We start from the raw sequence: 56,711 nt of genomic DNA, 5'->3' as shown, positions 1-56,711 counted from the left end.
GCACGCCCGCGCTGCCGGCGGCAGCATCCAGCTCTGCCTGGCCACGGCGTTCACCTGCCCGTTCGACGGGCCTGTCGACCCCGATCGGGTGCTCGAGATCGCGTGCGACCCCCGCGCCGACGGCGCCGCCGACATCGTCCTGGCGGACACCCTCGGCCAGGCCGTGCCGGCGCAGGTCGCGGCGCTGGTGTCCCGGGTGCGCGACGACTCCCCCGCCCGCCGCATCGTCTTCCACGGCCACGACACCTGGGGTCTGGGCGTCGCCAACAGCCTCGCGGCGATCGGGGCGGGCGCCGCGGTGGTGGACGGTTCGCTCGGCGGTCTCGGCGGCTGCCCGTTCGCCCCCGGCGCGAGCGGCAACACCGCGAGCGAGGACCTGCTCTTCGCCACCCGGCCCCCCTGGCTGACCCCGGCGGTGTTCGCCGACCTGGTCCGGCTCGGCGAGTCCGTCGTCGCCGAGCTGGGCGAGCCGAACCGCTCCCGCGCTGCGCAGGGGGCCCGATCCGAGGCCGCGGCGTTCGAATGGGTGGTGAACCGGTGAGGGTGCTGATCGCTCCGGACAGTTTCAAGGGCACGTACCGGGCCGCGGAGGTCGCCGAGGAGGTGGCGGCCGGCGCGGAATCCGTCGGGTTCGAGGCGATCCGGATGCCGGTGGCCGACGGCGGCGACGGCACCCTCGACGTGCTCACCCGTCCGCTCGGCCTCGAGCTGATCGAGATGGAATCCGTGAACCCCTGGCGCGCACCGTGCTCGGGATCGTTCGGACTCGGCGAGGACGGCACCGCAGTCGTCGAACTCGCCACCTTCAGCGGAATCACCACACCGCACAAGGGCTTCCGTGATCCGATGACGGCGGACACCTACGGCACCGGGCTGGCGATGGTCGAGGCACTGCGGCGCGGCGCCACGCACATCGTCGTCGCGGCCGGCGGGTCGGCCACGACCGACGGCGGGCTCGGCGCGATCACCGCCATCGTGGAGGCCGGCGGCCTGGGCACCGCCACCGTCACGGTGCTGACGGACGTGACCACCCGCTACGCCGACGCCGCCGTGGTGTTCGGCCCGCAGAAGGGCGCCGACGAGACAGCCGTGGAGCGGCTCACGCGGCGCCTCGAGGACGCGGCCGTGACGCTTCCGCGTGATCCGCGCGAGGTCGACGGCACCGGCGCGGCCGGCGGTTTCGCCGGCGGCATGTGGGCGCAGTTCGGCGCGGACCTGCGCTCGGGAGCCGAATTCGTGCTCGACGCCGTCGGTTTCGACGCGGCCCTCGCCGACGCCGACCTCGTCGTCGTCGGCGAGGGCCGCCTCGACGGACAGTCCCGTGCCGGAAAGATCGTCTCGGCGATCCTCGCCCGGGTCCACACGGTACCGGTGGTGGCGGTGGTGGGATCCGTCGGCGACGACCTCGGTGACTACCGCGACCGATTCGCGGAGATCATGGTCGCCACCGATCTCGACGCCATGCGTGCGGCCGGCGCCCGGCTCGCACGCCGCGCCTGAATCGAACGATATTCCGGGGGAACGTCATTCGCACGGGGGTGCGGTGACGGTCGTCGTCGGCGGCGTCGGGTCGGGGTGGGGGCCGAGGTCGGGGTCGGACGCCCGCACCGACCAGCCCGCGGGACGGGCCTCGGACGCCTGCGCGGCCGGAGTGTCGCGCCCCGGGCACGGAACCGCGGACGGCGTCCCGGTCTCCGGCGAGAGGCTGGTCTGCGGTGCGGGCACGGACCGGACGGCGTCGGCCGGGCGCGGCGGCTCGGACGGTCCGGCCCCACCGATGGCGACGGCCAGCCCGCCGCCGAGCAGCACGGCCAGCGCGACGAGGGCCGACACCAGCACCGCCACCCGGCGGCCCGGGGAAGGTGCCGGGGCCGGCGGCCGATCGGTGTGTGCGGCCACGAGCGCGGCTCCGGTGGCCCGGTGCCACGGCACGCCGTGCGGGGTCACGAACGGCACGCCGAGCACCGCGGACAACTCCCGGGCGACCGCGGCGTCGCCGGGTCGCAGGTCCAGGAAGGCCAGCGCCTCCGGCGCCACCCCGGCCCGCGCCACGGCCTCGTCCGCGGCCTCCGGCAAGGCCGGGGCGATCCCACCGAAGTCGTCCTCCGCCACGGCGACCGACGCGAGGACCGCCCCCGAACGGATGTCGGCGACCGACGCGGTCGTGGCCGCATCGTCGCGGCCGATCAGTGCCACCACCCGTACACCCTCGAGTTCCGGGGCCGCGGCGAGGAAGGCCAGCCGGGCCTCGTCGACCCCCACGGCCTGCACCGGCACCGCGGTCTCCCCGGGGTCCGGCACGACCGCCTCGGACGCCACCAGTCCGGCGCGGGCAAACGGCACCCCGGCCCGCGCGGCCCGCTCGGTCATCACCGCGAGCGCCCGGCGCACCGCCTCCGCGTCCGCGCGTTCGCCGGCGGCCCACCGCTGCGTGTCGAACGGTCCGAGCGCCGGAACGTCGGCATCCACGAGCACCGCACAGACCTCACCGGCATCGATCGCAACGCCGAGCACCGCACGCATCACTGCCCTTCCGCCGACGGGACGATGCCCGAGCGTAACGCACCGTGGCGGAAGGACGTGGCGTCCGAAACCGCTGTCGCTACTCCTTCTCCCCCTCCCTGCGCGTCGTGAACGGCAGCACGAGCCGGGACCGGTGGGCGGCGTCCCGGTAGATCTTGTGGGTGACCGGGCGGCCCACCGGCAGGTGGAACGCATCCGGCGGGAGCAGCGCGTTGTGCTCGTCGGCCAGCGGCTCCCCGTTGGACAGCTCCACGGTCAGCTTGTGACCCGGCTGGAAGGTGTTCGCGAACGGGTAGAGGCGCAGCACGTACTCCTCGATCTTCCCGGGCTCGACCGGCACAGCGCGGGTGTGCGGGTGGTACGGGTTGCCCTCGGTGGTGCGCTCGTCCAGCTCGCGGTGCGAGGCCTTCAGGTAGCCGGTGGTGATCAGCTGGCGCTTGCCGCCCGGGGCGTAGTCCCACAGGCGCAGGATGAAGTTCGAGTCCGGCTGGTCGATTTCCGCGAAGATGTGCGCGGCACCGGTGCCGATCATCTCCGTCGACTCCTCGAACACCGGGGTCTCCCACCTCAGGATCTCGACCTTGTCGGTGACGGTCAGCGGGGCCTGATAGAAGCCGTCCGGGGCGGCGTACTGCGCACCCATCGGCTCCGGCTCGGTGGAGAGCTTGCCGCGCGGGCGCAGGTAGAGGGACGTGTATTCGATGTCCTTCGGCGGCCACTGGTTGCCGGTCACCCGCTCACGCGAGCCCTCGACGAAGACGCTCACCGCGGGCTCGTCCATGATCCCGTTGTCGATGCCCTTGATCCAGTAGTCGTACCAGCGGAACATCTTGTCGTGCTCCTCGATGAAGGGGCGCGACTGCATGGGCGGGTACGGGCCGATGTCCAGCTTCTTCGGACCCTTCAGCGCGTCGAAGAGTTCGATCGTGCCGTCCATCGTCCAGCCGCGACCCTGGTCGATCTGCAGATAGACCGGGATGTCGATGTTCGGGGCCAGAGTGATGGGGTTGCGCTCCTCGTACCACTCGCCGTCCAGCTCGTTCATCACGATGTCGAACCAGGCCTCGTGGTGCTTCGGGTAGTTCAGCACGTGGACCAGGTTCGGCCAGGCGGCCACATCCGGATCCTCGAGGCGCTCGGCGACGCGCTCCCTGATCTCCTCCGGGGAGTACGTCTCGAGCATGCGGGACTTGACGTTGTCGGTGAAGGCCCAGCCGGAGTCGCCGCCGCGGCCCTCGCGGGCGGCCCGCGGCATGAACCACATGATGCCGCCGTGGTAGGTGGTCTCGTAGAAGTCGTAGTGGCCGCCGCTGACGAAGATCGCCTTCAGATGCGGCGGACGCTCCGCGGCGGCGAGCACCTGCATCGACCCGAAATAGGAGATGCCGATCATGCCGACGTTGCCGTCGCACCACGGCTGCTCGGCGACCCACTCGATGAAGTCGTAGGCGTCCTGCCCCAGCGGCACGCCGCCGGCGTTGTAGTTGCCGATGTGTTCGCCCTCGGAGGCGCCGGAGCCGCGCAGGTCGCCGATCACGTGGACGTAGCCCTCCGCGACGACGCGGGCGATGTCCCCGGCTTCGATGCAGCCGTCCCACATCGGGCTGGGGCGACGCTGCGGCGGCGTCGTGAGGGCGAGCGCCTGCAGCTCCTTGCCGTAGGGGCTCAGCGCGACCAGCGCCGGTCGAGGCTTGTCGTCGACACCCTGGTAGGCGTCTGCCGCCAGCTCGATCCCGTCCCGCATCGGGACCCGGAGATCCTTGTGGATGTGGATGGTCTGCCCACCCGCGTCGAATTCTTCGAAATCGGCCATGAGTCTGCGACTCCTATCCTCTGTCAAGACTTCTGGGTGAACTGTGTGCGGTAGCCGTGCAGCGACGTGAAGAACGGGGACGGTTCGAGCGTCGGATCCCCCTCGTAGCCGAGTTCCTCCGCCACCGGCGCGAACGGCGAGTACGCCGAATCCGTCTCCTGCAGACCGGCGCACAGGCACCGATGGGCCGCGCCGCGGACGCCGCCCTCGATGTCCACACTCTCCCGGAGTGCCTCGGCAGCCTGGTCCCGATCGAGTTCGACGCCGTACGCGACACCGTCCGCCCGACGGTACGGATGCCCCAGGTACAGGTGATTCGGGCGGATCTCGTCCCGCAGGTACTGCAGGCTCGACCGGTACGCGTCCGGATCCTCGTAGCCGGGGAAGCCGTTGGCCGCCCCGTGGACCTGCACGGCGTCGCCGACGAACACGGAGTTCTGCCCCTCGACGACGTACGCGACCGATCCTGCGGTGTGCCCGGGGATGGAATGCACCGAGACGGTGACGTCGCCGCCGAGGGACAGCCTTTCGCCGCCCCGCACCAGCATCGTCGGCTCCATCTCCCCGGAGATGACGGCCTCCGCGGTGGCGGTCTGCTTCGCAGCGCCCTCGGGATCGTGCAGGTACTGCCCACGCACCGACAGGTACTCGTCGACGTGGGCCCGCCGCGAGCGCAACAGGTGCGCGTCGGCCTCGTGGATCACGACCCGGGCCCGTCTGCCGGTGAGTTCCCACAGGGCGCGCGCCCCACCGATATGGTCGATGTGGCCGTGGGTCAACAGGATCCAGCGCACGTCCTCGATCCTGCGCCCGAGAGCCTCGAGCGCAGGAGCCATGCCCTCGGCGGGCGACGAGGCGATCCCGGTGTCGACGATCGCCGGCTCCGGGGCGTCGATGAAGAAGCTGTAGAGACCGAATCGACCCCACGGCGAGACGAGCGGATGAATCTTCACGTCCTGCACCACGTCACTCCCCCCGGCCGGGTCGGGCCTGCCGAAGGAACTCCGCCGTCTCCTCGAACGCCCGGTGGAACTCCGGGATCCACGAGAAGTTCTGGACGAAACCGTGATTGGCGCCCGCGTAGCGCCGCACCGTCGCGTCCACTCCGGCCTCGGTCAGACGCCGGCCGTAGAGCTCGCCCTCGTCGCGCATGGGGTCGAACTCGGCGGTAACGATCAGCGCCGGGGGCAGCCCGGTGAGATCCTCGCGCTTGATGGGCGACACCCGCGGGTCGGCCGGGTCGGCACCGCTGTCGACGTAGAAGGAGTTGAAGCCCTTCAGTCCGGCCGTCTCCACGCCGTACCCTTCGGCGTTCTCCCGCAGGGAGGCGTAGCGGTCGACGTCGAAGTCCAGGTCCAGCGACGGGTAGTACAGGACCTGATGCGTGATGCGGTCGAATCCCTCGTCGCGGGCCATCGCGGCGACGGCGGCGACGAAGGTGCCGCCCGAACTGTCACCGGCCAGCGCAAGGGTCTCACCGTTCCACTTCAGGGCCTCGCCGTTCTCGGCGGCCCACCGGACCACCCCGAGGCAGTCCTGGAGGCCGGCCGGGAACGCCGCCTCGGGTGCCCGGCGGTAGCCGACGGAGACGACCTTCAGCCCGGTCTCCTCGGCCAGGTTCCGCGCGACGTGGTCGTGCGTGTCGAGGCTTCCGAGGAAGAACGCGCCGCCGTGGAAGTACACCAGCAGTCCGTACGAGTCGGCGTCGACCGGGGTGTAGATCCGGACCGGCACGTCCCCCGACGCGGTCTGCGCGGTCGTGTCCTCGACGGCATGGAGGGGCAGGCGCTCCTCGACGGGAGCAACCTGCGACTCCTCCGCTGCACGCATGGCCGCGGGGTCGAGCGGGCCCTCGGGCGGGGCCGGCAGGTTCGCCAGGACCTGTGCGATCTGAGGATGCAGTGCCATGGCGTCAGACCTGCGGCTGGGAGACGGACGCCTGGGACGACGGCTTCTGCCCGGGGAAGACGTCGTTGACCTCGTCCTCGGTCCATCCCTGACGGGAGATGCGCTGCAGCTCGTCCGTCACCGGCTTGCGGGTTGCCTGGTACGACGCGAGCGCCTCCCTGACGGAGTCCGCCTCCCGCAGGGCGTCGGCGAGACCGCCGGCGTCCAGGATTGCCGAGTTCGCGCCCTGGCCCTGGTGGTGCAGCATCGAGTGGGCTGCGTCGCCCACGAGGACGACCGAGTCCGAGTGCCACGTGTCGACCGGGTCGATGTCGTAGACCGCGCGGATGTTCACGGTGTCCATGTCGAGGTCGCGTGTGATGTTCACGATGCGTTCGTCGAAGCCTTCGACGGTCCTCAGGAGATCGTCCTTGGTGATCTGCGGCGCCCAGGTGCTGTCCGGGCACAGGGCAGTGATGTCGAAGGACACCTGGCCCCGGTGGCGCAGCGGCAGCAGGTAGACCTTCGTTCCCTTGCCGATGTACATCCGGAGATTGTCGTCGGTGACCATCCCGTGGGCGTCGTCGACGGAGATCACTGCGCGGTAGGCGTGCTCGCCGGAGAACCGTGGGTCCTTGTCGCTGAACAGCTCCCGGCGCACCACCGACTTGATGCCGTCGGCGCCGACGACCAGGTCGGCCTCGACGGTCGTGCCGTTCGTGAAGGTGAGGACGGAACGGTCGCCCCGGTCCTCGACGGTCTGCAGCTTGTGACCGAGGTGCACCATGCCGTCGGGGAGCACGCCCAGGAGAGCGTCGATGAAGTCACCGCGGTGGATCAGGTAGGTCTTCGTCTGGTCGGCGGAGGCCGGCCAGGTGTCCTTCATGATCGGATCACCGGTGGCGGTGAGGATCTCGAAGTAGTCACTCGGCGAGCTCACGTTCGCGATCGCGTCGAAGATCCCCCATTCGCGGAAGCGGTCCATGCTGGACGGGCGCAGACCGATGCCGGCGCCGACCTCCCGGACCTCGGTGGCCTGCTCGTACACGTCGACATCGGCGCCGAGCAGGCTCAGTGCCTTGGCCGCCGCCGCGCCGGCGTATCCCGCGCCGACGATGGCGACGCGGAGGTTCTTCAGGTCTGAAGGCTGCATGGGTCTCTTCTCTCTGGGTCGGGCGTACGGGAGCGCCCTGGGAGTGGATGCGCTGGGTTGTCCTGGGGCGATCAGGACTGGATCGTGAGGAAGTCGGCCGGGTTCTCGACGAACAGCGTGGTGATCGTGGCCTCGTCCAGACCGGCCTCGCGCAGGTCCGGAATGAGGTCCTCGAAGAGGTAGTTCACGGTGTGGCCCTTGACACCCGGCCACCCGAGCGGGCTGCAGTTGGCATCGACGCCGGCGAGTGCCTGGTCGAGGTGGCCCTCCCCGAGGAACCGGAGGAAGTGGTCCAGGCGTTCCTTGCGCGGCCGGGCCCAGAACGGCGGGTCCTCGAGTTCGGTCTCGTATCCGAAGGTGTCGAAGCCGACGCGGCCACCCTGTTCGGCGATCCAGGTGTCGCGCGTCTTCTCGGCGTTCACGCCGTCGTCGGCGTGCCCGAACAGCACGCGGTCCAGCGGGAGGCCCTCTTCGTTGAAGATGGTGATGGCGTTCTCGGCGTCGATCGCCAGGTGGGTCAGGATCGGCACGCCGGTGCTCAGCGCGGCGCGAGCGGCAGCACGGTAGATGCGCTTGTCCAGCTCCGTCATCCGGCCACCACGGCTCACCCCGACCTTGATGACGCCGGCGCGGCTGCCGGTGTCGCCGATGCCGACGGTGATCTCGTGCACGAACTGCCGGGTCAGGTAGTCCACGCTCGCCCGTTCGAAGAACGGCAGGGCGGTGTCGCCGCCGACGAATCCGGTGCAGGCGATGATGTTCACGCCGGTCTTGGCGGACAGCGACTTGTAGTAGTCGATGTCACGGCCGTTGCAGATGCCGGTGACGTCGACGAAGGTGCCGCCCCCGTATTCATGGAACTTGCGCAGCTTCGGGACGGTCTCCTCGTAGCGCTCCTCGGGGGTCTTCCACCATCGGGTGTCCAGTTCGGAGCCGGGCATGCCGTATCCGATGTGTTCGTGGATGGCGACGATGCCCAGTTCCTCGGTCGCGATCGGACCCAGAACGGTGTTCACTCTCGACACAACAACTCCCCTTCGGGAAAATCTCTTCGGCGGTTTCGGGTGGGGCGTCAGCGCACGGCCAGCAGGTCGCGCGGGTTGCCGGTGAGGATGCGCTGGATGTCCTCGTCGCCGAGACCCTGCGCGGCGAGCAGGGGAACGAACGTCGAGAGCACGTAGCTGAACGGCAGGTCGCGGCCGGGCCGGCCCGTGTCTCCGCCGGGCCGGCCCGTGTCTCCGCCGGGTTCGCCCGTGTCTCCGCCGGGTTCGCCCTTCGACACGCCGGTCGCGTTGCACGAGAGCAGGATTCGGTTTCCGTGCCCGGCCTCGATCAGTTCGCGGATCACGGCGGCGCGCTCCTCGTCGGTGACGTGGATGTCGTCGGCCGTGCCCACGTGGTCGAGGGCGACGAAGGCTCCGCGGCGAGCGATCTCGAGCGGTGCGCCGGCGGCGATCGCGTCCTTGCGGTCGAGACCGCCGACGACGACGCGGTCCGCCGGCAGCTTCTCGGCCAGGACGATCCCGAGGTCGTGGACGGCGTCGTTCCCGTAGCGGATCGAGGCCGCGACTCCCGTAGCGAGGGCGGTGCGGGCCGCGCCGCGGAACAGGCTCTCCTCGGTGGCGGTCATACCGTCGGGATCCGCGGCGGTGGTCACCAGGCCTGCGGCGCCGCGGCGCTCGACGCGGGGAACCACCATGCCCTCGGTGATCTCCCTGGTGAACAGGTCGGCGAACTTCTCCGCGGGCCACGGGGTGGGCGGGTTGGTCTGCGGCGTGAGGAAGTAGCCGCCGAGCAGGTTCTCCGGGCCCATGCCGGTGGACGCGACGATGTGCACGCCTGTCGTGCGGGAGAGTGCCTCGTACAGCTTCACATCGCGACCGTGGAACATGCCGGTGCTGTCGACGATCGTCCGTCCGCCGTGTTCACGGAAATCGGTCAGCTTCGCGGCCAGGGTCTCCAAGATCTCGGCGCGGTCCATGGTGATGTCGAATGCGTGCTCCGCGCCCGGAACCACCGACAACAGCGCCTCGTGAACCGAGACAACCCCCAACTCGTCGGCGGGAACGGGGCCGAGGACGGTATGGACGGTGTTGCCCTCGGCAGTGTGGGCGCCAGTCATCGGCACTTCCTTTCGTCAGCGTCGCGTCGGCACGACGTGGTGCGTATCACAGTAGGCGTTCGCATTACATCATGTCAAGTAACGATGCATATCGCCATGTGACTGTGCTGACAGGTCAGTGGCTGTACTGCGGCTAGAATCCGAGCCCATGTCGCTCCGTGCCGCACAGAAGCAGATGACCTACGAGCTTTTCCTCACGAAGGCACTCGAGCTGTTCGGAACCAAGGGCTACGCCGCGACCACGATCGACGACATCGCCACCGCCGCCGGCTCGACCCGGACCACCTTCTACCTGCACTTCGCGTCCAAGGCCGAGGTGATGAGCGCACTGCTGACGAAGGTCGACGCGATCCTCACGACGGCCGACGACCCCACGCTGACCGCAGTGGTCGCCTCCGGCTCGCGCGACCGGATCCAGGAGTGGCTGGACCGCAAGTTCTCGCAGTGGGACGAGATCAAGCCCTACCTCACCGCGTCCTACCAGGCCGCCCATGAGCCGGACGTCGCGGCCAGGACCGAGCAGTGGTTCGAGGACGCGGTCGGCCAGATGACCGAGGGGCTGAACCTGGCGAACCGATTCCCGCCGGACCGTCGCCGGATCCGCTGCGTGCTCGCGTTCGGCCAGCTCGAGTACCTCTCGCGCCGCTACTTCTCGGTCGGCTGGCGGACCCCCCGCGAGATCTGTCTCGACGAACTCACCGGATCCTGGTGCCACCTGCTCGCATCGGCCGACTGAGGCTCAGCATCGGCACGAGGAAGTCCGTCCCCGACGATCACCCGTCACGGGCCGCCCGGGACGTCGGTGCCGCCGGCTCGAAGGCGGACGCGTCGACCAGGATCCCCCGCAACCAGCCGATGAACTCCTGATCTGCCAGGCGCGGGTTCCACACCATGTCGACACCCAACGGAGAGACCGGCAGCGGGAACTCCTCGATGCGGAGGTTCACCCGTTCCCGCATCGCGACAGCGACCCGGAAGGTGTGCACCGCCACCCCACCGGCCGTTGCCACCAGATGCGGGATGAGCAGGTGGTCCGAGATCAATTGCCCGATCCGGTAATGGACGCCGTGCGCGTCCATCGCGGCGTACGGTGCCACCCGGTGCCGGGAGTCGTAGGTGACGTGGGGCAGCGAGGTGAGCAGGTCCAGCGCAGACGCCTCGGGATCGCTGTCCGGGTGGGCGATCACCACCCAGCGGTTCTCGTAGAGCCGGTGGCGCGGGTACGGCGAGGAGAACGCCTCGGACACGAGTACGACGTCCACCCCGTCGTCGGTGAAGTCGCTCGGATGCGGCTCGACGAAGTTGCGCATCCGGAGGCTCGCATTCGGCGCCCGCTCGGCGATCAGTCGCGCCAGATTCGGCCCGACCACGAAGGCGGTGCTGGTGGTCATCGCCACCGTGATGGTGCGGCTGTCGCGAGCGGGATCGAAGCCCGGGAAGTCCACCACCCGCGCGGTCTGCCGCAGCACGTCACGCAGCGGAGCGATCAGTTCCAGGGCGCGCGGGGTGAGCACCAGGCCGCTCCCCTGCCGCATCACCAGGTCGTCGCCGATCAGCCGGCGCATCCGGCCCAGGGCATGGCTCATCGCGGGCTGGGTCATGCCCACCCGGGCCGCGGCGCGGGTGACGGACCCCTCCTCGAGCAGTGCCAGCAGCGGCACCAGCAGGTTGAGGTTGACCGAGGCGAGCCGTCCCAGGTCCGGATCGCTCGGGTGGTCGAGCGGTTGGTTCATCCACACGAACTCTACGTATCCGTCGGCCGACCCCGCGGCGACAGTCGAAACTGCGGCGTCAGTCGAAACTGCGGCGTCAGTCGAAACTGCGGCGTCACGCGTCGGCCGAGGCCATGCGGCGCAGCTTCGGGATCGGGATCCGGTGATTGACGGCGACCGCGACGCCGCGTCCGTCGTCGTGCGTCCAGCGCATCACCGACGGTCCGTGCGGGCTGTCACCGACGAGGAACTCGGGTTCGCCGGCCGCCGGCAGGTGGCCGGCCGCCTTGAGGTTCAACCCGAACTGCTCGGTCCAGAAGTACGGATCGAGGTCGAGTTCGGGCGCGGCGTCGCCGGCCAGGAGAGCGACGGCCGCAACCTTGGCCTGCTCGATCGCGCTGCTCCACAGCGGAATCCGGCGCACACCCCCACGCGTCGGGATCGCCGCGACGTCACCGGCCGCGACGATGCCGGGCGCGACTCGCCCGCGCGAGTCCGCCTCGAGGCGGCCGTCGACCATCAGTCCGCTGGTGGCCAGCCACTCCGTGTTGGGAATGTCGCCGATCGCGGTGACGATCAGGTCGGCCTCGACCCGTGAGCCGTCGCTCAGGACCACGGCACGCGCGCCGTCGATTCCTGCGGCGGTACCGTCGACCAGTTTCAGCCCCTGGGCGACCGCAGCCGCGGTGAACGCTTCGGACAGGCACGGCCCCAGATGCGGGAGCATCGGCCTACCGTCGGCCACCAGCGTGACCTCGCATCCCGCCGACAGCGCCGCGGACGCGATCTCCATGCCCAGTGGGCCGGCGCCGACGACCACGACAGACGGCCGCGCCGCCAGCCGCTCCCGCAACGCGAGGGCGTCGTCGAGGGTGCGCAAGGTCAGCTCCGGGCTGTCGGGACCACCGAGGCGCCGGGCCCGGGAACCCGTCGCGATCACCAGTCCGTCGAAGCTCAGCTCCGATCCGTCGGCGAGACTCACACGGCGGGACTCGACGTCGAGGCCCACCGCTGCGACCCCGAGCACCTCGGTGGCCTCGTGCGTGGGCGGGGCCAGTTCGTGGGAACCACCGTCGACCAGGAGCGCCTTCGAGAGCGCGGGCCGCGAATAGGCCGCCCGCGGTTCGTCCCCGACGATGGTCAGGTCGCCGTCGAAATCCGCGGCGCGCAGGCTGTCACAGGCCGTCTGGCCGGCAATCCCGTTGCCGACGACCACGATTCGTCGGGGAGCTTCGGTGCCGTTCATGTCGGTGCCGTTCATGTGGGTTCCGTTCCTGCGGCTGTCGGTGTCAGGCCAGTTTGAGGGCGGCCACGGGGCAGACCCGGACGGCGGCACCTGCGGCGGCGAGTTCGGTGCTGCCCTCGGGGAGCTCGCCGACGTCGATGATCAGTTCGCCCTCGTCGTCGAGGTGCATCAGTGCGGGAGCGACCTCTTCGCACAGTCCGTGGCCTTCGCAACTGGGCCTGTCGAGCACGATCTTCATGCGGGGACCACCTTCAGGATCTCGAGTTCGTCGATGGAACGGGTGATGTTGCTGGGCACGCGAACCGGCTCGGCGGCCACGAGCCGCTGCGCGTGATTCGCCAGTGCCGCGATGACGGCGTGAGCTTCGAGACGGGCCAGACCCTGACCGGCGCAGCCGTGCGGACCGTAACCGAAGGACAGATGGTCGACCGGGTTCCGTTCGACCAGGAAGGCGTCCGGGTTCTCGTAGTGCCTCGGGTCGCGGTTGCCCGCACCGAAGAGGATCGCCACCTGGGATCCGGCCGGCACCAGGGTGCCGTCGATCTCCACGTCCTCGGTGACCGAGCGGCCCCAGGCATGGATCGGAGCCCAGAATCGAAGTGCCTCGTTGAAGGCCGCCGGCACCAGGGCGGGATTCCGGCGGACCAGGTCGAACTGGTCGGGGAAGGCCGAGAAGAGCGCGACGATGTTGCCGAGCGCGGTGATCGTGGTGTCCACCCCCGCACCGAGGTACTGGTGGATGATGTGGCCGGCGGTGTCGGGGGGAATGACGCCCCGGGCCTCGGCATCGAAGATCCCGCGACCCACCGACCCCGGTGCCAGATCCTCGGCCCGGACCCCGGCGCACCATTCGTAGAGTTCACCGGCGATCGGGAAGTTCTCGGCCGTCCGCTGGTTCATCGGGCCGATGACCTCGATCGCGGCCTGTCCCCAGCGCAGCATGTTGTCGCGCGCCGCGCCGGTGAAGCCGATCAGGTCGGCGACGACCTCGAGCGGAAAGGCGCGGGCCAGCGCATCGATGGCCTCGAACGATCCCTCGGCCACCAGGTCCGCGACCAGCGCATCGGCCTTGGCCTCGATCTGGCCCTTGAGTCCCCGCAGCGCCCGCGGGGTGAGATTCTCGGTGAGCGCCGCGCGCAGTTCGGTGTGGATCGGCGGGTCGGAGGCCAGGGACGTGCCTCGGAGCGCCTCGTTGACCATCGGGTTGAAGCCGATCGTCCGGGACGAGAAGGTGCCGGGGTCGGCCAGGGCGTCGCGGATGACGTCGTACCGGGTGAGGGCATAGACGTCGTTGGCGGGCAGATGCACCACCGCGCCGAGATCGCGGAGTTCGGCGTACGTCGGATAGGGGTCGGTCAGGACCTCGTCGGCGAAGAGGTCGATGGCGGAACGCGCGGGAGTGCTGCTGGTCATGCACCCATTGAAGTGACCCCACTCACATAAATCCAACTCATATTTTGCATACACGTACATGCACTCAATTGATGTGATGTCCGACTGTCCTCGGCGGGAGCAGGCCAGGTCCGCCTCGATACCGTCGACCGGCGGGAGAGGGCGTTGAGGCGGGACAGCCCCTGCCGTCCCACCGCTCGTACGCGTGCGAGGGACCGGCAGACGGATTCGGCCATCAGCATCGGTGCCATCGCCGCGTCGAATGCGAGGTCGTCGCCGCCGGCCGGTACCGCGGTTCCTGCGCATCCGATGCGCATCCCAGAAACCGAAGCAGCGCAACGTAGTACACGCAGGACTACGTCGGCACAGCCAGTCAGTCGCGCAGGAATTCGAGGACGGATTCCGTCCGGCCGAGGATCGCGTGCCCGGCCTCGGGTAGCACCTCGACGGTCGCGTGCGGGAGGCACCGGTGCACGCGGTCGGCGGTGCCCTCGGAGTCGAACAGGACGTCGCGGCCACCGACGATCACGAGCGCGGGCATGGTCAGCCGCCGCAGCGCGTCGTCGGAGAACACGGGCAACCGCTCCGTACGCGGCTTGAAGTGGGCGAACGTCAGCACCACCTCGTCGAGGACCGGACGCGTCTCGGGAGTGTCCAGGCCGGTGACGACGGCCGCCGAACGGAGTGCCCCCCGGCGCCCGAAAAGACGCAGGAACATCGCCTTGACCAGCCAGCCCATCCGCTGCCGGCCCAGGCCACCGGGGCACAGCAGGACCAGCCGCGTCACCCGTTCCGGGCGCCGGGTGGCGTAGTCCACCGCCATCCAGCCGCCGAGGGACACGCCGACGATCGCAGCGCTCGTGACCCCCAGACCTTCGAGCACGTCATCGAGCCACAGCGCGTACGCGTCGGAGGCCAGGGGCGGCCGGGACGGCGCGCTCTCCCCCGGTTCACCGACGAGGTCGACGGCGTAGGTTCGGAAATGCCGCGCCCAGGAGCCGATGTCGTCACGCCACATCGTCGCGTTCGCTCCCGAGCCGTGCAGCAGCAGCACGGGCGGCGCGTCGTCCGGACCGGAGACGAGCACGAAGGTCTCACCCTGGCGGGTGGGTACCCGCACATGCTCGGCCGGAATCGGCCAGTCCCGCAGGGCATCACGATAGCGCCGCCGGACCTCGCGGGCGCCGGCCTCGGACGTGTAGATCGTGGTCATGACTCGAGCACCCCGTCGATGTAGTCGAACAGCCGGGCGGTGTCGGCCAGCCCGCCGAGGATGACGATCTTCATCCTCGCCCTCCTCTCGTCGTACACCGTCTCGATCCGCAGCGGCTCGTCGCCCGAACGGCGGTTGCCCGCCGCGCTCGTCACGAGAGTGGTCAGGCGGTGGGCCGTCTCGGCGCCGACCGCGTCGATCTCCACGATGCTCGACACGTCGGTGTGCCGCCGGCGTCCGGCCGACTCGCGCGACGACGGCGGCATCGGGCGGCCGGTGAAGGCCTCGAGGTCCTGCTGCGCGATGCGGTACTGCTTGCCGATGCGGACCGCGGGGAGCCGCCCGGAGCGCACGTAGTTGCGGATGGTGCGCACGTGCAGACCCAGGCTTTCGGCCACCTCGTCCACCGAATAGAGACGTTCACTCACATAAATACCCTAAACTTCCCTCCCTATCCGCGCAATAGGGATATTCAAGTGCGTATGAGGAACCTCCCTCGCTCCTCGCCTCCCGGCCCTTTCTGCCCTCGTCGCACACCGGCGGGCACGGGGAGTTCACTACGGCCGGTCCGGGTAGCACCCCACCGTCAGCCCCACCGTCGCGGCGAGATAGCTGCCGAACGAGATGGAGGAACCGTCCGCGGCGAACATCCGGATCTGGAGCCCGGTCTCGACCGGCAGCGACCGGGCACCGCGGAAACCGGTGCCCGCCAACGATTCCTCGAACACCCGCGCCGCCCGCTCCAGTTGCCCCGGCGGCACCGGCCGATCGGAGAGGTGGATCGGGAGGAACACCGTGGTGCCCGCCGATCCGTCGGGCATCTCGCAGTAGGCCGTCGTGGCCGGGTCCGATTGCCGGAACTGCATCTCCGGGAAAGCGTCCGACAGGGCGGCCATCGCGTCGCGCTGGACCCGGGTGTAGTACTCGACGGCACCGGCGCGGTCCGCCGCCACCGGCTCGGGCACGGCGACGGGGACCGGCCCGCCCGCGCACCCCGCGAGCGACAGGGCCAGCACCGGCACACCGACGCGCAGAACCTTCATCGCACCACTCGATCCGGGAGGCCGCCGACGACCGCGGCGACGTTGTACAGGCTCATCGTTCCGTCGCTCAGGTACTCGCTGTGCCCGGTCGAGCCGAGCCGCGGCCGGCCGGACGCGTCCGCCCCGGCGTCGCTCGACAGGTGGGTCACGCCGTCGAGGAAACTCGGATCGCCGTCGAACGTGCCGACGTCACCGACCGGGTCGCGGTCGGCCTCCACGAGGTACGTCGCGCCCGGCGGCACACCGAGTTCGGCGACGTCGTCGGTGCCGATTCCCGGGGCGCCGAGGAACACGGCGGCGTCCACCCCGACACCCTGCTGCAGCGCCAGGCCGGTGGCGAGCGCACCGTAGGAGTGACCGACGGCGGTGACGTGCGGGTCCCGCTCGGCGTACAGACCGTCGAGAAAGCCGGCGAGCCGCGGGGCGGCACGAACCGCCGCGAGGTCCGACACCGGGCTCAGCTCGGTGCGGGCGAGGCCCCAGCCCCATTGCGGCACCTGGTAGTTCAGCCACGTCACGGCGGCGACCGACTCGGCGGCACGGCCGGCCTCCTGCAGGTGGCGCATGGCCTCCTCCCGCAGCGCCGCCATCCGGGTGTCGTACCCGGCGAGGTTGCCCTGCACCGTGGAGCCGGCGCCGGGGGTGAACACGGTGACGTGGTCGGCGGTGTCGACGTCCCCGACCGCCACCGCGGCCATCGCTTCCCGGCCCGACAGATCGAGGCCCAGCAGCCGCCTGTCCTCGCGGGCCAGCGTCGTCTCGATGGCGTCGAGCGCGGCGATCTTGTTGCGGGTCTGGGCGAGTCCGGCGTCGGCGTTGCTCGCCAGTCCGCCGAGCGGATCGGCGTCGAGCTGGGCCTGCAATCGGGCGGCGACCTCCTCGAGCCGGCGCCGTTCCCCCGCCAGTTGCGCGCGGTTGGCCAGGTCGCGGACCGCGGCCGGCACGCCGTCGAGGTTGCCGATCAGCTCGGGTGCCAGGGTGACGACCTTCGTGCGCTCGCCGTGGTCGAGTCCGGCCCACCACGCGGCGACCTGGGCCGCCGCCGTCCCGGGCGCCGGCACCGCCGGGGTGGACGCGGGCGCAGCGCGCACGCCCCCGAAACCGAGCGGACGCGAAGGGCTTTGGTCCGGCACCCGGCCGAGGTCGGCTGCGGCCCGCCGATCCAGCGTCTCGGCCCGGTCGAGGACCGCACGGATGCGGGCCTGTGCCTCGTGCCGCTCCGGGTCGGTACCCGGTCCGCCCGCGACGGTTCCGTCGTCCCGCACGGTCAACGCCCGGTCTCGCGCCCAGCGGGTCGCGTCGTCGAGTTCCGCGCGCAGTGCCCGCAGCCGCGGCGCGCACCACGCCGCGCAGCGGCTCACCTCCCGATACGCGTCGGACCGTCGCACGATCCCGCCGGTGACGTCATCGAGCCGCTGCTCGGCGGCCGCGTGCGCGAGCCCCGACCACTGTCCGTCGAACCGTCTCGACGCGGTGATCTGCGCGCCGATCCGCTCGAGTTCCCCCGCATGCCGGTCCAGCACCGCGCCGAGACCGTCCAGCGCATCCGGGTCCCACCGCTGCAACTGCCGAAGATCCATTCGATCCACCCCCTCGGCGCAGCAGCGTAATCCGCTGCGCGCCTGCCGCGGCGGGGCGCACTGCCGCCGGCGTGAAACTGTGGAAGAACGGGCCGGTTGTGGACAACTCACGTCCGGAGACGAGGGTCCCGGTCACTGCGGCCGGGTCGCGCCTGCGGCAGCACGAGTTCCGCCCCCGGCGCGCGGGGCACCGGGGGCGGAGGGAGACGGGCGGGGGTCCCGTCGCGTCAGATGTCGGAGATCGCCTCGAGCGGCGGCGTGCGTGCGGCACGGACGCCGGGCCACAGGGCGGCGAGCACACCGACCACGCCGGAACCGACGAGCATGGCGATCACCTGCCCCCACGGGACGGCGATCTTGTCGAGGCCCTGGTCGGCCAGCGTCCGGACGAAGCCCCAGCCGAACGCCAGGCCCAGCACCAGACCGACGACCGCGCCGAACACCGCGATGAGCATCGACTCGATGTAGATCGTGCGGCGGACCTGGACCCGCTGCATGCCGACCGCGCGGAGCATGCCGATCTCCCGGCGACGCTCCACCACCGACAGGGCGAGGGTGTTGACGATGCCCAGGACCGCGATGACCACCGCCAGCGCCAGGAGCCCGTAGAGCACGGCGAGCAGCGTGTCGATCTGGGCGGCCTGCTGGCCCTTGAACTGCTCCCGATCGAGCACCTGGACCACGACGAACTGCTTGGTGGCGTCCTCGAGCGCCGTGCGGATCGTCTCCGGATCGCTGCCGGCCGCGGTGTTCACGAACACCACGAAGTCCGAGCGCGACGCAGGCGGGGTGAACTGCTGGTAGACCTCCTCGGAGACGACCCACGAGCCGAGCAACTGGTTGTCGGCGAAGATGCCGCTCACCGTCGTGCCGACGTCCTCGCCGTCGCGGCTGGTGAGGGTGACCGCGTCGCCGACCTTCCAGCCCTTCTCGCCCGCCGTGGTCTGCGACACCAGCAGGTCGGTGCCGGCGACGTCCTCCCGGCCCTCGGTGACGTCGACCTCGAGCACGTCGCCGAGGGGGCCGGACAGCGCGACGCCGAACGTGTCCTCGTCGCCGATGCGCGCCGGGACGCCGTGCATCGCGATGGTCTCCTCCACGCCCTCGGCCCGCGCCGCTGCGGCGGCGGCCCCCACGGGCACCCCGATCATCTGCGGTCCGGTGAGCATGAAGTCGGACTTGACGCCGGTGTCGACGAGCGAGTTGACGCTCTCCTTGGCGGACGCGCCGAACACCCCGATCACCGACACCAGCATCAGACCCAGCGTGAGCGCGAAGGCGGTGGCGGCGGTACGGCGGGGGTTGCGCACCGCGTTGGTGCGGGCGAGCCGGCCCACGGCCCCGAACGGGCGGGCGAACACCGCGCCGAGCCCCGCGACGAAGGGCCGCGACAGCGCGGGCGCCGCGAGCAGGACCGCGATGATCAGGGCGAAGGCCCCGACGCCGACGGTGGAGGCCGCGCCACCGCCGGTGCCCTGGGCGCCGACGACGACGGTGACGGCACCGGCCACGGCGGCGACGGCTCCGATGACGGTCCGCAGCCGCAGCGACTCGACGGTCGCGGTGGACTCCTCCCGCATGGCCGCGACCGGCGGGACCTTGCTCGCGCGGCGGGCCGGCGCGTAGGCGCTGACCACGGTGACGACGACGCCGATGAGCAGGGCCACGAGCACGGTCCGCGGCGCGAGCTGCAGCGGGCCCGAGGGCAGGCCGACGTCGAACGCGTTGAGCGCGGAGCGCAGCCCGTAGGCCAGGGCCACGCCGCCGGCGATGCCGAGGGCACTGCCCACGATCCCGACGACCAGTGCCTCGAGGTTCACCGACCGGCCCACCTGGCTGCGGCTCGCCCCGATCGCCCGCAGCAACGCGAGCTCCCGCAGTCGCTGCGCCACGATCATCGAGAAGGTGTTGTAGATGATGAAGGTGCCCACCAGCAGCGCGATCGCGCCGAACGCGAGCAGGAAGTAGTTCAGGAAGCTCAGCGCCTCCTCGATCTCGGTCTTGATCTCCTCGCTGACCTCGGCGCCCGTCTGGACCTTCTGGCCGGGCACGGCGGCGGCGATGCGGTCCCGCAGCTCGTCCGCGGGCACACCGTCGCCGGCGACGTCGATGTACTGCACGTGCGTGCCGTCGGTGAACAGGGTGCGGGCCTGGTTCTCGGTGAACATCGCCCCGACGTAGCCGCCGGTGTCGGTCTCGACGTCGTAGATGCCGCTGACCGTGACCGGGACGATCCCGGCCGAGGCGGCGAGGATCTTCGTCGGGTCCCCGACGGACAGTCCGGCACGCTCGGCGGCGCTCGAGTTGAGCGCGATCTCGCCGTCGACGGTGGGCGGTTGTCCGGCGACGAACTCGTTGGGGTCGCCGAGCTGCTGGTCGGGCGGCAGGTAGGCGGTGCCCTCGCTGGGGGCGCCGCCGGTCTGGATGGCCGCGCCCTCGGAGTCGAGGACGATGACCGGCCCGCCGAACGCCGGCACCACGGTCCGCACGCCGGGGACCGCGGAGACGACGGCGACGTCGGAGTCGGGGACGCCGCTCGCGCCCTGCTGTTCGCTGCTGACGCGGACGTCGACGCCCTTGGCGGCGTCGGCGAAGATGCTGTCGAATGTGCGCTGCAGGGTGTCGGTGAAGACGAAGGAGCCGGTGACGAACGCGGTGCCGAGCACCACGGACAGGACGGTCAGCAGCAGCCGCACCTTGTGGGCGGCGAGATTGCGCAGGGCAACCCTGCGGATGGGATTCGCGCTCATGATCGGCTCGCCCTACTTCGCCGTGGGAACGGCGACGGCGTCGAACTGCTTCATCCGGTCGAGGACCGAGTCGGCGGTCGGGTCGCGCATCTCGTCGACGATGCGCCCGTCCGCGAGGAACACCACCCGATCCGCGTAGCTGGCCGCACGCGGATCGTGGGTGACGATCACGACCGTCTGCCCGAACTCGTCGACCGCGGCCCGCAGGATCGACATCACCTCGCCCGAGGAACGGGAATCGAGGTTGCCGGTGGGCTCGTCGCCGAAGATGATCTCGGGCCGGCCGGCGAGCGCGCGGGCGCACGCCACGCGCTGCTGCTGACCGCCGGACAACTCCCCGGGCCGGTGGTCGAGCCGGTCGCCGAGTCCCAGGCGGTTCACGACGGTGTCCAGCCATTCGCGGTCGACCTTGCGGCCGGCGATGTCGACGGGCAGCGTGATGTTCTCGAGTGCAGTGAGCGTGGGCACCAGGTTGAACGCCTGGAAGACGAAGCCGATGCGGTCGCGCCGCAGCTGCGTCATCTGTTTGTCCGACAGGTCGGTCAGGTCCGTGTCGCCGAGGACCACCGAACCGGACGTGGCGGTGTCGAGGCCGGCGAGGCAGTGCATCAGCGTCGACTTCCCCGAACCCGAGGGACCCATGATGGCGGTGAACTCCCCCGCCGCGAACTCCGCGTTCACCCCGTCGAGGGCGTGGACGGCGGTCTCACCGGTTCCGTAGATCTTTCTCAGGTCGATTGCGCGCGCGGCAGTGGCGGTGTGGGCTGGCATGCCCACCATCTTCCTGACTTTTCCGACAGGGCACCATCGGGGACGTCCCGGATTCCGCGCCGGACGGTTCTCAGGGTGCGCCCGGTGACGTCCCGGTGAGGTTCTCCTGCGTCGCCGCCGGGCGCTACCGTCGAGACCATGCGGATAGGAGCACACGTCCGGCAGGACGACGATCCGATCGGCTGCGGCGAACGCGTCGGCGCAGACCTGGTGCAACTGTTCCTCGGCGATCCCCAGCAGTGGACGAAGCCGGGCCCGCACCCCCGGGAGGAACAGATCCGCGATTCCGACGTCGCGGTGGTGGTGCACTCCCCCTACGTGATCAACGTGGCCAGCACGAACAACCGGCTGCGGATGCCGTCGCGCAAGGCCGTGGCCGAGCACGCCGAGGCGGCCGCCCGGATCGGCGCCTTCGGCCTGGTGGTGCACGGCGGCCACGTCCGGTCCGGCGAGGAGGTCGCCGCGGGCGTGGAGAACTGGCGCAAGCTGTTCGAGCGACAGGAGGACAAGGGCGGGTTCGCGGTGCCCGTCCTGATCGAGAACACCGCCGGGGGCGAGTTCGCGATGGCCCGGCACGTGGATGCGATCGCGCGGTTGTGGGATGCCGTCGGCGACTACGACGTGGGCTTCTGCCTCGACACCTGCCACGCGTGGGCGGGCGGCGAGGACCTCGTCGACGTCGTCGAGCGGGTACGGGCCGCGACCGGCCGGATCGATCTGGTGCACCTGAACAATTCCCGCGACGGCTTCGGCTCCGGCCGGGACCGGCACGCCAACATCGCCGCCGGCACGATCGACCCCGGCCTGCTGGTGGCGGTGTGCCGGGCCGCGGACGCGCCGATCGTCCTCGAGACCCCGGCGGAGGGGATCGCCGAGGATGTCGCCTACCTGCGCGAACTGCTCGGGTGAGGCACGCCTCCCGGAGACCGGGCCGTCACAGCCGTAACATCTTGCTCATGAAGCACGCCCGGATCGCCTTCGCCGTCACCGCCGCCGCGCTGGTACTTGCGGGCTGCTCGGACGCCGACAGCCCGGCACCGTCCGCGTCGGCGAGCACCGCCACCTCCACGATCTCGTCGGGGTCGGGGTCCGCCGACTCGTCGCCGACCCCCGAGCCCGCGCCGACCGACGCATCGGACAAGACGTCGCCCGCCTCGGCCGGCGCGAAGCTGACCGTCACCGACATCCGCACCGGCCGGCACGAGAACTTCGACCGGGTCGTGTACGAGATGGGCGGCACCGGCACCCCGGGGTGGCGCGTCGGATACGTCGACCGGGCGGTGCAGGACGGCAGCGGCAACGACGTGGCCGTCGCCGGCGGCGCGATCCTGCAGGTGCTCATCGACGGGTCCGCGTATCCGTTCGACAGCGGGGTCGAACCGTACTCCGGCCCCAACCCGGTGCTCGCGCAGCCGGGCGGCTCGGTCGTCGAGGTCAACGGCTCCGGCGTCTTCGAGGGCGTGACCCAGTCGTTCGTCGGCGTCGCGGAGCCGAACACGCCGTTCGCCGTGTACGCGCTGACGAACCCGACGCGGCTGGTCGTCGACGTCGCTCGCTGATCGGGCGGCTCAGGCCCGGCCGGGCGGGAAACCGCCCGTCGCGACCGGACCCCAGTCCTCGACGGTGATGCGGATCAGCGACTTGCCCTGCGTGCGCATCGCCTCCCGGTACTCGTCCCAGTCGGGGTGCTCCCCGGCGACGGCGCGGAAGTACTCGACGAGGGGCTCGACCGAGTCCGGCAGGTCGATCACCTCGGCGGTGCCGTCGACCTGGACGTAGGGCCCGTTCCAGTCGTCGGAGTGGATCAGGATCGACACGGCCGGGCGGCGGCGGATGTTGACGACCTTGGCGCGTTCCGGGTAGGTCGCGATCACGATGCGGCCGGCGTCGTCCAGCCCGCACGTGACCGGGGACATCTGCAGCCGGCCGTCGGACCGGGTGGTGACCAGGGTGCCGCGGTGGCGCGGGCGGACGAATTCGAGCAGCCGGTCGCGGTCCACGCGGTCCGCCGTTGCGATCTTCGGTGCCATGCTCCGACCCTACGTGCGCGGCCGTGACGACGGGCCCTGTCGGAGGTCACGTGCAGAATCCGGTGGCGGGTTCTACACGAACGGGCAGACTCGGTGCCGGCCTCGCGAGCCCGCAGCAGTCCGCGCACCTACGCTTGACCTCGAGTCCACTCGAGGTTCTACGGTCGGGCGACCGACTTCAGGAGGCTCCCGCATGAGCATGGAAGTGACCGCGTGGAACGCGATGTACAACGCGATGCACGCGCAGAGCGACCGGCGTCCGTTCTCGCGCGCCAGCCTGCGCCGGATCGCCGAGTTCGCCCGCCCCCACCGCCGCAACATCGGCATGTACCTGCTGCTGAGCGTGGTGATCGCCGCACTCGGCGTGGCCACCCCGGTCCTCGCCGGCCGGGTGATCGACGCCATCGTCGACCGCGCCGACCTCTCGGTGATCACGTGGCTGGCGGTGCTGATCGCCGCCATCGCCGTCGTCGAGGCCGGGCTCGGCATCCTGAACCGCTGGCTGTCCGCGAGCATCGGCGAGGACCTCATCCTCGACCTGCGCACCACCGTGTTCGACCACGTGCAGCGCATGCCCATTGCGTTCTTCACCCGCACCCGCACCGGCGCCCTTGTCAGCCGGCTCAACAGCGACGTCATCGGCGCCCAACGGGCGTTCAGTGACACCCTGTCCGGCGTGGTCGGCAACCTCGTCACCCTCGCGATCACGCTCGTGGTGATGATCGGGATCTCCTGGCAGATCACGTTGCTCGCGCTGTTGCTGCTGCCGATCTTCGTGGTGCCCGCCCGGCACATGGGCGTGCGGCTGGCGCGCCTGAATCGTGAAGCGGCCAACCACAATTCGGTGATGAGCACCCAGATGACGGAGCGATTCTCCGCGCCCGGCGCGACGCTGGTGAAGCTGTTCGGCCGGCCGTCGCAGGAGTCGTCGGAGTTCGCCGTCCGCGCCCGCCGGGTGCGCGACATCGGGGTGAAGACGGCGATGCTGCAGTCGGTGTTCGTCACAGCCCTGACCCTCGTGTCCGCCCTCGCGCTGGCCCTCGTCTACGGCCTCGGCGGCTTCTACGCGCTGCGCGGCCAGCTCGAGCCGGGTGCCGTCGTGGCGATGGCGATGCTGCTGACGCGCCTGTACTCGCCGCTGACGGCACTCGCGAGCGCCCGCGTCGACGTGATGAGCGCGATGGTGAGCTTCGAGCGGGTCTTCGAGGTGCTCGACCTGCGGCCGCTGATCGAGGAGGCCCCCGACGCCCGCCCCGTCCCCGACGGCCCGGTCGCCGTCGAGTTCCGGCACGTGGATTTCGCATACCCCGCCGCCGACAAGGTCTCGCTGGCGTCGCTGGAGGAGGTGGCCACGCTCGACACCCGCGGCGGCGCACCGGTCCTGCACGACGTGAGCTTCCGGGCCGAGCCCGGGCAGATGGTGGCCCTGGTGGGCTCCTCCGGCGCCGGCAAGTCCACGATCGCGCAACTGGTGCCGCGGCTCTACGACACCGACTCCGGATCCGTGCTGCTCGGCGGGGTCGACGTGCGCCGGCTCACCACCGCGTCGATCCGCGGGACCGTCGGCATGGTCACCCAGGACGGGCACCTGTTCCACGAGAGCGTGCGGGCGAATCTGCTCCTGGCCCGCCCGGAGGCAACCGAGGACGAGCTGTGGGAGGTGCTGGGCCGGGCCCGGCTCACCGACCTGATCCGCTCCCTGCCCGACGGCCTGGACACCGTCGTCGGCGAGCGCGGGTACCGGCTCTCCGGCGGTGAGCGCCAGCGGCTGACCATTGCGCGGCTGCTGCTCGCCCACCCGCGGGTGGTCATCCTCGACGAGGCCACCGCGCACCTGGACTCGACGTCGGAGGCTGCCGTGCAGGAGGCGCTCACGGAGGCGCTGGCCGGACGGACCTCCGTGGTGATCGCACACAGGTTGTCCACGGTCCGCGCGGCGGATCTGATTCTCGTGGTCGAGGCCGGACGCATCGTCGAGCGCGGCACCCATTCCGAGCTGCTCGCCGCCGGCGGGCGTTACGGCGAGTTGTACCGCACCCAGTTCGCCGATTCAGGACCGCGGGTGTCCGCAATGGCTCCCACACTGGGCGCATGACGACGAACGAGACCGATCTGCTGCTCCTGCTTCTCGACAATCAGCGCGCCGCGTTCCGCAACGCACTGTCCGGCCTGACCGAGGACCAGGCGCGCAGCGTGCCCAGCGCCTCCGCGATGAGCCTGGCGTCGCTGTTGAACCATGTGATCGACGGCGAGGTCGCCGCCGCCGACCGCATCGCCGGGACGCAGAGCCGCGAGCCGGACCCGGTGGCGGCGTGGACAGCCGGGTGGGCGGTGCGCGACGACGAGACCGTCGCGGATCAGCTCGCCCGGCTCGACACAGTCGCGGCCCGCTTCGCCGACGTGCTGCGGGCGGACCCGGACCTGGGCCGGGTGGTGGACCTGCCGGCGGACATCGCCCGATGGCTGGACCAGGGCGTGCCGCTCTCCGTGCGGTTCCTGGTCCTGCATCAGATCGAGGAATGGGCCCGGCACGCCGGCCACGCCGACATCATCCGCGAATCCGTCGACGGCGCCACCGCCGACGTCCTGGCCGGCAGGGTCCGGTAGCCGGCGCCGGCGAACCCGGACGACGCCCCGCCGGCGCGATAGGCTCGCCGTAGGCACCACTGCCGGGGCGCCCCGGCGCCGTCGCCGCGAGATCCTGGAGGCCGTCGCGTGACCGGACAACAGACCAGCACGGGAGCTGCGGGCGCTGCCCAGCACCCGATGTTCGAGAAGGTGGCGCGGGTCGGACAGGCCGCGAGCGGGGTCGTGCACCTGCTGATCGCCTACATCGTCGTCCAGGTCGCGTTCGGCGATCCGGCCAGTGCCGATCAGTCCGGTGCCCTCGGCGAGCTCGCCGCCCAGCCCGGCGGCCGGATCGTCCTGTGGATCCTGGCCGTGACGCTCACGGCGCTGGCACTGTGGCGTCTGGTCGAGGCCGCAGTGGGCAAACGTTCGGACGTCGAGAAACCGTCCGCCCTGGACCGGGTCAAGACCGTCGGCGTCGCCGTGGCGTACCTGGCGCTGGCACTGGCCGCGTTCCAGTTCGCGCGGGGCACCGGCAAGTCGAGCGGTGAACAGAACGCCGGACTCAGTGCTCGCTTGATGCAGTCCGGAGGCGGCAAGGTCCTGCTCGTCGCGGCCGGGCTGGTGATCATCGGAATCGGCGCCTACCACGTCTACAAGGGCGCGGCGAAGAAGTTCCTCGACGACCTGCACCGGGCGCGGTTGCCCCGGTACGCCGAGCCGCTCGGCGCCGTCGGGTACGTCGCGAAGGGCCTGGCGATCGCCGGCGCCGGCGTCCTGGTCCTCGTCGCGACGTTCACCACCGATCCGTCCAAGGCGACGGGACTGGACGGTGCCCTCAAGACGCTGGGCACCGCCCCGTTCGGTCAGATCCTGCTCGTCGCGGCCGGCCTCGGTATCGCCGCGTACGGCGCGTACTGCTTCGTCCTCGCGCGGTACGGGAAGATGTGAGCCCCGCCGCTGTGCTCAGTCGCGCCCGCGGTGGCCGCCGCTGTGCTCAGTCGCGCCCGCGGTAGCCGCCGCTGTGCTCAGTCGCGCCCGCGGTAGCCGCTGCTGTGGCCGCCCGAGCCGTGTCCACCGGACTGCCCGCGCTCGCCGGAGCGTTCACGGAATCCGCGGTTCGGCTTGTCGCCGAACCGGTCGCCGCGCCCACCGAAGTCCTTGTTGCGGCCGCCGCGATCGCCCCAGTCCTTCTTGCCGCCGTACTCCTTGCGCTCACCCTGACGGCGTTCGCCGCGGTCGTCGCGCTGACGGTAGGTCGACGGCCGACCCGCCGGTGCGCCGCTGTCGGGCTGCAGCTGGATGAGCACCCCGGAGATGCGGGTGCCGCGCAACGCCTCGAGCGTCTCCGGCGACAGGTCCTTCGGCAGCTCGACGAGGCTGTGGTCCGGGCGGATGCTGATGTGCCCGAAGTCGCTGCGGCGCAGGCCGCCCTCGTTGGCGATGGCGCCGACGATCGCGCCGGGCACCACCCGGTGCCGCTTACCCACGGCGATGCGGTAGGTCGCCATTTCCTGCCCGTCGCGCCCGACGCGTGACGCACCGTCGTCGTCGAACCGGCGCGGCGGCCGCTCCCGCGGCTCGCGTTCCCGCCGCGGCGGCGCCACGGGCTCGGGTTCGGCCTCCATGAGGAACGACTCCCCGTCGCGGGAGAGCACGGCCAGCGCCGCCGCGATGTCGGCGAGGGGCACGTCGTGCTCGCGCTCGTAGTCCTCGACGAACGTGCGGAACAGCGACAGGTGATCCGACGTGAGCGCCTCGGTGATCGAATCGTTGAACTTCTCGACGCGCTGGGCGTTGACATCCTCCACCGACGGCAGCTGGATCTCGGTGAGCGGCTGCCGGGTGGCCCGCTCGATCGCCTTGAGCAGATGCCGCTCGCGGGGGGCGACGAACAGCAGGGCGTCACCGCTGCGCCCGGCGCGGCCGGTGCGGCCGATGCGGTGCACGTAGGACTCGGTGTCGTGCGGGATGTCGTAGTTCACGACGTGGCTGATGCGGTCGACGTCCAGACCGCGGGCCGCCACGTCCGTCGCGACGAGGATGTCCAGCGCACCGCTCTTGAGCTGGCCGATGGTGCGTTCGCGCTGGGCCTGCACGATGTCACCGTTGATCGCGGCGGCCGAGAAACCGCGGGCCCGCAGCCGCTCCGCGAGGTCCTCGGTGGCCTGCTTCGTACGGACGAAGAGGATCATCGCCTCGAACTGCTCGACCTCGAGGATCCGGGTCAGGGCGTCGAGCTTGCGCTGGTGCGACACGAGCACCCAGCGCTGGGTGATGTTCGCCGACGTCGTCGTCTTCGACTTGACCGTGATCTCGACCGGGTCGTGCAGGTACTGCTTGGACAGCCGGCGGATCGCGCCCGGCATGGTCGCCGAGAACAGCGCGACCTGCTTGGTCTCCGGGGTGTCGGCGAGGATCCGTTCGACGTCCTCCTGGAAGCCCATGGTGAGCATCTCGTCGGCCTCGTCGAGCACGAGGAACTCGAGCTCGGAGATGTCGAGGGTGCCCTTGGCGAGGTGATCGATCACACGTCCGGGGGTGCCCACGATGACGTGCGCGCCACGGCGCAGCCCGGACAGCTGCACGCCGTAGCTCTGGCCACCGTAGATGGGCAGCACGTGCAGACCCGGGATGTGCGCCGAGTACTTACCGAAAGCCTCCGCGACCTGCAGGGCGAGCTCACGGGTGGGAGCCAGGACCAGTGCCTGGGGCCGCTTCACCGCGGTGTCGATCCGCGACAGGATCGGCACCGCGAACGCGGCGGTCTTGCCGGTGCCGGTCTGCGCGAGACCGACGACGTCGCGCCCCTCCAGCAGCGGCGGGATGGTGGCCGCCTGGATCGGCGACGGGGTCTCGTAGCCCACATCCGAAAGCGCTTGCAGCACACGGGCGTCGATGTCCAGATCGGCGAACGTGGGGGTAGCGGTGTCGGCTTCGGGGTCTTGCACAGTATCACTCATTTGACCTGCAGTTTATCGGATGGACGGCCATGACCCTTCCACAGCGCCGGACAAGGGTCCCCGACCACCCTATCCGGACGCCGCATCCGGTGCCGTCGCCGCCACGTGGCGGGCCCACAGCCGCAGCGCCGGCCGCACCGGCGGGTACTCGAGCCCGTGCCGGCGCGCGAGGGCGGTGGCGGGCGCCGTCGGATAGGTGTCGGCGCTGAGAAAACTCAGGGTCTCCTTCTCCGCCCCGGTCAGGCGGGCCGGCAGAGCCCACAGCGCCGCGACGGGTATCCGCAGGCGCGGCGCGGCCACCCCGAGTTCGTCGGCGACCAGCGCGACCAGCTCGGGCAGCGGCGGCGTGGCGTCGTCGAGGACCCAGTAGGCCCGCCCCGCCGTCTCCGGGTCCCGCGGCATCAGCGCCAGGAAGCGCGCGAGGTGGTCGATGGTGACGACGGGCAGCACGGTGCGCCGCGAGCCGGGCACGGCGCGCAGCTGCCCGCGGGCGAGCTGCACGACCAGCTCCGCGAGACCCAGGTACTGATCGGCCTCCCCGGTCCGGGAGTCGCCGATCACCGTCCCGGGGTTGACCACCGTGAGGGGGACCCCGAGCTCCGCGGCGAGTGCACGCACCACCGCATCGGCCTCGATCTTCGACGCCTCGTATGCGCCGAACCTCCGGTAGATCCGGCGCCGGTGCCGGGGCGGCCACGGCGCCGGCACGGCCGGGTACGCCGCGACGCGGTAACCGCTGACGTGCACCAGCCGGCGCGCGCCGGCAGCGGCCGCGAATCGGGTGATCTTCTCGGCCAGAACCACATTCACCTCACGCGCCGCCCGGGCCGTCATCCCGAAGGCGAACGCGGCGGCGAGGTTGTAGACGTCGCGCACGTCCGCCGCCACGGGATCCAGGACGAGCTCGGCGGAGCCCGGATCGAACACATGGACCGAGAGCCGGTCCAGCGGCACCCCGCCGGACACGAGCCGGTCGCGCAGCCGCGCCCCCGACTCCGCGGTCCGCACCGCCGCGACGACGAGATCGTCGCCGTCCGGGTCGGTGAGCAGTTCCCGCAGCAGGCCGCGGCCGATGAACCCCGTCGCGCCGAAGACCACCGCGGCGCTCATCGCGCGGATCCGAGGAGGTCGAGCGCGACGGCACGGGCGTCCACCAGAGGGGCCACGTCGTGCCGGGCACGGGCAACGGTGGTCGCGCCCTCGACGAGGCTGACGATCACCCCGGCGAGCCGGGCGGCATCGGGCATCCCGTCGCGGGCGAGCACCCGCTCGAGGACCACCCGCCACGACTCGTAGACGCGGGCGCAGCTCTGCTGCAGAACGGGGTTGTCGGTGGCGGCGTCGACGGCGACGGAGGCGACGGCGCAGCCGGCCGCGAACCCGGATCGCCCGAGCCGGGCGGCGAGGTCGTCGAACACCGCGGCGACGATCTCGGCGGCGGTCCGCCCCTCGGCCAGCAGCGCCTCGAGCAGGCCGGTGAACTCCGCACCCACCCGGTCCAGCGCCGCCACGACGAGCTCGTCCTTGCCGCCGGGGAAATGGAAGTACACCGAGCCCCGGGGCGCACCGGAGGCGTCGGTGATGCGGGCGAGGCCGGTGCCGTAGTAGCCGCGGGTCTGGATCAGCTCCAGCGTGGTGTCGATCATGCGCGCCTTCGTGCGTGCTCCCTTGGTGGTCACGGCAAAATAATAGACCGGTCTACATATTTCTGTCGACACCGCGAGCCCTCCGCCGGACGGGCCACGTGCGACGGGGGGCACACTGAACCGGTTCCACTCTCGACAGACGAAAGGACCTTCCGGTGCCGGAGCTCGTCAGCATTCCCACCCACTGGTACAACATCGCGGGAGATCTGCCCGACGCCCCGCCGCCGCACCTGCATCCCGGCACCAGGGAACCGGTCACGGCCGCCGACCTCGAACCGCTGTTCGCCGCCGGCCTGATCGAGCAGGAGCTGTCCACCGAGACCGACATCGCGATCCCCGAACCCGTCCGGGAGGCGTACGCGACCTACCGCACCACGCCGCTGCTGCGGGCCCGGTCCTTCGAGCGCGCACTCGGCACCCCCGCCCGCATCTACGTCAAGTACGAGGGCGTGAGCCCGGTGGGCAGCCACAAGACGAATTCGGCTCTGGCGCAGGCGTATTACAACTCCCTCGACGGCGTGAAGAAGCTGACGACCGAGACCGGCGCCGGCCAGTGGGGCAGCGCGCTGTCGTTCGCATGCGCCAAGTTCGGCATCGATCTCGAGGTGTGGCAGGTGCGCGCCTCGTACGAGTCCAAGCCGTACCGCCGGCACCTCATCGAGGTGTACGGCGGCACCGTGCACTCGAGCCCGTCGGAACTCACCGCGTCCGGCCGCAAGGTGCGCGCCGAACAGCCGGACACCCCCGGCTCGCTGGGGATCGCCGTGTCCGAGGCCGTGGAGGTCGCCGCCGGCGACCCCGCCGCCCGGTACGCGCTCGGCAGTGTGCTCAACCACGTCGTGCTGCACCAGACCGTGATCGGTCTCGAAGCCGTCGCCCAGCTGCGCGCCGCCGGCGAGGAGCAGGCCGACGTCGTGTTCGGCTGCGCCGGCGGCGGCTCCAACCTGGCCGGCCTGTCGTTCCCGTTCCTGCGCGAGGTGCTGCACGGTCGCGCCACGACGCGGGTGGTGGCCGCCGAGCCGGCCGCGTGCCCGTCCATCACGCAGGGCGAGTACCGCTACGACCACGGCGACATCGTCGGCCTCACCCCGCTGCTCAAGATGCACACCCTCGGTCAGGACTTCATCCCCGACCCCATCCACGCCGGCGGGCTGCGCTACCACGGCATGGCGCCGCTGCTCAGCCACACCGTCGAACTGGGATACGTGCAGGGCACGGCCGTCGCGCAGACCGACGCCTTCGCGGCGGCCGTCGAGTTCGCCCGCAGCGAGGGCATCGTGCCCGCCCCCGAGTCGGCCCACGCCCTCGCGGCGGCCGCCGAGTACGCGCGGACCGTGACCGGGCCCGAGGTGATCGTGATCGGACTGTCCGGGCACGGGCAGCTCGACCTGCCGGCCTACGCCGCATACCTGCACGGCGAGCTCGGATAGCGCCGGAGCGTGTCTTCCTCCCCTGTGACGGGGAGGAAGACACGCCGAGGAACTCTGTGATGCAACACACGCCCGGTCATCAGCGATACACCTGTGGAACCGCTCCACCGCGCCATGTCACCACCGGGAGGCCCCGATGCCCGACGCAGCCGACAACCTGGCCCTGCGCCTGCTCGACGCAGTGCACCGCACCCGAGGCGTAGATCCCGGGATCGTCACCGATCGCTACCGGGCCTACAGGGCCGCCCAGGGCGCGGACGCCGGCCGCGACGGGATCCGCGCGCTCCTGCGCACCTTCGAGGAGACCGGCGGCAGCGCCCAGTGGGCCGGCAAGGTCGGCCACTACCGTCGCCGCTACAGCCCCGACGAGGCCCCCATCGCCGCCGACACCGTCGAACTGGCCGCCGAGGTCCTGTACCGGCACGGCGTCGACACCATCGACGACCTCGCCGGTACGGACGACACCACCCTCGCCGGCGAGTGGCAGCGGCGCGGCGGCGACGCCTCCACCTGGCAGCCGCTCCTCGACGCCCTGCGGCCCGCCCGAGCCCTGCACACCGTCGCCTGAGCCCTGCACACCGTCGCCTGAGCGGGCCCGGATCCGGACGCAAACCCGCCCGGGCCGCCCGCCGCCGGGCGCATACTCGACCTATGCGTTATTCCGGCCGTCCGGAGGCCGGGCGGCGGCTGGCCCGCTCGGTCGCCCACCTGCGCGACGCGAACCCCGTGGTCCTCGCCCTCCCACGCGGCGGCATCCCCGTCGCCCGCGAGGTGGCTCGCGCCCTCGACGCCCCGCTCGACGTGCTCGTCGTCCGCAAGCTCGGGGTGCCGTGGCAGCCGGAACTTGCGATGGGCGCCATCGCCGAGGGCGGATTCCGCGTGCTCAACGAGGACGTCATCCGGATCGGCAGGGTGGCCGAGGACTCGATCGCACGGATCGAGGCCCGTGAACGCACCGAACTCGACCGTCGCGCCCGGCTGCTGCGCGGCGGCAAGGAGCGCACGTCGCTGTCGGGACGCACGGTGGTCCTCGTCGACGACGGCATGGCCACCGGCGCGACCGCAGCCGTCGCCTGCCTGGCCGCTCGGGAGTCCGGTGCCGAACGGGTGGTGCTGGCGGTGCCCGTGGCGTCCCCGGAGGCGGCGCGTCGCGTGGGCGCGGTGGCCGACGAGGTGGTGTGCCCGTTCACGCCCGCGGACCTGGGCAGCGTCGGCGCCGCATACGACGACTTCCATCAGCTCTCCGACGACGAGGCCGCCCGGCTGCTCGAGCCCGCCTGAGCACGCACCCGCGGACAGCGGTTGTCCGTGTCCGTCATTAACAGGTATCTTCACAGGTCAGAGCGAAAAGGCTACAAATCGGGCACCCCCGTTGCTGCGTTTTCCGTCCTCGTGTGATGCAATGCACATCCACCAGTGAAAAATTGATGGAGGGGTCACCGTGAGAGAGTTTGCCGTGCCACAGTCGTTCTCGATTCCCGAGGACGCATCGATGGCGGACGCCGTCTTCCGGCACGAGAAGGAGTCGCCGACCTGGGTGCCGTTCGAGCGCAGGGTCGACGGCCGGTGGGTCAGCGTCACCGCCGCCGAGTTCGCCGCCCAGGTCCGCGGGGTGGCCAAGGGCCTGATGGCCTCCGGGATCGAACTCGGCGACCGGGTCGCGATCCTGTCGAGCACCCGCTACGAATGGGTCCTCATCGACTACGCGATCTGGGCCGCCGGGGGCTGCACCGTCGCGATCTACGAGACCTCCTCGGCCGACCAGGCCCAGTGGATCCTCGAGGACTCGGGGACATCGCTGCTGGTCGTGGAGAACGACAACCACGCGCGGACGGTCGCCGCCGTGGCCGAGGCCGCGCCGGCCCTGCGCGAGGTCCTGCAGATCGAGGGCGCAGCGGGAGCGAAGGGCGCCGTCGACGAACTGATCGCGCGCGGCGCGGCGATCACCGACGAGCAGCTCGAGGAGCGGCGCCACCAGGTGCGTGCCGAGTCCCCCGCCACCCTGATCTACACCTCGGGCACCACCGGCCGCCCCAAGGGTGTGCAGCTGACCCACAGCAACCTGTGGGCCGAGGCGGCGGCCGTCAAGCTCGCCCTGCCGAACTCCATGGTGAGCGGCAAGCGGACCCTGCTGTTCCTGCCGCTCGCGCACGTGTTCGCCCGCGAGATCTCGTTCGGCGCGTTCGAGCACGGCGTCACCGTCGCGCACACCTCCGATCTGACCACGCTGCTCGACCAGCTCGGCGAGTTCAAGCCGAACTTCATCCTGTCGGTGCCGCGCGTGTTCGAGAAGGTCTACAACTCGGCCAAGCAGAAGGCGTACGACGGCGGCAAGGGCCGGATCTTCGAGAAGGCCTCCGATACCGCCATCGCGTACAGCGAGGCGCTGGACAAGGGCAGGCCCGGTCTGGGCCTGAAGATCAAGCACGCGGTGTTCGACAAGCTGGTGTACAGCAAGTTGCGCGCGGCCCTCGGTGGCGAGTGCGAGCAGGCGGTTTCCGGCGGCGCAGCCCTCGGCGCACGCCTGGGCCACTTCTTCCGCGGCGTCGGCATCCCGATCTTCGAGGGCTACGGCCTGACCGAGACCACCGGTGGCGTCACCATCAACACCCCCGAGCACCAGCGGGTGGGCAGCGTCGGCCGGCCGGTCAACGGGCACGCCGCGCGGATCGCCGAGGACGGCGAGCTGCTGCTCAAGGGCCCCGCGGTGTTCGGCGGCTACTGGAAGAACGAGAAGGCCACCGCCGAAGCGATCGTCGACGGCTGGTTCCACACCGGTGACATCGGCAATATCGACGAGGACGGATTCGTCCACATCACCGGCCGCAAGAAGGAGCTCATCGTCACCGCCGGCGGCAAGAACGTCGCCCCGGCCGTGCTCGAGGACGCTCTGCGGGCGCATCCGCTGATCAGCCAGGTCATCGTCGTCGGCGACGCGAAGCCGTTCATCGGCGCGCTGATCACCCTCGACCCCGAGGCCCTGCCCGGCTGGAAGGAGCGCCACGGCATTCCGGCCGACGCCCCGGTGTCCGAGCTGTTGAAGAACCCCGACCTGATCGCGGAGATCGACGCCGCGGTGGCCGAGGGCAACAGGAAGGTCTCCAACCCCGAGCAGATCAAGAAGTACCGGATCCTCGAAGTGGACTTCACCATCGAGACCGGCGAGCTGACCCCGACGCTCAAGCTCAAGCGCAACGTCATCCACGAGGCGCACGGCACGGCGATCGAGGCCATCTACTCGTAGGGCCACGCCCATGGTGAGCGAATGTATCCTTCATCTCCTCTGATCGAGTGAGGGATACATTCGCTCACTGTTGTTGGGGGGCCGGCACTTCGGTCACGGTCCGGACGAACTCGGCGACGTCGCGCGTCACCGTGCGGTGCACCGGTTCGTGCAGCAGGTCGTGGCCCGCGTCGGGGTACTCGCGCAGGTCCAGGGCCGGGATCGTCCGGGCCCAGGCCCGCACGGGGTCGATCGGGGCCAGCCGGTCGTCGGCGCCGTGCACCGCGAGCAGCGGGATGCGTGCCCCCGCGAGGATCTCGGCCGTCGCGGGCACGGCCGCCGAGCGCGGCGTCCCGCACAGCACGGCGCCACGGAAGCGGCCGGCGTCGGTGCGCAGCAGCGTGAGGGCGGTCGCCGCGCCGAGCGAATGCCCCATCACCACCAGCGGCATCCCCGGCTCGGCACGCTCCGCCACCTCCGCGACGCGCAGCAGGTCCCCAGCCAGGTCGTCGAGGACGCCCGGTTCGCCGGGGCTGCCCTCGGACAGACCGTGCCCGGCGAGATCGATGCCCCACAACGCGATGCCGTGCGTCGCCAGGCCCGCCGCGAAGCGGTGGTAGTGGCCGGTGTGCTGACGCATCCCGTGGGCGAAGACGACGGCGGCCGCCGCGCCGTCGACGGGCCAGTGTCGGTAGTGGATACGGCCGGTGCTGCCGTCGAAAAAGGGCATGCGGTCATTGTGCGCCGGTGCACAATCGCGGGATGACACCGACTACCGCCGCCGAGCGCAGTCGAGCCGCGGGGCGTGCCGCCCGCACCCGCGTGCCCCGCGGTGCGCACGGCGAATTCCGTTGCCCCGACCGCGACCCCGTGGCGATCTTCGAGCAGCAGAACCGCACCCGGCTGCCGGAACTGGTGCCGATCCGGTACGAGCGGATGACGGAGTCCCCGTTCGCCTACTACCGCGGCAGCGCCGCCGCGATGGCGGCGGACCTGTCCACCGAGGCCGTGACGGGACCGCACGTGGTGGCCTCGGGCGACGCCCATCTGGCGAACTTCGGCCTGTACGCCTCGCCGGAGCGACAGGTCCTGTTCGATCTCAACGACTTCGACGAGGCGTATCCGGCGCCGTGGGAATGGGACGTCAAGCGGCTGGCCGCCTCGGTATGGCTGGCCGGCCGTCACACCGGCTGCACCGAGCAGCAGTGCCGGGACGCGACCCTCGCGACGGTGTGCTCGTACCGCGAGACCATCCGGTTCCTGTCCGGCCTGACGGCCACCGAGCGGTTCTACTTCCAGGTCGACGCGGAAGAGATCGAGCAGGCGTCGCGGAATCCGGAGGCGATACGAGCCGTCGTGCAGAAGGCTCGCAGCCGCACGTCGGAACAGGTCCTGAGGAAACTGACGGTCACCACGGCCGACGGCGTTCCGCGCATCGTCGACCAGCCCCCGATCGTCCGCCACCTCGACATCGGGTCACTCGACGCCATCGAGCGGATCGTCACGTCCTACCGTGCGACGGTGCGGGCGGATGCCCAGCTGCTGCTTTCCCAGTACCGCGTCGTGGATTTCGCGATGCGGATCGTGGGGGTGGGCAGCGTGGGCACCCGGTGCTTCCTCGTCCTGCTGCTCGGCCCGGCCGACGAGCCGCTGTTTCTCCAGGTCAAGGAGGCCGGGCGGTCGGTGTTGGAGACGCACGGCGGGATCCGGGAGACCCCGCACCGGGTCGAGGCCGACCTCATCGCGCACGGCCAGGGCGCCCGCGTCGTGGGGGCACAGCGGATCCTGCAGGCCCACTCGGATCCGCTTCTCGGCTGGATCACCGGCGTCCCCGGTGCCGACGGCGTGCGCCGGGACTTCTATGTCCGTCAGTTCCGGGACATGAAGGGATCGGTACAGTGGGAACGGCTCAGGCCCGCACAATCGGAGCAGTACGGCCGGCTGTGCGGAGCGCTGCTCGCCCGCGCCCACAGCCAGAGCCCGGACGGCGCGTTCGTCGCCGGGTATCTCGGCCGCGGGACGGTGTTCGACGAGGCGGTGGCGCGGTGGTCCGCCGCCTACGCCGATCGCACGGAGCAGGACTGGAAGGCGTTGTGCACCAGCGCGGCACCGGCGTAGCTCACCAGCAGTGTCCCTCGCCGCGATAGGTGGGGACGGTGGTGCGGGTGCCGCCGGCGTCGACGAGATGCAGGTGCGCGAACCGCTCGCACAGCTCCCCCGCCTTGGCATGCCGCAGCCACACGCGGCCGCCGACGGGCAGGTCTGCGGCGGCGCGGCCGGTGACCGGGGTCTGCACCTCGCCGGCACCCTCGGCGCGCAGCAGCCGCAGTCCGGCGGGCCGCACCGGCCGCGGTACCCGGGACGGACCCGTCGGGCCGGAGGCGATGTAACCGCCACCGAAGAGCGTGGCGATGGTGGGACTGGGCCTGCGCACCGTGGGCAGCGCGAAGTACAGCGCGGGCCGCGGTGTGAAGGCCCGGTATCGGTCGAACAACGTGGGCACGTAGAGGCCGGAGCCGGCGGTGACCTCGGTGACGACCGGGTCCGCGGAACTGATCTCGAGCGAACCCGTGCCGCCGCTGTTGACGATCTCGAGGTCGCCGACGACGGCGCGGACGGCCCCGACGACGGCGCTGCGACGGGTGGCCAGCTCGGCGGCCGACCGGCGCTTGATCAGGCGGACCGCGAGCGACGTGTCGGGCAGACCGGCGATCTGCGCCTCGTAGAACATCACTCCGACGACGGCGAAGCCGGCGGTCGTGGCGCAGCGGGCGAGCTGCCCCACCTCGTCGGGCGTGCGCAGCGGCGAGCGCCGCACGCCGAGGTGCACCGGCCCGAGCCGCAGCGACGCATCCACGTCGAGGCACACGCGGGGTCGCACACGGGCGGTGCCGAGGGCGTCGCGGACGATGCCGAGCTGGGCGGCGGAGTCGACCATGAGGGTGACGGCGTCGAGGGCGTGCGGCCGGCCGGCGAGTTCGGCGAGCGCGGCACGGTCGACGGTCGGGTATCCCAGGAGCACGTCGCGGGCGCCGCGCTCGACCAGCCAGAGCGCTTCGCGCAGCGAGTACGCCATGATCCCGCGGAAACCGCCGTCGGCGGTGAGGCCGGTGCCGAGCACCTCCTCGAGGACCGCGCGGCACCGGACGGACTTGCTCGCCACCCGCACGGGCGTGCCCCCGGCGCGACGGACGAGGTCGGCGGCGTTGCGTCGGAGTGTGGGAAGGTCGACGGCCGCGAGCGGCGGGTCCAGGTCGGCCGTCGCGTCGTGGAGCCGGTCGAGGGGGTGGGTCACGGCGGGGGTCCAATCCACGGCAGGTCGGGTCGTCGCGGCCAGTCAAGCACCGACTTGGACCTGTGTCCAGGTTCAGGTCGTTTCCACGGCCCGGCCGGCGACGATCGCGGCGATGTCGTCGAGTTCGGTGACGATGGCGTCGCTGTCACGATCCACAAGCCACCGCAGGACCAGGCCGTCGAGCATGGCCAGCGCCAGGCGCGCGACGGTCGAGACCGGCTCGACCCACTCGGTGCCGGTGCGGGCGGCGCACTCCTCGAGAAATGCCTGGGCCTCGACGTCCATGATGCGGTACTGCTCGGTGGCGATGTTGCCGCCGAGCGGCTCGCCGGCGGCGCGGTGGCGCAGCGAATAGGTGGTGATCTCGTAGGTGAGCAGCTGACGGTCGGCCGTCGCCTCGATCGTCGGCCACATCGCAGTGATCCCGGCGTAGAGCAGCTGCCGCAGCCCGCGCGGGCCCTGCGGGTCCGGCCCGTTCTGCGGGAGGGTGAAGGCGGTGCGCAACGCCTGGCTGAGCTGGAGCACCAGCGTCTCCCCCATCGCGGCGACGAGGGCTTCCTTGCTCTCGAAGCAGTAGTGCACCACCCCGAGCGATACGCCGGCGTGCTCGGCGACGGCACGCACTGTGACGGCCCCGAGACCGCCGCCCTCGGCCAGCGCGAGGGCGGATTCGACGAGTTGGGCTCGACGTTGGTCCGCCGGCAACCGGTTCAGCATGCCTCCGATCGTAGAACCCGGTCCGGATCCGTCGGCCCCTATTGACCTGGACGGTCGTCCAAGTCGATGATTGCCCCATGGCCACCGACCGTCCCGCAGCCACCTGGCGCAACTGGGCGCGCACCGAATCCGCGACGCCGCGCGCGTACGAGACTCCGGAATCCCTGGACGAGATCGCCGCCGTCGTCGCACGCGCATCCGAGCGGGGCCTGCGCGTCAAGGCGGTCGGGGCGGGACACTCGTTCAGCGGCGCCGCCGTCACCGACGGCGTGCTCGTCTCCCTCGACCGCTTCACCGGCATCGAGGACGTCCGGCCCACCTCCGCCGGTGCGCTCGTCACCGTGCGGGCCGGCACCCGGCTGCGGGATCTCAACCGGCTCCTGTGGGACCAGGGTCTGGCCGTGCCCAACCTCGGGGACATCGACGTGCAGTCGCTCGCCGGCGCGATGTCCACCGGCACCCACGGCACCGGCGCGCGATTCGGGGGCCTCGCCACCGTCGCCCGCGCCGCCACCGTGGTGCTCGCCGACGGTTCCGTCGTGCACTGCTCCCCCGACGACCACCCGGAACTCTACGAGGCCGCCCGGCTCGGCCTCGGCGCCGTCGGCATCCTCGCCACGATCACACTCGAGTGCGTGCCCGCCTTCGCGCTGCACGCCGCGGAAGCGCCCGGCACGCTGCACGACACCCTCGCCGTGCTCGAGCGCGACCGGCTCGCCGTCGACCACTTCGAGTTCTACTGGTTCCCGCACACCGACCGGGTGCTCACCAAGCGCAACACCCGGCTGCCCGCCGACGCGCCCGGCGCCCCGGTGGGCCGGGTACGGGGCTTCGTCGACGACGAGGTGCTCGCCAACGGCATGTTCGAGGTCGTCCAGCGCGTCGCGACCCGCGCCCCCGCGACCATCCCGCGGCTCAACGAGTTCGCCGCCCGGACGCTGTCGCCGCGGGAATTCGTCGACCGCAGCTATCGCGTCTTCGCCTCCCCGCGCCGGGTCCGGTTCCGGGAGATGGAGTACGCCGTACCCGTCGGCTCGGTGACCGACGTGCTCACCGAGATCGATGCGTGGCTCTCCCGCAACGACTTCCGTGTCGCTTTTCCCGTCGAGGTACGCTTCGCCGCCGCCGACGACGTGTGGCTGTCGACGGCACACGGCCGCGACAGCGCGTACCTCGCCGTGCACCAGTACCACCGGCGCGAGCACCGGGCGTACTTCGATGCGGTCGAGGCGATCGCCCGCGCCGTGGACGGACGGCCGCACTGGGGCAAGATGCACGGCCGCAGCGCGGCCGACCTGCGCACGACGTATCCGCGCTTCGACGACTTCCTCGCCGTCCGCGACCGCGTCGACCCGCAGCGCACCTTCGCCAACCCGTACCTGGACCGCGTGCTCGGCCCGTAGGCCGCGGGCTAGCCGAAGGACGCCGCGATCGAATTGCGCGCCAACGTCTCCCGCTGATCGGACGTGAGCCCGAGCCGATCGCGCAGCGCCGCGAACGTGTCGTCGACGTACCCGCCGAAGTACGCCGGATCGTCGGAGTTGACGGTCACCAGCAGACCCGCCTCGAGCATGCGCGGCAGCGGATGCCGCTCGAGCGAATCCACCACGCGCAAACGGACGTTGGACAGCGGACAGACCGTGAGCGGAATCTGCTCGTCCACGAGGCGCGTGACGAGGAGGGGGTCCTCGAGGGATCGGATGCCGTGGTCGATGCGTTCGGCCCCGAGCAGATCCAGTGCCTGCCACACGTATTCGGGCGGGCCCTCCTCTCCCGCATGGGCGACCGTGTGCAGGCCCTCGGCGCGGGCGCGGGCGAACACGTCCTCGAACAGCGACGGCGGATAGCCCACCTCCGCAGAGTCCAGACCCAGCCCGATGATCGGAGCCGACAGGCGCAGCAGCTCCCCGAACACCTCCTCGGCCTCGTGCACGGGCCGGTCCCGCACGACGGAGGCGATCATCGCCGCATCGACGCCGAACTCTCGCCGGCCCGCCGCGACGGCGTCCGCGAGGCCCTCGACCACCTCCGTCAGCGGCACGCCGCGGCTCGTGTGCGCCTGCGGGTCGAAGAAGAACTCGGCCCGCGTCACGCCGGCCTGCGCCGCCCGGCGCAGGTACGCCCGCGCGAGATCGGCGAAGTCCTCGGCCGTCCGCAGCACCTGCATGTTCGCGTAGTACAGGTCGAGGAAGGACTGCAGATCGGTGAACTCGTACCGGCTGCGCAGTTCCGCGAGGTCGGCGTACGGGAGCGCGACCCGGTTGCGCTCGGCCAGAGCGAAGATCAGCTCCGGTTCGAGAGTGCCCTCGATGTGGACGTGCAGTTCGGCGAGCACGATCCTCCTTCGTCGACGCGTCCCTTCCGCGGCCGCGCGGAAGGGACGCGGGTCGTCAGCGGCCCTTCCAGACCGGGGAACGCTTCTCCGCGAACGCCGTCGCGCCCTCGCGGGCGTCCTCGGACACGAACACCGGGCCGACGATCTCGCGTTGCCTGTCGAAGGCCTCGTCCGCCGGCCAGTCGGCGGCCTTGGCGATGACCTCCTTGGTGGCCGCCACGGCGAGCGGGCCGTTGGCCGTGATCCGTTCGGCGAGGGCCAGGGCACCCTCCAGCGCACCGCCCGGCTCGGTGAGAACGTTGACGAAGCCGTAGCCGTGGGCCTCCTCGGCGGTGAACGCGTCGCCGGTGAGGGCCAGTTCCATCGCCTTCTGATACGGGATCCGGGTGGGCAGGCGCAGCAGGCCGCCGCCCGCGGCGACGAGTCCGCGCTTGACCTCCGGGATGCCGAACCTGGCGTCCGCGGCGGCGACCACGAGATCCGTGGCGAGGACGAGTTCGGTGCCGCCGGCCAGCGCGAAGCCCTCGACGGCGGCGATGATCGGTTTGCGCGGCGGCGCCTCGGTGAAGCCGAGGCCCTTGCCCGGCACCGCGATGTTCTCCCCGGCGACGAACGCCTTGAGATCCATGCCGGCACAGAAGTTGCCACCCGCACCGGTGAGCACGCCCACGGACAGGTCGGGATCGGCGTCGAGTTCGTCGACGGCGGCGGCGAGGGCGTGGCTGACGGCCGCGTTGACGGCATTGCGGGCCTCGGGCCGGTTGATGGTGATCACCAGGATTCGACCGCGACGCTCGAGCAGGACCTCGTCGGACATGCGCGCACACCTTTCACAGGATTCGGTTGCCGACCGCGCGTACCGCGGTCCATTCGCTTATACCGCAACCGAACCCGGCGGCGGCGGACCGGCCGTACCGCCGTGTCACGACACCCGGACGGCGACGGGCGTGACGAAGCCGTCCCCGTCGATGTGCACCTGGTCGCCGGTGTGGAACCAGCCGTCGTCGAAGGTCTCGGCGGTCGATTCCGGGTCGTTCCAGTAGCGGCGCGCGACGCTGGGACCGCGGCACAGCAGTTCGCCGACGCCTTGATCGGCGGCCGGGCCGAGGAGCGCGACCTCCATGCCGCCGAACGGAACTCCGACGCTGCGCGGGTGCGCGGCCCGCTGGTCGGTGGGCAGCAGCAGCCCGATGCCGCCGGTTTCGGCCACCCCCCAGCCGCGTACGCACCTCGCCGCGGGGAACGACGCGCGCAGGTGCCGCCACGGCACCCGCACCCCCCGGGCCCCGGCGGCGACGACGGTGCCGCCGGCCGCCAGGGTGGGCAACAGCTGCACGGCGCTGCCCGCCGCCGTGGACAGCGGTGCGGTGAGCACCGTGCGCGCCCCCTCCGCGGTCAGGTCCATCGCGTGCACCACGGCCTCGATCGTGGAGAGGATGTTCTCGTTGGTCAGCTCCACCCCGTGCAGTCCCCCGCCGCGTTTGCGCACGTAGTACAGCACCGCGAGCTCGTCCGGCGCGGCGCCCTCGTCCAGGAACGCCACCCCGTCGGGCAGCTCGCCGTCGAGGGTCAGGACGGCGCCGCTGTCGTCGGCGATCCACTCGAGTTCCGGATCGCTGCACGTCGGATCCGGCAGCACCGGCACCCCACCGGCGAGGACCACCCCGAGAAACGCGTACAGCCAGCGGAACCCGTTCGGATAGTGGACGACCACCCGGTCGGCCGGGCCCACGCCCTGATCGAGCAGTCCACCCGCCACCCGTGCCGCCGACGACCACATCTGCCCGTAGGTGAGGGCGTTGCCGGCCCGGTCGACGGCGGCGACGCGGGCGGAGTGCCGCAGCGCGCTGCGGTCGAGCAGCTCGGCCAGGCACGGCTCGAGGTCCTCGTACCGCAGGACACCGTCCAGTCGGCGACTGACACGCTCGTCACGGAACCACCCCGCTGCGCACGAAACTCGGACCACCGCCACCGACATCGTCACCTCCGCCTCGTCGTGTGCCTGCACTATATGGCGCGGGTCACAACTGGGGGCGGGATCGGCTCACCTTCCGGTGTACGACGCCTTCCCCGGGCCGACGGTGAGGAAGCTGCGCACGGCACCCTTCAGGTCGTCGGTGCCGAACAGCGCGCCGGAGACGTCCGGGGTCTCCGAGTCGGCGTGCGCGACGCCACCGGACCGCCACGCGCCGATGATCTGCTTGGTGGCGTCGTGGGCGCGGGTGGGGCCGTCGGCGAGCCGGTCCGCCAAGGCGCGTGCGGCGGAGTCCACGTCCTCGTGGACCGCGTTGACCACGCCCCACGACCGCAGCGTCTCGGCGTCGTAGAGGTCGCCGGTCATCACCAGTTCGCGAGCGCGGCCGGAGCCGGCACGCTCGGCCAGCCGCTGCGGCCCGCCCATCGACGGGGTCAGACCGACGACGGTTTCCACCAACCCGAACTTCGCGCCCGGCGCCGCGAGGACGATGTCGCAGGCGAGGGAGATCTCGAACGCCGCGGTGAGGGTGAGCCCGTGCGCGGCGAACACCACGGGGCACGGCAGGGCCTCGAGCGGGTGGATGATCTGCGCGAACAGGTCCTGCCACAGCTGCGCGCCCTGCCCGGCGTCGAGGCCGTCGAACAGGTGGACGTCCACCCCGCCGGAGACGACCTTGCCTTCCGCGCGGATCAGTACCGCGCGCGGCGGCGCGGCCACGAGCGCGGTGATGTCGGCGATCACGGCGTCGAACAGGGCCCGGTCGAACAGGTTCAGCGTGCCGTGCGCGACGGTGAGCACGGCGACCTCGGCACCGGCCGCGGTGGTGTGGCGCTCGAGGCGGGTGGGATGTGTGGTCTGCGTCATGCGCGCCACACTAGGCGAGCGTGCGGCGCTGCTCGAGGGGTGGTCTCGGCGCCGGCTCGGTGCGCACGGGCCGCGCGAAGAACAGCGCCGCGGCGAAGCCGACGAGCAGGACCGCGGCAGGCAGCAGCGTCGACTCGGCCATGGCGGCGGCGAACGGCGCGCGCACCGGCTCGGGCAGGGCCGTCGTCCCGCCCTCGCCGGCACCGCCGCCGGCCAACCCGTGCACGGCGAGGCGGGACGTGATGAGCGCACCCACGGCGGCGCTGCCCAGGACGGCACCGACCTGCCGGGTGGTGTTGTAGACACCCGACCCGGCCCCCGCCTGATGCGGCGGCAGGCCGTGCGTCGCGGTGGCGGCCAGCGGCGACCAGATGCCGGCCATCGCGGCGCCCATGAGGGCGATCGGCAGCAGCAGCTGCCACACCGGCGAGTCGGGCGTCATCACCGCGGCCAGCCACGCCAGCGACACGGCGAGCAGCGCGAATCCGGTGCCGGCGATGTAGCGCGGATGGGTCCGGTCCACGAGCCGCCCGACCATCGGGGCGAGCACGCCGGTGAGGACCGCCATCGGGGCCATCAGCAACGCCGACTCCGTGGGTGTCCAGCCGCGCACGCCCTGGGCGTAGAACATCAGCGGCAGCACCATCGCGGTGACCGAGAAGCCCATCGTGGCGATGCCGATGTTGGCCAGCGAGAAGTTGCGGTCGTGGAACAGGCCGAGCGGAACGAGCGGCTCCCCGCGCCCCCGGGACTGGTACCACACGAACACCGCCAGCAGCGCCACCCCGGCAGAGATCAGCACCCACACGGGAGTGGACCAGTCGTAGGAGTTGCCCTCCTGGATACCGAACACGAGACAGAACATGCCCGCGCCGCTGAGCAGCACGCCGAGGAGGTCGAACCGGTGCGGATGGGTGGGCAGCGCCGGGACCAGCCGCGCCGCGAGGACGAAACCGACGATCCCGACCGGCACGTTCACGAAGAAGATCCATTCCCAGCCGAGGTTGTCGACGAGGACACCGCCGGCCAGCGGGCCCACGAGGGTCGCGACCCCCGCCACCGCGCCCCACAGGCCCATCGCGGTGCCTCGCCGGTCGGGCGGGAAGGTGCGGGTGATGATCGCCATCGTCTGCGGGGTCATCAGGGCCGCGCCGAGGCCCTGGAAGACCCGGGCGACCACGAGGGCGGCGACGGTGCCGGACAATCCGCACCACAGCGACGCCGCGGTGAACAGCACCAGGCCCGCCAGGTAGACGCGCTTCGGGCCGAACCGGTCGCCGAGGCGGCCGGTGACCAGCAGCGGCACCGCGTATGCCAGCAGGTACGCGCTGGTGACCCACACGACGTTGTTGATGTCGGTGTCCAGCGCCCGCATGATCGCCGGGTTGGCGACCGCCACGATGGTGCTGTCCACCAGGATCATGAAGAACCCGAGGCACAGCGCCCACAGCGCCGGCCACGGATTTGTCTCGGTCTCCACCCGCACGTCCTCCGCTCGTAGGCGTCTACGGTAGCGCCGTGGACGGACATCTCCTGGACATCGTGCGGCTGGCCTGGTGCCGCGAACTCGGGCTCGACGACGGAGCGCTCGCCGCGCCGGGACGGGTGACGCGGGTGGACGACGCGTCCGCGCTGGTCCGGGTGCTGCGCCTCGGTGAGGCCACCGCGGTGGTGGGTCCGGGCTGGGCGGTCGAGGCCGTCGCGGCGGTGCCCGACGCGGAGCTGGACGCGTCGGCGTTGCTCGACCTGACCCGCGGCCGCGCGGTGCGCAGCCACGCGCTGAGTTACTGCGCCGACTGGGTCGACGCGACGCGGGTGCGCGATCCGCTGATCTCCCACGAGGTCGACGATCTCGCGGAGCTGTTGCGGCGCTGCCCACCCGACGACGCGACCGAGGCGGGACTCGAGAATGTGAACGGGGAGGCCTCGTCGTTCGTGCTGCTCGACGACGACCACCGGCCGCTGTCGGGGGCGGTGTACCGGGAGGTGCAGTCGATCCTGGCGGACGTGACGGCACTGACCGTGCCGGAGCACCGCCGGATCGGTCTGGCGGCGACGGTCGCGACGCTCGCGACGCACGACGCGCTCGACGCCGGGCTGATCCCGCAGTGGCGGGCCCGGCGCGACAACACCGCGGGCCGTGGCCTGGCCGCGGTGCTGGGATACACCGAACTGGGTACCCACACCTCGGTGGCCGTACCGGCTAGCGTCTGAACGGGCCGCACCGAGCGAAGGGAGCCCTGTGAACGAGCACTCCGGAGGCGACAGCGACGGGTATGTCACGCCCGGCGCCGAGTACAGCCGCGACACGCACTACATCACCACGCGCATCACCGCCGACGGGCGCGACGGGTATCCGGTGGAGGCGGGCCGGTACCGGCTGATCGCCGCCCGCGCCTGCCCGTGGGCGAATCGCACGCTCATCGTGCGCCGGCTGCTGGGGCTCGAGGACGCGCTGTCGCTGGGGTTGTGCGGGCCCACGCACGACGAGCGCAGCTGGACGTTCGATCTCGACCCGGGCGGGGTGGATCCGGTGCTGCAGATCCCGCGGTTGCAGGACGCGTACTTCGCCCGGGACCCCGAGTACCCACGGGGCATCACGGTCCCGGCCGTCGTGGACGTGCCCACCGGCCGGGTGGTCACCAACGATTACGCGCAGATGACCCTGGACTTCTCCACGGAGTGGACGGCGCTGCACCGCGACGGCGCCCCCGACCTCTACCCGGAGCCGTTGCGCGACGAGATCGACGAGGTGGCCCAGCTCGTCTACCAGGACGTCAACAACGGCGTGTACCGGTGCGGGTTCGCCGGGTCGCAGCGCGCGTACGACCGCGCCTTCGACCGGCTGTTCGCGCGGCTGGACTGGCTCGAGGAACGGCTGAGTTCGCGCCGGTACCTGGTGGGCGAGACGATCACCGAGGCGGATGTCCGGCTGTTCACCACGCTGGCCCGCTTCGACGCCGTCTACCACGGGCACTTCAAGTGCAACCGGGGTCTGCTTTCGTCGATGCCGGCGCTGTGGGGGTACGCCCGGGACCTGTTCCAGACGCCGGGCTTCGGCGACACGATCGACTTCGTGCAGATCAAGGAGCACTACTACATCGTGCACGCCGACATCAATCCGACGCAGATCGTGCCGAAGGGCCCCGACCTGAGGGGGTGGCTGACGCCGCACGGCCGGGAAGAGCTGGGCGGCAAGCCGTTCGGTGACGGCACGCCACCGCCCCCGCCGCGGGCGCAGGAGGCGGTGCCGGCCGGTCACGGCGCGTGATTCACGCGCCCGGATAGGTTCCGAAGCTCCAGTACACCCCCTGCGGGTCCCGGCACGTGAAGTCGTGTGAGCCGTAGTCGGTGTCGTGCAGGGCGACGACGATCGTGGCGCCCGCGGCCACGGCGCGTTCGTGCAGCGCGTCGACGGCGGTGGCATCGGGGGCGACGAGGTAGATGCAGCCGGTGCCGGCGGGCGTCTCGATCGGGCCGCCCCGACCGGCCGAGCCGAGCATGACGCCGCCGCCGTGCGGCCATCTCAGCTCGGCGTGGTCGACGCGGTCGCCGTCGCCGTAGACGGCGTTCTCGGTGAAGCCGAACGCGTCGACGAGGAAGCGGATCGCCGCCCGGGCGTCGGTGTAGGAGAGGCAGGGCCATACGGTTGTGGTGAGTGCTGTCGTGGTCATGTCTGCCAGTGTTCGTCGACGGCCGGGTCGCCGTCTTGGACGATTGGGAACTGCTCGTCGCGCAGCCAGCGCGACGGCGGGACCCCGGCGATCTCGCGCCATTCCCGCGCGAGGTGGGCCTGGTCGTAGAACCCGCACCGGGCGGCCACGTCGGCGAGCACGTGCGGCCCGGGGCTGCGCAGCAGCCGACGGGACCGGTCGAATCGGATCACCCGTGCCGCCTCCTTGGGCCCGACCCCGAACTCGGCGGTGAATCGCGACGTCAGATGCCTTCGGCTCCAGCCGATCTCGTCGGCCAGATCGGTGATCCGCGGCCCCGGCGAACGCGGGTCCTGCAGCCTGCGCCACGCGTGCCGCAGGCGGGGATCGATCTCGCCGCGCCCGCCGGCGAGCCGCCGGCCGAGCACCTCGTCGAGGACCCGAAACCGGCTCTCCCACGCCCCGGTGGCGGCGATCCGTTCGCCGAGCTCGCGGGCGGCGGCGCCGAGCACCTCCTCGAGGTCGACGACCCAGGCGCCGAGCGCACCGGCGGGAACGCCCAGCAGCACCCGGGCTCCCGCCGGGGTGAGTGCGAGCTGGATGCCGTGCTGGTTGCCGTCGTGGGCGATGGTGACGGCGGTGGTGGCCAGCCCGCTCGCGAGCGCACCGAACCGGCCGGGCCCCTGGCCCGGTGCGGCGGCCCGCGCGAGTTCGAGCGGTGCGCCGATCGTGAGCACGACGGTCAGGTCCGGGGACGGCAGGCCGAGGTGGGTGCCGGGTGCGAAGCCCGTCAGCCGGTACCCGTCGTAACCGCGCACGTAGGGACGCAGCGACGGGGCGGGCCGCCGCCGGGCACCGTCCGAGATGCCGGTCACGGTCCCAGGGTAAACAGGGATAGAGGACACGCCCATGGGGTACACGGGGTAAGCAGCCGTGGACTCACGGCGGCGCATGCAGGCCCGGGAGGGCCGGGAGGATCGAGGACGGAACGATGACCGACAGGGTGGGACGCGTGGAGAAGTATCTCGTCACGCTCCTGGACAACGGCAGCAGGCTGCAGGCGCCCGCGGTGGCGCGCTACGTCGAACTGACGCGGCGCGCCCATCCCGGCGAGACTCCGGAGCAGATCATTGCGCGGCTGGAGAAGATCTTCCTCAACGGAGTCACCGGCAGCGGCACGGCGGCGGGCGCCGCCGCGACCGTTCCCGGCATCGGCACGCTCGCATCGATCGCCGCGGTCGGCGCCGAAACCGCGTTCTTCCTCGAGGCTGCCGCGCTGCTGACGCTTGCGGTGGCGTCGGTGCACGGGATCGAACCGCACGAGCACGAGCAGCGCCGCGCCCTCGTGCTCGCCGTGGCACTGGGTGAGGCAGGCATGGAGATCGTCGAGCGGGCCACGGGCACGACCGCGAAGACGTGGACGTCGGCGATCACCGGCAAGATCCCCGGCGCCCAGCTGAGGTCCGTGAACAAGTCGCTCGCGCGGACGTTCGTCCGCAAGTACCTCGCCAAGCGCAGCGCCCTCGTGTTCGGCAAGCTGGTGCCGGCCGGGATCGGTGCCGCGATCGGCGGCGTGGGCAACCGCGCGCTGGGCAAGCGGGTCATCGCGAACGCGCGCGATGCGTTCGGCCCGCCGCCGGCGCAGTGGCCGGCGAAGCGTCCGCCGCTCGCCGGACCGGCCACCGGGCCGGACGGCGATCCGAACTGGCAGGCGCTGTCCTCTCCCCTGACCGGCTGGTGAGATGTCCGCGGGCACGGTGTTCGTGCGCGAGAGCGGATCCGGCCCGCGCACCGTGGTCCTCCTGCACGGATACTCCGACCACGGGGGCACCTGGTGCAAGGTGGCCCCGGCCCTGGCCGAACGCCACCGGGTCCTGACCGTCGACCTGCCGGGGTTCGGCCGGAGCGCCGGGCACTGGCGGGCGCCGGTACTGGACCACTACGTCGACACCGTCGCCGACGTGATCGCCGACTGCCGGGATCCGGTTGCGCTGATCGGCAATTCGCTGGGAGCGGTGACGTCGCTGGCGTTCGCGTCGACGTATCCGCGCCGGGTGGACGGCGTCGTACTCGCCGACATGCCGGGGATGGCCGGCATACCGCGCAGCTGGCTGGGCGGAGCGCGGCTGCCGTTGGACATGGTGTCGCGCGCGCTGTCCCGGCCCGTGCCGCCGGCGCTCGTGCAGTTCGCCGTCGCCGCCCTGTACACCCGCGCGGCGCTGCACCGCCCGGACCGGCTGGGCGTCGACACGCGCACCGCGTTCGCGGCGAACTACGCGACACGGCGCAGCATCGAGACCATGCTGGCCGTCGGCCGGGCCGTGATCCCCGAACTGGGCCGGCTGCCGATTCCCGAGATGGTGAACTCCCTGACCGTGCCGGCGCTGCTGGTGTGGGGCGAGCGGGATCTGATCACCCCGGCGCGCGCCGCGGGCCGGGTGAACACCGGGGCCCGGCGACGGGTCGCGATCATTCCGGACGCCGGGCACTGCCCGCAGCTCGACGCCCCGAGCGAATTCCTCGAACTGGTGCTTCCCTTCCTCGACCGGTCCTTCTCCCGGTCCGCCGCGCCGGGCACGTAGGCTCGCGGGGTCCGAGCAGGGGCCCACACCAGGGAGGGTATCGATGACAGCGCCGTTCCCGACGGGGCCGGTCGCCGGCGCCGGGTACGCGAACGCGGCCGCGCCGCCGCCGGGCATCGCCGTGCAGGGGCTGAGCAAGACCTTCCGCAACGTGCCGGCGGTGTCGGACCTGTCGTTCTCCGTCCCGCCGGGATCGATCACGGGATTCCTCGGACCGAACGGCTCCGGGAAGACGACGACCCTGCGGATGCTGCTCGGTCTGGTGCGCCCGACGGCCGGTGCCGCGCTCGTCGACGGGATGCCCTTCACCTCGCTGCCGCAGCCGGCGCGGGTGGTCGGTGCAGTGCTGGACGCGCAGAGCTTCCATCCCAAGCACACCGCCGGAACCCATCTCGACGTGTACGCCGCCGCGATCGGCGTGCCGGCGGCCCGGGTGCGGCACGTTCTCGACCTGGTCGGGCTCGGCGCGGCCGCCCGACGGCAGATCGGCGAGTTCTCCCTCGGCATGCGGCAGCGGCTGGCCCTGGCCACCGCGCTGCTCGGCGAACCGCGCTACCTCGTGCTCGACGAACCGGCGAACGGCCTGGACCCCGAAGGCATGGCCTGGCTGCGCGACTTCCTGCTCGGCTACGCGCGTTCCGGGGGCACCGTGCTGATCTCGAGCCACATCCTGCGGGAGGTCGAGCAGACGGCCGACCGTCTGGTGATCATCAGCCGCGGCATGCTCGTGCACCAGGGCACGACGGCGGACCTGCGGCACGCGCACCGCGCGCGGGTCCTCGTCGCCGCCTCCGACCCGGCCCGCCTGGCGACGGCGCTGGCCGCGGCGGGCCACACCGACGCGCAGGTGCAGCCGGACGGCCGGCTCGCGATCGTCGGGGTGGAGCCCGAGCGCGTCGCGGCGCTCGCCGCCGGACACGGCGTGACGGTGTTCGGGACGAGCGTCGAGCACGCCGACCTCGAACAGGTGTTCCTGGCGATGACGGCCGGGCAGTACGTGGGGGCCGCGCCGGGGTGGGGCATGCAGGGGCCGACGCCCCCGCAGCAGCCGCCCTACCCGGGACAGTTCCCGCCGCCCGGCCCGTTCCCGCCCGGGCAACAGCATTCGCCGACCGGCTGGGAGGGACCCCGATGACCGCGTTGCTGACGGCCGAGTTCCGCAAGGTCCTGGGCCTGCGCTACTGGTGGATCCTCGGCATCACCCCGGTGGTGGTGGGCCTGTTCTCCGGTGCGCTGACCCTGCCGATCCTCGGCACGCTCGAGAGCCTCGTCGGCGAGAGCTTCGCCGAGACCGCCGCCGCCGCGATCGGGGTGAGCGTCGCGCTCGCGCTGGTGTTCCTGTTCGCGGCGCTGTTCGGGGTGGTCAACACGGGCAGCGAGTTCCAGCACCGCACCATCGTCACCAGTTTCCTGACCACGCGCGGCCGCGACGGGGTGATCGCCGCCAAGCTGACGACGGCGGTCGCGTTCGGGCTGCTGTACTGCGTGGTGGTCGAGGCCGTGTCGATGCTGACCATCCTGATGTTCGGCGGTGGTCTCGCCGGTGACGGCTCGGGTGCGGGCAGTGTCGCCGCGGTCCTCGGCGCCGGCCTGTTCGCCGCGATGCTGTGGGCCCTCATGGGCGCCGGACTCGGCCTGCTCACCGGGTCGACGGCCGGCAGCGTCCTGGCGATCACCGCCTGGATCCCGTTCGGGGAGCTGATCGTCTCGCTGATCCTCGACGGCCTCGGGGCGGGCGCACTCGCCCGGCTGCTGCCCGGGCAGCTCACCTGGTACACGGTCTTCACCGTCATCGACCTGCCCGAGGAGGTCGACCCGGCCGTGACGTGGCCGGCGGCGCCGCTGGGGCTGCTCGGCTGGACCGCGCTGATCTGCGGCCTCGGCTGGTGGCGCACCCGGACCCGCGACATCGTCTGAGTCCGACGGCGGTTCTCGCGGCGAAGGGGAGGTTGCTGCGGCATCGATCGAGTGGTGGGCGCAACAACCGCCCCCTCGCCGCAGAGTCCTCCCGTGTCCCCGGCCGGCGCTAATGTCGGAAGACGATGGCACACGACGCGCGTTCCCCCGGTTGGATCCGTCGGCTGGGCGCGGAGGCCTGGCAGCATCGCCGCGTCGCGCTCGGCGCGCTGACCGTCACCGTCGTCGCCGCACTGATCGACATCACGTTCCCGTTGCTGACCAAGCTGGCGCTCGACAGCGCCACCCACCCCGACGGCCACGACCTGCAGCTGATCGGGCTGGCGGCGGCGGCGATCGCAGTGGGCGCGCTGGTGCGGTTCGGGTGTCAGTACGGCCGGCGGATGCTCGCCGGCCGGCTCTCGCTGGACGTGCAGCACGACCTGCGGCTCGGGCTGCTCGCCTCGCTGCAGCGGCTCGACGGGCGCGGCCAGGACCAGATCCGCACCGGGCAGGTGGTGTCGCGGTCGATCACCGACCTGCAACTCGTCCAGGGCCTGCTGGCGATGGTCCCCATGTCGGCCGGGGCGCTGTTGCAGTTCGCGCTGGCGCTGGTGATCATGGCGGTGCTCTCGCCGCTGCTGACCCTCGTCGCCCTCGTCACCGTCCCGGTGATCGCCGGGGTGGTCGCCGTCGTCCGGCCCAAACTGTTCGCGGCGACGTGGTCGGCGCAGCAACGCGCGGCCGACCTGGCCCAGCACGTGGAGGAGACCGTCACCGGGGTGCGGGTGGTCAAGGGGTTCGGGCAGGAGGCCCGCGCCGTGGACCAGCTCGAACAGCACGGCCGCGCCCTCTATGCCGAGCGCATGCGCGCCGCCCGGATCAACGCCACGTTCGCCGCCCCGATGGGTGCCATCCCGCAACTCGGGCTCGTCGCCGTGATCGCGCTCGGCGGCTGGCTGGCCCTGCAGGGCACCGTCACCGTCGGCACGTTCCTCGCGTTCGCCGCCTACCTGGCGACGATGACCGCGACGACGCGCACGCTGTTCTCGGTGGTGATCATGGCGCAGCTCTCCCGCGCCGCGGTCGAGCGGGTGTACGAGGTGATCGACACCGAGCCCGACGTCGCCGACCCGCCGCATCCGGCGCCGCTGCCGGACGGGCCGCTGGGGCTGGTCCTCGACGCGGTGACGTTCGGTTTCGAGCCCGGCCGGCCCGTGCTCGACGGTCTCGACCTCGAACTGGCGCCGGGCGAGACCGTCGCCGTGGTCGGCTCCGCCGGCTCCGGCAAGACGGCGATGTCGCTGCTGCTGCCCCGGTTCTACGCCCCCGAATCCGGCGCCGTGTACGTCACCACCGCCGACGGCGACAGGATCGACGTCGGCGCCCTGCGCGCCGAGCACCTGCGCGAGGCGGTGAGCCTGGTGTTCGACGAACCGTTCCTGTTCTCGGACACGATCGCGGCGAACATCGCGCTGGGCCGGCCCGAGGCGAGCGCCGAGGAGATCCGCGCCGCCGCGCGGGCGGCGTGCGCCGACGAGTTCGTCGAGGCGCTCCCCGACGGGTACGACACCGTCGTCGGGGAGCGCGGTCTGACGCTGTCGGGTGGGCAACGGCAGCGCGTCGCGCTCGCCCGGGCGCTGCTGCTCGACCCCCGGGTGCTGATCCTCGACGACGCGACCTCCGCGGTGGACGCGGAGACGGAGGCCGCGATCTTCGCGGCGCTGCGGGCGCGCCCGAAGCGCACCACGCTGATCCTCGCGCACCGGCGGTCCACGCTGTCGCTCGCCGACCGGGTCGCGGTGCTCGACGGCGGTCGCGTCGTCGACTCCGGGACCGTCCACGAACTCGAGGCGCGCAACGCCCTGTTCCGGGCCCTGCTCAGTGGCGCCGAGGACGAGACGCCGGAGCCGGACCGCGCCGACGGGTACGGCGTCGAAGCGTTGTGGCCGGAGGCGGCGCCCGACTCCGATCCGGCCGCGGTCCGGGCGGCCGCGCCGCAGGCGGGGCCGGGCGGGGGTGGCCGCGGCGGCGGTCCGATGAGCGGCGCCCTCGGGTCGATCGCCCCCACGCCGGCGCTGCGCCGGGCGGTCGAGGCGTTGCCCCCGGCCACCGAGCAACCGGGGCTGGACACGGCACAGCTGCGGCGCCCCGACCCCGAGTTCCGCCTCTCCCGGACGCTGCGGCCGGTGCGGTGGCTGCTGGCGGCGGTGGTGCTGTGCCTGGCGGTCGAGTCGCTGACGTCGATCGCGTTCCCGTCGATCGTGCGTTACGCCGTCGACCGCGGCGTCACGCCGGGCGAACCCGCGCGGCTGTGGGCGGCCACCGCCGTGGGCGCCGCGCTGGCGCTCCTGGCCTGGCTGGTGGTCGCGGTGCTCACCGTGCTCACCGCCCGCGCCGGCGAAAGGGTGCTGTTCGGGTTGCGGGTGCGCAGCTACGCGCACCTGCAGCGGCTGGGTCTGGACTACTACGAGCGGGAGCTGTCCGGCCGCATCATGACCCGGATGACCACGGACGTCGACGCGCTCTCCTCGTTCATCCAGACCGGGTTGTCCACCGCGGTGGTGAGCGTGCTGACGCTGGTCGGGATCTCGGTCGCCCTGCTCGCCACCGACCTCACCCTGGGGCTGGTGGCGCTGGCGGTGGTGCCGCCGCTGCTCGCGGCGACGCTGTGGTTCCGGCGGGTCTCGTCCACGGCCTACTCGGTCTCCCGCGAACGCATCTCCCTGGTCAACGCGGACTTCCAGGAGAACGTCACCGGGCTGCGGGCGGCCCAGGCCTACCGCCGGGAGGAGTTCGCGGCCCGCCGGTTCGCCGAGCGCGCCGATGCGTACCGGCGCAGCCGGATGCGCTCCCAGCGGGCCATCTCGCTGTACTTCCCGTTCATTGCGCTGCTGTCCGACCTCGCGCTGGCCGCGGTGGTGTTCGTCGGAGCCCGGGAGGTGGCCTCCGGGGCGACGACCGCGGGCGTGCTCGTCGCGTTCGTGCTCTACCTCGGCCTGCTGTTCGGTCCCATCCAGCAGTTGTCGCAGGTGTTCGACGGCTACCAGCAGGCCCGGGTGGGGCTGCGCCGGATCGGCGACCTGCTGCGCACCGAGAGTTCCCTCGAGACGGGCGGCACCGGCACGGTGCCCGTCCCGGGACACCTGCGCGGCGACGTGCGCCTCGACGACGTCGGGTTCCGCTACGCGGGGGCCGACACCGACGCGCTCACCGGCGTGGACCTGCACTTCCCCGCCGGCTCCACGGTGTCGCTCGTCGGCCGCACCGGCGCCGGCAAGTCCACGATCGTCAAGCTGCTGGCCCGGTTCTACGATCCGACGTCCGGCTCGGTGCGGGTCGACGACGTCGACCTGCGCGGGTATCGCCTGCCCGAGTACCGCGCCCGGCTCGGCGTCGTCCCGCAGGAGGCGCACCTGTTCACCGGCACCGTCGCGAGCAACATCGCCTACGGGCGGCCCGACGCGGACCGCGCGAACATCGAGGCCGCCGCACGCGCGGTGGGGGCCCTCGACATGATCGCCGGTCTGCCCGGCGGCATGCTGCATCCCGTCGGCGAGCGCGGGCAGGGCCTGTCCGCCGGGCAGCGTCAGCTCGTGGCGCTGGCCCGGGCCGAACTCGTCGATCCGGACCTGCTGCTACTCGACGAGGCCACCGCGACGCTCGACCCGGGCACCGAACGGGCGGTGCTCGCGGCGGGCGAGTCGGTGACCCGCAGCCGCACCGCCGTGGTGGTGGCCCACCGGCTGGCCACCGCGGCACGCTCCGACCTGGTCGTCGTGGTCGACGGCGGGCGCATCGTGGAGACCGGATCGCACGACGCACTGCGGCACGCCGGAGGCGTGTACACGACCCTCTGTGATGCGGCCCAAATGCGGGCAGGGAATAATCGGCTGTCGAGAACCGTCGTCGATGGGGATCCCATCGAATCAGAGATTGTGAGGTAGGTCTCGACCGTGGCAGAGCTTTTTTGTTCGTCACAGCCGCGGGCTAGCCTCATATACATAGGCACTCCGATCGGGTACCGAAGAAAGAAACGAGGCGAACAACTGCCGTGAGCAGCAGCTCTACTTCCCAGTTCGGACAGAACCAGTGGTTGGTTGACGAGATGTACCAGCGGTTCCAGGACGATCCGTCGTCCGTGGACGCCAGCTGGCACGAATTCCTGACGGACTACTCCCCGGAGGCGGCGGTCGCGGGTGGCGCGAACGGCGCCACGCAGACCCAGCGTTCCATGCCTACGACAACGGCGCGGGCTACACCTCCGCCAAGCATGCCCAGGCGGTGCTGCACCGCACGCTGCGCGGTGAGCTGCTCGGCAAGCCG

General features: G+C 71.6%; 53 protein-coding genes (1 of these 53 running past the window's edge). 22 read left to right on the top strand and 31 right to left on the bottom strand.

Features of this window, described 5'->3' with window-relative positions; all coding sequences use genetic code 11:
* Positions 1–541, top strand: the 3' portion of a protein-coding gene (locus tag G6039_RS08615; protein ID WP_029542558.1) for a beta/alpha barrel domain-containing protein. 413 nt of this gene lie to the left of the window's left edge; the window shows 541 of its 954 coding nt (coding positions 414–954); its start codon lies off the left edge, out of view; the stop codon is at positions 539–541.
* The gene (locus G6039_RS08610) at positions 523–1,500 is read left to right on the top strand and encodes a glycerate kinase (protein ID WP_043799277.1); all 978 of its coding nucleotides are present in this window, start codon (positions 523–525) and stop codon (positions 1,498–1,500) included. Before G6039_RS08615 ends, G6039_RS08610 begins: the two co-directional genes overlap by 19 nt.
* Before the next feature lie 24 nt (positions 1,501–1,524).
* Here the strand turns inward: G6039_RS08610 and G6039_RS08605 are convergent, their stop codons facing one another.
* The 7 genes from G6039_RS08605 to G6039_RS08575 form a co-directional block, all read right to left on the bottom strand.
* Entirely contained in the window at positions 1,525–2,523 is a 999-nt protein-coding gene (locus G6039_RS08605) for a serine/threonine-protein kinase (protein ID WP_164528068.1), read from the bottom strand.
* Between the two features lie 79 nt (positions 2,524–2,602).
* A complete protein-coding gene (locus tag G6039_RS08600) occupies positions 2,603–4,336 on the bottom strand; it encodes a CocE/NonD family hydrolase (RefSeq protein ID WP_029542553.1) in 1,734 nt (577 codons plus the stop codon).
* A gap of 23 nt (positions 4,337–4,359) precedes the next feature.
* On the bottom strand, positions 4,360–5,289 hold the full coding sequence (locus tag G6039_RS08595) for an MBL fold metallo-hydrolase (RefSeq protein WP_231385876.1): 930 nt from the start codon (positions 5,287–5,289) through the stop codon (positions 4,360–4,362).
* A 13-nt stretch (positions 5,290–5,302) separates the two neighbouring features.
* Complete coding sequence (locus tag G6039_RS08590) at positions 5,303–6,244, bottom strand: alpha/beta hydrolase (RefSeq protein WP_006938621.1); 942 nt, start codon at positions 6,242–6,244, stop codon at positions 5,303–5,305.
* Between the two features lie 4 nt (positions 6,245–6,248).
* The gene (locus G6039_RS08585) at positions 6,249–7,376 is read right to left on the bottom strand and encodes an FAD-dependent monooxygenase (RefSeq protein ID WP_006938622.1); all 1,128 of its coding nucleotides are present in this window, start codon (positions 7,374–7,376) and stop codon (positions 6,249–6,251) included.
* Between the two features lie 71 nt (positions 7,377–7,447).
* Entirely contained in the window at positions 7,448–8,401 is a 954-nt protein-coding gene (locus G6039_RS08580; protein WP_006938624.1) for a phosphotriesterase family protein, read from the bottom strand.
* A 47-nt stretch (positions 8,402–8,448) separates the two neighbouring features.
* Entirely contained in the window at positions 8,449–9,498 is a 1,050-nt protein-coding gene (locus tag G6039_RS08575) for a phosphotriesterase family protein (RefSeq protein WP_043799275.1), read from the bottom strand.
* Positions 9,499–9,646: 148 nt separating this feature from the next.
* Here G6039_RS08575 and G6039_RS08570 point away from each other — a divergent pair, with 148 nt between their 5' ends.
* Complete coding sequence (locus tag G6039_RS08570; protein WP_006938629.1) at positions 9,647–10,234, top strand: TetR/AcrR family transcriptional regulator; 588 nt, start codon at positions 9,647–9,649, stop codon at positions 10,232–10,234.
* A 37-nt stretch (positions 10,235–10,271) separates the two neighbouring features.
* Here G6039_RS08570 and G6039_RS08565 read toward each other — a convergent pair whose 3' ends face one another.
* The 10 genes from G6039_RS08565 to G6039_RS08520 all read right to left on the bottom strand — a co-directional run bounded on the left by G6039_RS08565 (position 10,272) and on the right by G6039_RS08520 (position 21,205).
* On the bottom strand, positions 10,272–11,231 hold the full coding sequence (locus tag G6039_RS08565; protein ID WP_029542547.1) for a LysR family transcriptional regulator: 960 nt from the start codon (positions 11,229–11,231) through the stop codon (positions 10,272–10,274).
* A gap of 94 nt (positions 11,232–11,325) precedes the next feature.
* Complete coding sequence (locus tag G6039_RS08560; RefSeq protein ID WP_006938634.1) at positions 11,326–12,471, bottom strand: NAD(P)/FAD-dependent oxidoreductase; 1,146 nt, start codon at positions 12,469–12,471, stop codon at positions 11,326–11,328.
* Between the two features lie 28 nt (positions 12,472–12,499).
* A complete protein-coding gene (locus G6039_RS08555) occupies positions 12,500–12,694 on the bottom strand; it encodes a ferredoxin (RefSeq protein ID WP_006938635.1) in 195 nt (64 codons plus the stop codon).
* Positions 12,691–13,869 (bottom strand): cytochrome P450, encoded by a 1,179-nt coding sequence (locus G6039_RS08550; protein WP_006938636.1) that lies wholly within the window; start codon positions 13,867–13,869, stop codon positions 12,691–12,693. The genes G6039_RS08555 and G6039_RS08550 overlap by 4 nt, the downstream gene beginning before the upstream one ends.
* 352 nt (positions 13,870–14,221) lie before the next feature.
* The gene (locus tag G6039_RS08545) at positions 14,222–15,061 is read right to left on the bottom strand and encodes an alpha/beta fold hydrolase (protein WP_006938638.1); all 840 of its coding nucleotides are present in this window, start codon (positions 15,059–15,061) and stop codon (positions 14,222–14,224) included.
* Positions 15,058–15,489, bottom strand: coding sequence for a helix-turn-helix domain-containing protein (locus G6039_RS08540; RefSeq protein WP_006938641.1), 432 nt, complete (start codon positions 15,487–15,489; stop codon positions 15,058–15,060). Before G6039_RS08540 ends, G6039_RS08545 begins: the two co-directional genes overlap by 4 nt.
* A gap of 129 nt (positions 15,490–15,618) precedes the next feature.
* Positions 15,619–16,104 (bottom strand): LppA family lipoprotein, encoded by a 486-nt coding sequence (locus G6039_RS08535; RefSeq protein ID WP_006938643.1) that lies wholly within the window; start codon positions 16,102–16,104, stop codon positions 15,619–15,621.
* A complete protein-coding gene (locus G6039_RS08530) occupies positions 16,101–17,684 on the bottom strand; it encodes an alpha/beta hydrolase (protein ID WP_029542540.1) in 1,584 nt (527 codons plus the stop codon). The genes G6039_RS08535 and G6039_RS08530 overlap by 4 nt, the downstream gene beginning before the upstream one ends.
* Before the next feature lie 227 nt (positions 17,685–17,911).
* Positions 17,912–20,434 carry an ABC transporter permease gene (locus G6039_RS08525; protein WP_029542538.1) on the bottom strand — a complete coding sequence of 841 codons (2,523 nt, stop codon included), beginning with the start codon at positions 20,432–20,434 and terminating at the stop codon, positions 17,912–17,914.
* Positions 20,435–20,446: 12 nt separating this feature from the next.
* A complete protein-coding gene (locus tag G6039_RS08520; RefSeq protein WP_029542537.1) occupies positions 20,447–21,205 on the bottom strand; it encodes an ABC transporter ATP-binding protein in 759 nt (252 codons plus the stop codon).
* Positions 21,206–21,343: 138 nt separating this feature from the next.
* Here G6039_RS08520 and G6039_RS08515 point away from each other — a divergent pair, with 138 nt between their 5' ends.
* Complete coding sequence (locus tag G6039_RS08515; protein ID WP_006938663.1) at positions 21,344–22,114, top strand: deoxyribonuclease IV; 771 nt, start codon at positions 21,344–21,346, stop codon at positions 22,112–22,114.
* Positions 22,115–22,161: 47 nt separating this feature from the next.
* Entirely contained in the window at positions 22,162–22,764 is a 603-nt protein-coding gene (locus G6039_RS08510; protein ID WP_006938664.1) for an AMIN-like domain-containing (lipo)protein, read from the top strand.
* A 9-nt stretch (positions 22,765–22,773) separates the two neighbouring features.
* Here the strand turns inward: G6039_RS08510 and G6039_RS08505 are convergent, their stop codons facing one another.
* Entirely contained in the window at positions 22,774–23,235 is a 462-nt protein-coding gene (locus tag G6039_RS08505; RefSeq protein ID WP_006938665.1) for a PPOX class F420-dependent oxidoreductase, read from the bottom strand.
* A 193-nt stretch (positions 23,236–23,428) separates the two neighbouring features.
* Between G6039_RS08505 and G6039_RS08500 the strand changes: the two genes are divergently transcribed.
* The 3 genes from G6039_RS08500 to G6039_RS08490 all read left to right on the top strand — a co-directional run bounded on the left by G6039_RS08500 (position 23,429) and on the right by G6039_RS08490 (position 26,754).
* The gene (locus G6039_RS08500; RefSeq protein ID WP_006938666.1) at positions 23,429–25,330 is read left to right on the top strand and encodes an ABC transporter ATP-binding protein; all 1,902 of its coding nucleotides are present in this window, start codon (positions 23,429–23,431) and stop codon (positions 25,328–25,330) included.
* Complete coding sequence (locus G6039_RS08495) at positions 25,327–25,842, top strand: mycothiol transferase (protein ID WP_006938667.1); 516 nt, start codon at positions 25,327–25,329, stop codon at positions 25,840–25,842. Before G6039_RS08500 ends, G6039_RS08495 begins: the two co-directional genes overlap by 4 nt.
* A 108-nt stretch (positions 25,843–25,950) precedes the next feature.
* Positions 25,951–26,754 carry a DUF1206 domain-containing protein gene (locus tag G6039_RS08490; protein ID WP_029542535.1) on the top strand — a complete coding sequence of 268 codons (804 nt, stop codon included), beginning with the start codon at positions 25,951–25,953 and terminating at the stop codon, positions 26,752–26,754.
* 77 nt (positions 26,755–26,831) lie between these two features.
* On the opposite strand, the gene G6039_RS08485 is transcribed toward G6039_RS08490, so the two are convergent.
* The 3 genes from G6039_RS08485 to G6039_RS08475 form a co-directional block, all read right to left on the bottom strand.
* Entirely contained in the window at positions 26,832–28,766 is a 1,935-nt protein-coding gene (locus G6039_RS08485) for a DEAD/DEAH box helicase (RefSeq protein ID WP_029542533.1), read from the bottom strand.
* 69 nt (positions 28,767–28,835) lie between these two features.
* Complete coding sequence (locus tag G6039_RS08480) at positions 28,836–29,876, bottom strand: SDR family oxidoreductase (RefSeq protein ID WP_029542531.1); 1,041 nt, start codon at positions 29,874–29,876, stop codon at positions 28,836–28,838.
* Positions 29,873–30,445 (bottom strand): TetR/AcrR family transcriptional regulator, encoded by a 573-nt coding sequence (locus G6039_RS08475; RefSeq protein ID WP_029542529.1) that lies wholly within the window; start codon positions 30,443–30,445, stop codon positions 29,873–29,875. Before G6039_RS08475 ends, G6039_RS08480 begins: the two co-directional genes overlap by 4 nt.
* A 122-nt stretch (positions 30,446–30,567) precedes the next feature.
* Here G6039_RS08475 and G6039_RS08470 point away from each other — a divergent pair, with 122 nt between their 5' ends.
* From G6039_RS08470 to G6039_RS08455, 4 genes are all read left to right on the top strand, one after another.
* Positions 30,568–31,842 carry a TrpB-like pyridoxal phosphate-dependent enzyme gene (locus G6039_RS08470; RefSeq protein WP_006938673.1) on the top strand — a complete coding sequence of 425 codons (1,275 nt, stop codon included), beginning with the start codon at positions 30,568–30,570 and terminating at the stop codon, positions 31,840–31,842.
* Between the two features lie 136 nt (positions 31,843–31,978).
* Positions 31,979–32,410, top strand: coding sequence for a hypothetical protein (locus G6039_RS08465; RefSeq protein WP_006938685.1), 432 nt, complete (start codon positions 31,979–31,981; stop codon positions 32,408–32,410).
* 83 nt (positions 32,411–32,493) lie between these two features.
* Positions 32,494–33,123 (top strand): phosphoribosyltransferase, encoded by a 630-nt coding sequence (locus G6039_RS08460; protein ID WP_006938688.1) that lies wholly within the window; start codon positions 32,494–32,496, stop codon positions 33,121–33,123.
* A 160-nt stretch (positions 33,124–33,283) separates the two neighbouring features.
* A complete protein-coding gene (locus G6039_RS08455; RefSeq protein WP_029542526.1) occupies positions 33,284–35,086 on the top strand; it encodes an AMP-dependent synthetase/ligase in 1,803 nt (600 codons plus the stop codon).
* 64 nt (positions 35,087–35,150) lie between these two features.
* Here the strand turns inward: G6039_RS08455 and G6039_RS08450 are convergent, their stop codons facing one another.
* Positions 35,151–35,795 carry an alpha/beta hydrolase gene (locus tag G6039_RS08450; RefSeq protein WP_029542524.1) on the bottom strand — a complete coding sequence of 215 codons (645 nt, stop codon included), beginning with the start codon at positions 35,793–35,795 and terminating at the stop codon, positions 35,151–35,153.
* A 32-nt stretch (positions 35,796–35,827) separates the two neighbouring features.
* Between G6039_RS08450 and G6039_RS08445 the strand changes: the two genes are divergently transcribed.
* Positions 35,828–37,183: a DUF2252 domain-containing protein gene (locus G6039_RS08445; RefSeq protein WP_029542522.1), complete on the top strand. Its 1,356-nt coding sequence runs from the start codon at positions 35,828–35,830 to the stop codon at positions 37,181–37,183.
* 1 nt (position 37,184) lies between these two features.
* Here the strand turns inward: G6039_RS08445 and G6039_RS08440 are convergent, their stop codons facing one another.
* A complete protein-coding gene (locus tag G6039_RS08440) occupies positions 37,185–38,360 on the bottom strand; it encodes an amino acid deaminase/aldolase (RefSeq protein ID WP_029542520.1) in 1,176 nt (391 codons plus the stop codon).
* Between the two features lie 72 nt (positions 38,361–38,432).
* The gene (locus tag G6039_RS08435) at positions 38,433–39,077 is read right to left on the bottom strand and encodes a TetR/AcrR family transcriptional regulator (protein WP_029542519.1); all 645 of its coding nucleotides are present in this window, start codon (positions 39,075–39,077) and stop codon (positions 38,433–38,435) included.
* Positions 39,078–39,154: 77 nt separating this feature from the next.
* Between G6039_RS08435 and G6039_RS08430 the strand changes: the two genes are divergently transcribed.
* Positions 39,155–40,480: a D-arabinono-1,4-lactone oxidase gene (locus tag G6039_RS08430; RefSeq protein ID WP_029542516.1), complete on the top strand. Its 1,326-nt coding sequence runs from the start codon at positions 39,155–39,157 to the stop codon at positions 40,478–40,480.
* Positions 40,481–40,488: 8 nt separating this feature from the next.
* Here G6039_RS08430 and G6039_RS08425 read toward each other — a convergent pair whose 3' ends face one another.
* The 5 genes from G6039_RS08425 to G6039_RS08405 form a co-directional block, all read right to left on the bottom strand.
* Positions 40,489–41,412 (bottom strand): adenosine deaminase, encoded by a 924-nt coding sequence (locus tag G6039_RS08425; RefSeq protein WP_029542515.1) that lies wholly within the window; start codon positions 41,410–41,412, stop codon positions 40,489–40,491.
* Between the two features lie 55 nt (positions 41,413–41,467).
* Positions 41,468–42,229 (bottom strand): crotonase/enoyl-CoA hydratase family protein, encoded by a 762-nt coding sequence (locus tag G6039_RS08420; protein WP_029542513.1) that lies wholly within the window; start codon positions 42,227–42,229, stop codon positions 41,468–41,470.
* A gap of 105 nt (positions 42,230–42,334) precedes the next feature.
* Positions 42,335–43,390 carry a class I adenylate-forming enzyme family protein gene (locus G6039_RS08415; RefSeq protein ID WP_029542511.1) on the bottom strand — a complete coding sequence of 352 codons (1,056 nt, stop codon included), beginning with the start codon at positions 43,388–43,390 and terminating at the stop codon, positions 42,335–42,337.
* Between the two features lie 66 nt (positions 43,391–43,456).
* Positions 43,457–44,254 (bottom strand): enoyl-CoA hydratase/isomerase family protein, encoded by a 798-nt coding sequence (locus G6039_RS08410; RefSeq protein ID WP_006938708.1) that lies wholly within the window; start codon positions 44,252–44,254, stop codon positions 43,457–43,459.
* 10 nt (positions 44,255–44,264) lie between these two features.
* Positions 44,265–45,734 (bottom strand): DHA2 family efflux MFS transporter permease subunit, encoded by a 1,470-nt coding sequence (locus tag G6039_RS08405; protein ID WP_029542509.1) that lies wholly within the window; start codon positions 45,732–45,734, stop codon positions 44,265–44,267.
* A 38-nt stretch (positions 45,735–45,772) separates the two neighbouring features.
* Between G6039_RS08405 and G6039_RS08400 the strand changes: the two genes are divergently transcribed.
* Together G6039_RS08400 and G6039_RS08395 are read left to right on the top strand one after the other, a co-directional pair.
* Positions 45,773–46,468, top strand: a complete 696-nt coding sequence (locus G6039_RS08400; protein ID WP_006938717.1) for a GNAT family N-acetyltransferase — start codon at positions 45,773–45,775, stop codon at positions 46,466–46,468.
* A 28-nt stretch (positions 46,469–46,496) separates the two neighbouring features.
* On the top strand, positions 46,497–47,525 hold the full coding sequence (locus G6039_RS08395; protein ID WP_006938718.1) for a glutathione S-transferase family protein: 1,029 nt from the start codon (positions 46,497–46,499) through the stop codon (positions 47,523–47,525).
* Position 47,526: 1 nt separating this feature from the next.
* On the opposite strand, the gene G6039_RS08390 is transcribed toward G6039_RS08395, so the two are convergent.
* The gene (locus tag G6039_RS08390; RefSeq protein ID WP_006938720.1) at positions 47,527–47,928 is read right to left on the bottom strand and encodes a VOC family protein; all 402 of its coding nucleotides are present in this window, start codon (positions 47,926–47,928) and stop codon (positions 47,527–47,529) included.
* Entirely contained in the window at positions 47,925–48,782 is an 858-nt protein-coding gene (locus tag G6039_RS08385) for a helix-turn-helix transcriptional regulator (RefSeq protein WP_006938721.1), read from the bottom strand. Before G6039_RS08385 ends, G6039_RS08390 begins: the two co-directional genes overlap by 4 nt.
* A 116-nt stretch (positions 48,783–48,898) precedes the next feature.
* Here G6039_RS08385 and G6039_RS08380 point away from each other — a divergent pair, with 116 nt between their 5' ends.
* From G6039_RS08380 to G6039_RS31210, 6 genes are all read left to right on the top strand, one after another.
* Positions 48,899–49,648, top strand: a complete 750-nt coding sequence (locus tag G6039_RS08380) for a hypothetical protein (RefSeq protein ID WP_029542508.1) — start codon at positions 48,899–48,901, stop codon at positions 49,646–49,648.
* Between the two features lies 1 nt (position 49,649).
* On the top strand, positions 49,650–50,489 hold the full coding sequence (locus G6039_RS08375) for an alpha/beta fold hydrolase (RefSeq protein ID WP_029542505.1): 840 nt from the start codon (positions 49,650–49,652) through the stop codon (positions 50,487–50,489).
* Between the two features lie 43 nt (positions 50,490–50,532).
* Entirely contained in the window at positions 50,533–51,624 is a 1,092-nt protein-coding gene (locus tag G6039_RS08370) for an ABC transporter ATP-binding protein (protein WP_006938727.1), read from the top strand.
* Positions 51,621–52,406 carry an ABC transporter permease gene (locus G6039_RS08365; protein WP_006938729.1) on the top strand — a complete coding sequence of 262 codons (786 nt, stop codon included), beginning with the start codon at positions 51,621–51,623 and terminating at the stop codon, positions 52,404–52,406. Before G6039_RS08370 ends, G6039_RS08365 begins: the two co-directional genes overlap by 4 nt.
* A 125-nt stretch (positions 52,407–52,531) precedes the next feature.
* Positions 52,532–56,332: an ABC transporter ATP-binding protein gene (locus tag G6039_RS08360; RefSeq protein WP_043799272.1), complete on the top strand. Its 3,801-nt coding sequence runs from the start codon at positions 52,532–52,534 to the stop codon at positions 56,330–56,332.
* Positions 56,333–56,493: 161 nt separating this feature from the next.
* The coding region (locus G6039_RS31210; protein WP_241258734.1) for a 2-oxoglutarate dehydrogenase E1 subunit family protein at positions 56,494–56,711 on the top strand (218 nt) is incomplete at its 3' end.

The sequence above is a fragment of the Rhodococcus aetherivorans genome, from assembly GCF_011058165.1.
Classification (GTDB): domain Bacteria; phylum Actinomycetota; class Actinomycetes; order Mycobacteriales; family Mycobacteriaceae; genus Rhodococcus; species Rhodococcus aetherivorans.
This window is presented reverse-complemented; position numbering and strand designations above follow the sequence as displayed.

What these genes read in the sequence shown, in the direction of transcription:
- G6039_RS08610 (WP_043799277.1), top strand. Translation starts at nt 523, where the DNA reads ATGGGTGGTGAACCGGTGAGGGTGCTGATCGCTCCGGACAGTTTCAAG.
- G6039_RS08605 (WP_164528068.1), bottom strand. Translation starts at nt 2,523, where the DNA reads ATGCGTGCGGTGCTCGGCGTTGCGATCGATGCCGGTGAGGTCTGTGCG.
- G6039_RS08600 (WP_029542553.1), bottom strand. Translation starts at nt 4,336, where the DNA reads ATGGCCGATTTCGAAGAATTCGACGCGGGTGGGCAGACCATCCACATC.
- G6039_RS08590 (WP_006938621.1), bottom strand. Translation starts at nt 6,244, where the DNA reads ATGGCACTGCATCCTCAGATCGCACAGGTCCTGGCGAACCTGCCGGCC.
- G6039_RS08585 (WP_006938622.1), bottom strand. Translation starts at nt 7,376, where the DNA reads ATGCAGCCTTCAGACCTGAAGAACCTCCGCGTCGCCATCGTCGGCGCG.
- G6039_RS08575 (WP_043799275.1), bottom strand. Translation starts at nt 9,498, where the DNA reads ATGACTGGCGCCCACACTGCCGAGGGCAACACCGTCCATACCGTCCTC.
- G6039_RS08570 (WP_006938629.1), top strand. Translation starts at nt 9,647, where the DNA reads ATGTCGCTCCGTGCCGCACAGAAGCAGATGACCTACGAGCTTTTCCTC.
- G6039_RS08565 (WP_029542547.1), bottom strand. Translation starts at nt 11,231, where the DNA reads ATGAACCAACCGCTCGACCACCCGAGCGATCCGGACCTGGGACGGCTC.
- G6039_RS08560 (WP_006938634.1), bottom strand. Translation starts at nt 12,471, where the DNA reads ATGAACGGCACCGACATGAACGGCACCGAAGCTCCCCGACGAATCGTG.
- G6039_RS08555 (WP_006938635.1), bottom strand. Translation starts at nt 12,694, where the DNA reads ATGAAGATCGTGCTCGACAGGCCCAGTTGCGAAGGCCACGGACTGTGC.
- G6039_RS08550 (WP_006938636.1), bottom strand. Translation starts at nt 13,869, where the DNA reads ATGACCAGCAGCACTCCCGCGCGTTCCGCCATCGACCTCTTCGCCGAC.
- G6039_RS08545 (WP_006938638.1), bottom strand. Translation starts at nt 15,061, where the DNA reads ATGACCACGATCTACACGTCCGAGGCCGGCGCCCGCGAGGTCCGGCGG.
- G6039_RS08535 (WP_006938643.1), bottom strand. Translation starts at nt 16,104, where the DNA reads ATGAAGGTTCTGCGCGTCGGTGTGCCGGTGCTGGCCCTGTCGCTCGCG.
- G6039_RS08530 (WP_029542540.1), bottom strand. Translation starts at nt 17,684, where the DNA reads ATGGATCTTCGGCAGTTGCAGCGGTGGGACCCGGATGCGCTGGACGGT.
- G6039_RS08525 (WP_029542538.1), bottom strand. Translation starts at nt 20,434, where the DNA reads ATGAGCGCGAATCCCATCCGCAGGGTTGCCCTGCGCAATCTCGCCGCC.
- G6039_RS08520 (WP_029542537.1), bottom strand. Translation starts at nt 21,205, where the DNA reads ATGCCAGCCCACACCGCCACTGCCGCGCGCGCAATCGACCTGAGAAAG.
- G6039_RS08515 (WP_006938663.1), top strand. Translation starts at nt 21,344, where the DNA reads ATGCGGATAGGAGCACACGTCCGGCAGGACGACGATCCGATCGGCTGC.
- G6039_RS08510 (WP_006938664.1), top strand. Translation starts at nt 22,162, where the DNA reads ATGAAGCACGCCCGGATCGCCTTCGCCGTCACCGCCGCCGCGCTGGTA.
- G6039_RS08505 (WP_006938665.1), bottom strand. Translation starts at nt 23,235, where the DNA reads ATGGCACCGAAGATCGCAACGGCGGACCGCGTGGACCGCGACCGGCTG.
- G6039_RS08500 (WP_006938666.1), top strand. Translation starts at nt 23,429, where the DNA reads ATGAGCATGGAAGTGACCGCGTGGAACGCGATGTACAACGCGATGCAC.
- G6039_RS08495 (WP_006938667.1), top strand. Translation starts at nt 25,327, where the DNA reads ATGACGACGAACGAGACCGATCTGCTGCTCCTGCTTCTCGACAATCAG.
- G6039_RS08485 (WP_029542533.1), bottom strand. Translation starts at nt 28,766, where the DNA reads ATGAGTGATACTGTGCAAGACCCCGAAGCCGACACCGCTACCCCCACG.
- G6039_RS08480 (WP_029542531.1), bottom strand. Translation starts at nt 29,876, where the DNA reads ATGAGCGCCGCGGTGGTCTTCGGCGCGACGGGGTTCATCGGCCGCGGC.
- G6039_RS08465 (WP_006938685.1), top strand. Translation starts at nt 31,979, where the DNA reads ATGCCCGACGCAGCCGACAACCTGGCCCTGCGCCTGCTCGACGCAGTG.
- G6039_RS08460 (WP_006938688.1), top strand. Translation starts at nt 32,494, where the DNA reads ATGCGTTATTCCGGCCGTCCGGAGGCCGGGCGGCGGCTGGCCCGCTCG.
- G6039_RS08450 (WP_029542524.1), bottom strand. Translation starts at nt 35,795, where the DNA reads ATGCCCTTTTTCGACGGCAGCACCGGCCGTATCCACTACCGACACTGG.
- G6039_RS08445 (WP_029542522.1), top strand. Translation starts at nt 35,828, where the DNA reads ATGACACCGACTACCGCCGCCGAGCGCAGTCGAGCCGCGGGGCGTGCC.
- G6039_RS08435 (WP_029542519.1), bottom strand. Translation starts at nt 39,077, where the DNA reads ATGCTGAACCGGTTGCCGGCGGACCAACGTCGAGCCCAACTCGTCGAA.
- G6039_RS08430 (WP_029542516.1), top strand. Translation starts at nt 39,155, where the DNA reads ATGGCCACCGACCGTCCCGCAGCCACCTGGCGCAACTGGGCGCGCACC.
- G6039_RS08420 (WP_029542513.1), bottom strand. Translation starts at nt 42,229, where the DNA reads ATGTCCGACGAGGTCCTGCTCGAGCGTCGCGGTCGAATCCTGGTGATC.
- G6039_RS08415 (WP_029542511.1), bottom strand. Translation starts at nt 43,390, where the DNA reads ATGTCGGTGGCGGTGGTCCGAGTTTCGTGCGCAGCGGGGTGGTTCCGT.
- G6039_RS08410 (WP_006938708.1), bottom strand. Translation starts at nt 44,254, where the DNA reads ATGACGCAGACCACACATCCCACCCGCCTCGAGCGCCACACCACCGCG.
- G6039_RS08390 (WP_006938720.1), bottom strand. Translation starts at nt 47,928, where the DNA reads ATGACCACGACAGCACTCACCACAACCGTATGGCCCTGCCTCTCCTAC.
- G6039_RS08380 (WP_029542508.1), top strand. Translation starts at nt 48,899, where the DNA reads ATGACCGACAGGGTGGGACGCGTGGAGAAGTATCTCGTCACGCTCCTG.
- G6039_RS08375 (WP_029542505.1), top strand. Translation starts at nt 49,650, where the DNA reads ATGTCCGCGGGCACGGTGTTCGTGCGCGAGAGCGGATCCGGCCCGCGC.
- G6039_RS08370 (WP_006938727.1), top strand. Translation starts at nt 50,533, where the DNA reads ATGACAGCGCCGTTCCCGACGGGGCCGGTCGCCGGCGCCGGGTACGCG.
- G6039_RS08365 (WP_006938729.1), top strand. Translation starts at nt 51,621, where the DNA reads ATGACCGCGTTGCTGACGGCCGAGTTCCGCAAGGTCCTGGGCCTGCGC.
- G6039_RS08360 (WP_043799272.1), top strand. Translation starts at nt 52,532, where the DNA reads ATGGCACACGACGCGCGTTCCCCCGGTTGGATCCGTCGGCTGGGCGCG.